At 67.8% G+C, this 49,822-nt stretch carries 80 protein-coding genes and 1 tRNA gene (2 of these 81 running past the window's edge); 19 read left to right on the top strand and 62 right to left on the bottom strand.

All coding sequences use genetic code 11. The annotated features are described in order from the left end of the window. The 4 genes from ACFC1J_RS08805 to ACFC1J_RS08790 all read right to left on the bottom strand — a co-directional run. Window positions 1-251: the 5' portion of a GNAT family N-acetyltransferase gene (locus ACFC1J_RS08805; protein ID WP_375904424.1), read on the bottom strand. It extends 196 nt beyond the left edge of the window; the window shows 251 of its 447 coding nt (coding positions 1-251); its start codon is at window positions 249-251; its stop codon lies off the left edge, out of view. A 124-nt stretch (window positions 252-375) separates the two neighbouring features. Continuing rightward, window positions 376-1,560, bottom strand: a complete 1,185-nt coding sequence (locus ACFC1J_RS08800; RefSeq protein WP_375904422.1) for an acetyl-CoA C-acetyltransferase — start codon at window positions 1,558-1,560, stop codon at window positions 376-378. A gap of 2 nt (window positions 1,561-1,562) precedes the next feature. After that, on the bottom strand, window positions 1,563-2,207 hold the full coding sequence (locus ACFC1J_RS08795) for a 3-oxoacid CoA-transferase subunit B (protein ID WP_375904420.1): 645 nt from the start codon (window positions 2,205-2,207) through the stop codon (window positions 1,563-1,565). Between the two features lies 1 nt (window position 2,208). After that, window positions 2,209-3,000 carry a CoA transferase subunit A gene (locus tag ACFC1J_RS08790; protein WP_375904418.1) on the bottom strand — a complete coding sequence of 264 codons (792 nt, stop codon included), beginning with the start codon at window positions 2,998-3,000 and terminating at the stop codon, window positions 2,209-2,211. A 104-nt stretch (window positions 3,001-3,104) separates the two neighbouring features. Between ACFC1J_RS08790 and ACFC1J_RS08785 the strand changes: the two genes are divergently transcribed. From ACFC1J_RS08785 to ACFC1J_RS08770, 4 genes are all read left to right on the top strand, one after another. Beyond that, the gene (locus tag ACFC1J_RS08785) at window positions 3,105-3,902 is read left to right on the top strand and encodes an IclR family transcriptional regulator (protein ID WP_375904416.1); all 798 of its coding nucleotides are present in this window, start codon (window positions 3,105-3,107) and stop codon (window positions 3,900-3,902) included. A gap of 95 nt (window positions 3,903-3,997) precedes the next feature. Continuing rightward, window positions 3,998-4,429 (top strand): MarR family winged helix-turn-helix transcriptional regulator, encoded by a 432-nt coding sequence (locus tag ACFC1J_RS08780; protein WP_375904414.1) that lies wholly within the window; start codon window positions 3,998-4,000, stop codon window positions 4,427-4,429. Then, window positions 4,426-5,655 carry an MFS transporter gene (locus ACFC1J_RS08775; protein ID WP_375904412.1) on the top strand — a complete coding sequence of 410 codons (1,230 nt, stop codon included), beginning with the start codon at window positions 4,426-4,428 and terminating at the stop codon, window positions 5,653-5,655. Before ACFC1J_RS08780 ends, ACFC1J_RS08775 begins: the two co-directional genes overlap by 4 nt. A 101-nt stretch (window positions 5,656-5,756) precedes the next feature. Next, on the top strand, window positions 5,757-6,032 hold the full coding sequence (locus ACFC1J_RS08770) for a hypothetical protein (RefSeq protein WP_375904411.1): 276 nt from the start codon (window positions 5,757-5,759) through the stop codon (window positions 6,030-6,032). A 16-nt stretch (window positions 6,033-6,048) separates the two neighbouring features. Here ACFC1J_RS08770 and ACFC1J_RS08765 read toward each other — a convergent pair whose 3' ends face one another. Further along, window positions 6,049-6,507: a DUF6855 family protein gene (locus tag ACFC1J_RS08765; RefSeq protein ID WP_375904409.1), complete on the bottom strand. Its 459-nt coding sequence runs from the start codon at window positions 6,505-6,507 to the stop codon at window positions 6,049-6,051. A 277-nt stretch (window positions 6,508-6,784) separates the two neighbouring features. Here ACFC1J_RS08765 and ACFC1J_RS08760 point away from each other — a divergent pair, with 277 nt between their 5' ends. From ACFC1J_RS08760 to ACFC1J_RS08745, 4 genes are read left to right on the top strand one after another with little or no spacing between them, the layout of a single operon-like run. After that, the gene (locus tag ACFC1J_RS08760; protein ID WP_375904407.1) at window positions 6,785-7,939 is read left to right on the top strand and encodes a hypothetical protein; all 1,155 of its coding nucleotides are present in this window, start codon (window positions 6,785-6,787) and stop codon (window positions 7,937-7,939) included. Beyond that, a complete protein-coding gene (locus ACFC1J_RS08755) occupies window positions 7,936-8,919 on the top strand; it encodes an ABC transporter ATP-binding protein (RefSeq protein WP_375904405.1) in 984 nt (327 codons plus the stop codon). The genes ACFC1J_RS08760 and ACFC1J_RS08755 overlap by 4 nt, the downstream gene beginning before the upstream one ends. Next, complete coding sequence (locus tag ACFC1J_RS08750) at window positions 8,916-9,659, top strand: hypothetical protein (RefSeq protein WP_375904403.1); 744 nt, start codon at window positions 8,916-8,918, stop codon at window positions 9,657-9,659. Before ACFC1J_RS08755 ends, ACFC1J_RS08750 begins: the two co-directional genes overlap by 4 nt. Further along, entirely contained in the window at window positions 9,656-10,438 is a 783-nt protein-coding gene (locus ACFC1J_RS08745) for an ABC transporter permease (protein ID WP_375904401.1), read from the top strand. The genes ACFC1J_RS08750 and ACFC1J_RS08745 overlap by 4 nt, the downstream gene beginning before the upstream one ends. Before the next feature lie 396 nt (window positions 10,439-10,834). Here ACFC1J_RS08745 and ACFC1J_RS08740 read toward each other — a convergent pair whose 3' ends face one another. Both ACFC1J_RS08740 and ACFC1J_RS08735 read right to left on the bottom strand, forming a co-directional pair. Further along, window positions 10,835-11,041, bottom strand: a complete 207-nt coding sequence (locus tag ACFC1J_RS08740; RefSeq protein WP_375904399.1) for a DUF3263 domain-containing protein — start codon at window positions 11,039-11,041, stop codon at window positions 10,835-10,837. An 11-nt stretch (window positions 11,042-11,052) separates the two neighbouring features. Then, window positions 11,053-11,277 carry a hypothetical protein gene (locus ACFC1J_RS08735; RefSeq protein ID WP_375904397.1) on the bottom strand — a complete coding sequence of 75 codons (225 nt, stop codon included), beginning with the start codon at window positions 11,275-11,277 and terminating at the stop codon, window positions 11,053-11,055. A gap of 17 nt (window positions 11,278-11,294) precedes the next feature. On the opposite strand from ACFC1J_RS08735, the gene ACFC1J_RS08730 reads away from it, so the two are divergent. The 4 genes from ACFC1J_RS08730 to ACFC1J_RS08715 are packed head-to-tail and all read left to right on the top strand — an operon-like array spanning window position 11,295 to window position 12,826. Continuing rightward, the gene (locus ACFC1J_RS08730) at window positions 11,295-11,471 is read left to right on the top strand and encodes a hypothetical protein (RefSeq protein ID WP_375904396.1); all 177 of its coding nucleotides are present in this window, start codon (window positions 11,295-11,297) and stop codon (window positions 11,469-11,471) included. Between the two features lie 28 nt (window positions 11,472-11,499). Beyond that, entirely contained in the window at window positions 11,500-11,838 is a 339-nt protein-coding gene (locus ACFC1J_RS08725) for a hypothetical protein (RefSeq protein WP_375904394.1), read from the top strand. Window positions 11,839-11,848: 10 nt separating this feature from the next. Beyond that, window positions 11,849-12,541 carry an SOS response-associated peptidase gene (locus ACFC1J_RS08720; protein ID WP_375904392.1) on the top strand — a complete coding sequence of 231 codons (693 nt, stop codon included), beginning with the start codon at window positions 11,849-11,851 and terminating at the stop codon, window positions 12,539-12,541. A 9-nt stretch (window positions 12,542-12,550) separates the two neighbouring features. Continuing rightward, complete coding sequence (locus ACFC1J_RS08715) at window positions 12,551-12,826, top strand: hypothetical protein (protein ID WP_375904391.1); 276 nt, start codon at window positions 12,551-12,553, stop codon at window positions 12,824-12,826. A 76-nt stretch (window positions 12,827-12,902) separates the two neighbouring features. Here the strand turns inward: ACFC1J_RS08715 and ACFC1J_RS08710 are convergent, their stop codons facing one another. The 54 genes from ACFC1J_RS08710 to ACFC1J_RS08445 form a co-directional block, all read right to left on the bottom strand. Further along, window positions 12,903-13,157, bottom strand: a complete 255-nt coding sequence (locus ACFC1J_RS08710; RefSeq protein WP_375904389.1) for a hypothetical protein — start codon at window positions 13,155-13,157, stop codon at window positions 12,903-12,905. Then, the gene (locus ACFC1J_RS08705; RefSeq protein WP_375904387.1) at window positions 13,154-13,621 is read right to left on the bottom strand and encodes a hypothetical protein; all 468 of its coding nucleotides are present in this window, start codon (window positions 13,619-13,621) and stop codon (window positions 13,154-13,156) included. The genes ACFC1J_RS08710 and ACFC1J_RS08705 overlap by 4 nt, the downstream gene beginning before the upstream one ends. After that, window positions 13,618-13,836, bottom strand: a complete 219-nt coding sequence (locus ACFC1J_RS08700; protein ID WP_375904385.1) for a hypothetical protein — start codon at window positions 13,834-13,836, stop codon at window positions 13,618-13,620. Before ACFC1J_RS08700 ends, ACFC1J_RS08705 begins: the two co-directional genes overlap by 4 nt. 35 nt (window positions 13,837-13,871) lie before the next feature. Continuing rightward, window positions 13,872-15,446, bottom strand: a complete 1,575-nt coding sequence (locus ACFC1J_RS08695; protein ID WP_375904384.1) for an N-acetylmuramoyl-L-alanine amidase — start codon at window positions 15,444-15,446, stop codon at window positions 13,872-13,874. A gap of 324 nt (window positions 15,447-15,770) precedes the next feature. Further along, the gene (locus ACFC1J_RS08690; protein WP_375904382.1) at window positions 15,771-16,487 is read right to left on the bottom strand and encodes a hypothetical protein; all 717 of its coding nucleotides are present in this window, start codon (window positions 16,485-16,487) and stop codon (window positions 15,771-15,773) included. Further along, entirely contained in the window at window positions 16,484-17,836 is a 1,353-nt protein-coding gene (locus ACFC1J_RS08685; RefSeq protein ID WP_375904380.1) for a GDSL-type esterase/lipase family protein, read from the bottom strand. Before ACFC1J_RS08685 ends, ACFC1J_RS08690 begins: the two co-directional genes overlap by 4 nt. A 3-nt stretch (window positions 17,837-17,839) precedes the next feature. Beyond that, on the bottom strand, window positions 17,840-18,298 hold the full coding sequence (locus tag ACFC1J_RS08680) for a hypothetical protein (RefSeq protein ID WP_375904378.1): 459 nt from the start codon (window positions 18,296-18,298) through the stop codon (window positions 17,840-17,842). Beyond that, entirely contained in the window at window positions 18,295-19,251 is a 957-nt protein-coding gene (locus ACFC1J_RS08675) for a hypothetical protein (RefSeq protein ID WP_375904376.1), read from the bottom strand. The genes ACFC1J_RS08680 and ACFC1J_RS08675 overlap by 4 nt, the downstream gene beginning before the upstream one ends. Next, window positions 19,248-20,327 carry a hypothetical protein gene (locus ACFC1J_RS08670; RefSeq protein WP_375904374.1) on the bottom strand — a complete coding sequence of 360 codons (1,080 nt, stop codon included), beginning with the start codon at window positions 20,325-20,327 and terminating at the stop codon, window positions 19,248-19,250. Before ACFC1J_RS08670 ends, ACFC1J_RS08675 begins: the two co-directional genes overlap by 4 nt. 9 nt (window positions 20,328-20,336) lie before the next feature. Next, on the bottom strand, window positions 20,337-21,086 hold the full coding sequence (locus ACFC1J_RS08665) for a hypothetical protein (protein ID WP_375904372.1): 750 nt from the start codon (window positions 21,084-21,086) through the stop codon (window positions 20,337-20,339). A 9-nt stretch (window positions 21,087-21,095) separates the two neighbouring features. Beyond that, a complete protein-coding gene (locus ACFC1J_RS08660) occupies window positions 21,096-23,063 on the bottom strand; it encodes a phage tail tape measure protein (RefSeq protein ID WP_375904370.1) in 1,968 nt (655 codons plus the stop codon). Beyond that, window positions 23,056-23,343: a hypothetical protein gene (locus ACFC1J_RS08655; protein ID WP_375904368.1), complete on the bottom strand. Its 288-nt coding sequence runs from the start codon at window positions 23,341-23,343 to the stop codon at window positions 23,056-23,058. Before ACFC1J_RS08655 ends, ACFC1J_RS08660 begins: the two co-directional genes overlap by 8 nt. Window positions 23,344-23,432: 89 nt before the next feature. Then, complete coding sequence (locus ACFC1J_RS08650; protein WP_375904366.1) at window positions 23,433-23,693, bottom strand: hypothetical protein; 261 nt, start codon at window positions 23,691-23,693, stop codon at window positions 23,433-23,435. Window positions 23,694-23,777: 84 nt separating this feature from the next. Continuing rightward, window positions 23,778-24,359, bottom strand: a complete 582-nt coding sequence (locus ACFC1J_RS08645; protein WP_375904364.1) for a hypothetical protein — start codon at window positions 24,357-24,359, stop codon at window positions 23,778-23,780. Window positions 24,360-24,423: 64 nt separating this feature from the next. Then, window positions 24,424-24,855, bottom strand: a complete 432-nt coding sequence (locus tag ACFC1J_RS08640) for a hypothetical protein (protein ID WP_375904362.1) — start codon at window positions 24,853-24,855, stop codon at window positions 24,424-24,426. Between the two features lie 2 nt (window positions 24,856-24,857). Next, window positions 24,858-25,094, bottom strand: coding sequence for a hypothetical protein (locus tag ACFC1J_RS08635; protein ID WP_375904360.1), 237 nt, complete (start codon window positions 25,092-25,094; stop codon window positions 24,858-24,860). A gap of 1 nt (window position 25,095) precedes the next feature. Beyond that, the gene (locus ACFC1J_RS08630; RefSeq protein ID WP_375904358.1) at window positions 25,096-25,446 is read right to left on the bottom strand and encodes a hypothetical protein; all 351 of its coding nucleotides are present in this window, start codon (window positions 25,444-25,446) and stop codon (window positions 25,096-25,098) included. Then, on the bottom strand, window positions 25,434-25,964 hold the full coding sequence (locus ACFC1J_RS08625; protein WP_375904356.1) for a hypothetical protein: 531 nt from the start codon (window positions 25,962-25,964) through the stop codon (window positions 25,434-25,436). Before ACFC1J_RS08625 ends, ACFC1J_RS08630 begins: the two co-directional genes overlap by 13 nt. A 16-nt stretch (window positions 25,965-25,980) precedes the next feature. Further along, window positions 25,981-26,229, bottom strand: a complete 249-nt coding sequence (locus ACFC1J_RS08620; RefSeq protein WP_375904354.1) for a hypothetical protein — start codon at window positions 26,227-26,229, stop codon at window positions 25,981-25,983. A 118-nt stretch (window positions 26,230-26,347) separates the two neighbouring features. Then, complete coding sequence (locus tag ACFC1J_RS08615; RefSeq protein ID WP_375904352.1) at window positions 26,348-27,652, bottom strand: phage major capsid protein; 1,305 nt, start codon at window positions 27,650-27,652, stop codon at window positions 26,348-26,350. 16 nt (window positions 27,653-27,668) lie between these two features. Then, window positions 27,669-28,448 carry an HK97 family phage prohead protease gene (locus tag ACFC1J_RS08610; RefSeq protein WP_375904350.1) on the bottom strand — a complete coding sequence of 260 codons (780 nt, stop codon included), beginning with the start codon at window positions 28,446-28,448 and terminating at the stop codon, window positions 27,669-27,671. A gap of 10 nt (window positions 28,449-28,458) precedes the next feature. Beyond that, window positions 28,459-30,405: a phage portal protein gene (locus ACFC1J_RS08605; protein ID WP_375904348.1), complete on the bottom strand. Its 1,947-nt coding sequence runs from the start codon at window positions 30,403-30,405 to the stop codon at window positions 28,459-28,461. A 13-nt stretch (window positions 30,406-30,418) separates the two neighbouring features. Further along, entirely contained in the window at window positions 30,419-30,628 is a 210-nt protein-coding gene (locus ACFC1J_RS08600) for a hypothetical protein (RefSeq protein WP_375904346.1), read from the bottom strand. Between the two features lie 15 nt (window positions 30,629-30,643). Next, entirely contained in the window at window positions 30,644-32,290 is a 1,647-nt protein-coding gene (locus tag ACFC1J_RS08595) for a hypothetical protein (protein ID WP_375904345.1), read from the bottom strand. A gap of 4 nt (window positions 32,291-32,294) precedes the next feature. Then, a complete protein-coding gene (locus tag ACFC1J_RS08590) occupies window positions 32,295-32,846 on the bottom strand; it encodes a hypothetical protein (protein ID WP_375904343.1) in 552 nt (183 codons plus the stop codon). 111 nt (window positions 32,847-32,957) lie between these two features. Continuing rightward, complete coding sequence (locus ACFC1J_RS08585) at window positions 32,958-33,242, bottom strand: hypothetical protein (protein WP_375904341.1); 285 nt, start codon at window positions 33,240-33,242, stop codon at window positions 32,958-32,960. Beyond that, complete coding sequence (locus tag ACFC1J_RS08580; protein WP_375904340.1) at window positions 33,242-33,409, bottom strand: hypothetical protein; 168 nt, start codon at window positions 33,407-33,409, stop codon at window positions 33,242-33,244. The genes ACFC1J_RS08585 and ACFC1J_RS08580 overlap by 1 nt, the downstream gene beginning before the upstream one ends. A gap of 2 nt (window positions 33,410-33,411) precedes the next feature. Continuing rightward, window positions 33,412-33,714 (bottom strand): HNH endonuclease signature motif containing protein, encoded by a 303-nt coding sequence (locus ACFC1J_RS08575; protein WP_375904338.1) that lies wholly within the window; start codon window positions 33,712-33,714, stop codon window positions 33,412-33,414. Between the two features lie 125 nt (window positions 33,715-33,839). Beyond that, window positions 33,840-34,007: a hypothetical protein gene (locus ACFC1J_RS08570; RefSeq protein WP_375904336.1), complete on the bottom strand. Its 168-nt coding sequence runs from the start codon at window positions 34,005-34,007 to the stop codon at window positions 33,840-33,842. A 261-nt stretch (window positions 34,008-34,268) separates the two neighbouring features. Then, the gene (locus ACFC1J_RS08565; protein ID WP_375904334.1) at window positions 34,269-34,589 is read right to left on the bottom strand and encodes a hypothetical protein; all 321 of its coding nucleotides are present in this window, start codon (window positions 34,587-34,589) and stop codon (window positions 34,269-34,271) included. Next, window positions 34,582-34,827 carry a hypothetical protein gene (locus tag ACFC1J_RS08560; protein WP_375904332.1) on the bottom strand — a complete coding sequence of 82 codons (246 nt, stop codon included), beginning with the start codon at window positions 34,825-34,827 and terminating at the stop codon, window positions 34,582-34,584. The genes ACFC1J_RS08565 and ACFC1J_RS08560 overlap by 8 nt, the downstream gene beginning before the upstream one ends. Further along, entirely contained in the window at window positions 34,824-35,243 is a 420-nt protein-coding gene (locus ACFC1J_RS08555) for a hypothetical protein (protein WP_375904331.1), read from the bottom strand. The genes ACFC1J_RS08560 and ACFC1J_RS08555 overlap by 4 nt, the downstream gene beginning before the upstream one ends. Continuing rightward, window positions 35,237-35,398 carry a hypothetical protein gene (locus tag ACFC1J_RS08550; RefSeq protein ID WP_375904329.1) on the bottom strand — a complete coding sequence of 54 codons (162 nt, stop codon included), beginning with the start codon at window positions 35,396-35,398 and terminating at the stop codon, window positions 35,237-35,239. The genes ACFC1J_RS08555 and ACFC1J_RS08550 overlap by 7 nt, the downstream gene beginning before the upstream one ends. Further along, a complete protein-coding gene (locus ACFC1J_RS08545) occupies window positions 35,395-35,856 on the bottom strand; it encodes a hypothetical protein (RefSeq protein WP_375904327.1) in 462 nt (153 codons plus the stop codon). Before ACFC1J_RS08545 ends, ACFC1J_RS08550 begins: the two co-directional genes overlap by 4 nt. Beyond that, on the bottom strand, window positions 35,853-36,293 hold the full coding sequence (locus tag ACFC1J_RS08540; RefSeq protein ID WP_375904325.1) for a hypothetical protein: 441 nt from the start codon (window positions 36,291-36,293) through the stop codon (window positions 35,853-35,855). The genes ACFC1J_RS08545 and ACFC1J_RS08540 overlap by 4 nt, the downstream gene beginning before the upstream one ends. Before the next feature lie 2 nt (window positions 36,294-36,295). Continuing rightward, window positions 36,296-37,132, bottom strand: coding sequence for a hypothetical protein (locus ACFC1J_RS08535; RefSeq protein ID WP_375904323.1), 837 nt, complete (start codon window positions 37,130-37,132; stop codon window positions 36,296-36,298). After that, window positions 37,125-37,280: a hypothetical protein gene (locus ACFC1J_RS08530; protein WP_375904321.1), complete on the bottom strand. Its 156-nt coding sequence runs from the start codon at window positions 37,278-37,280 to the stop codon at window positions 37,125-37,127. The genes ACFC1J_RS08535 and ACFC1J_RS08530 overlap by 8 nt, the downstream gene beginning before the upstream one ends. After that, a complete protein-coding gene (locus tag ACFC1J_RS08525; RefSeq protein WP_375904319.1) occupies window positions 37,264-37,734 on the bottom strand; it encodes a single-stranded DNA-binding protein in 471 nt (156 codons plus the stop codon). The genes ACFC1J_RS08530 and ACFC1J_RS08525 overlap by 17 nt, the downstream gene beginning before the upstream one ends. After that, window positions 37,731-37,934 carry a hypothetical protein gene (locus tag ACFC1J_RS08520; protein WP_375904317.1) on the bottom strand — a complete coding sequence of 68 codons (204 nt, stop codon included), beginning with the start codon at window positions 37,932-37,934 and terminating at the stop codon, window positions 37,731-37,733. Before ACFC1J_RS08520 ends, ACFC1J_RS08525 begins: the two co-directional genes overlap by 4 nt. Continuing rightward, window positions 37,931-38,107, bottom strand: coding sequence for a hypothetical protein (locus tag ACFC1J_RS08515; RefSeq protein WP_375904315.1), 177 nt, complete (start codon window positions 38,105-38,107; stop codon window positions 37,931-37,933). Before ACFC1J_RS08515 ends, ACFC1J_RS08520 begins: the two co-directional genes overlap by 4 nt. Further along, window positions 38,091-38,795: a hypothetical protein gene (locus tag ACFC1J_RS08510; RefSeq protein ID WP_375904314.1), complete on the bottom strand. Its 705-nt coding sequence runs from the start codon at window positions 38,793-38,795 to the stop codon at window positions 38,091-38,093. The genes ACFC1J_RS08515 and ACFC1J_RS08510 overlap by 17 nt, the downstream gene beginning before the upstream one ends. A 330-nt stretch (window positions 38,796-39,125) precedes the next feature. Next, window positions 39,126-39,422, bottom strand: coding sequence for a hypothetical protein (locus ACFC1J_RS08505; protein WP_375904312.1), 297 nt, complete (start codon window positions 39,420-39,422; stop codon window positions 39,126-39,128). After that, window positions 39,419-39,634 carry a hypothetical protein gene (locus tag ACFC1J_RS08500; protein WP_375904310.1) on the bottom strand — a complete coding sequence of 72 codons (216 nt, stop codon included), beginning with the start codon at window positions 39,632-39,634 and terminating at the stop codon, window positions 39,419-39,421. Before ACFC1J_RS08500 ends, ACFC1J_RS08505 begins: the two co-directional genes overlap by 4 nt. Beyond that, complete coding sequence (locus ACFC1J_RS08495) at window positions 39,631-40,035, bottom strand: hypothetical protein (protein ID WP_375904308.1); 405 nt, start codon at window positions 40,033-40,035, stop codon at window positions 39,631-39,633. The genes ACFC1J_RS08500 and ACFC1J_RS08495 overlap by 4 nt, the downstream gene beginning before the upstream one ends. Further along, on the bottom strand, window positions 40,032-40,694 hold the full coding sequence (locus ACFC1J_RS08490; RefSeq protein ID WP_375904306.1) for a DNA cytosine methyltransferase: 663 nt from the start codon (window positions 40,692-40,694) through the stop codon (window positions 40,032-40,034). The genes ACFC1J_RS08495 and ACFC1J_RS08490 overlap by 4 nt, the downstream gene beginning before the upstream one ends. Then, entirely contained in the window at window positions 40,691-41,149 is a 459-nt protein-coding gene (locus ACFC1J_RS08485) for a hypothetical protein (protein WP_375904304.1), read from the bottom strand. Before ACFC1J_RS08485 ends, ACFC1J_RS08490 begins: the two co-directional genes overlap by 4 nt. Then, complete coding sequence (locus tag ACFC1J_RS08480; RefSeq protein ID WP_375904302.1) at window positions 41,146-41,805, bottom strand: hypothetical protein; 660 nt, start codon at window positions 41,803-41,805, stop codon at window positions 41,146-41,148. Before ACFC1J_RS08480 ends, ACFC1J_RS08485 begins: the two co-directional genes overlap by 4 nt. Further along, a complete protein-coding gene (locus tag ACFC1J_RS08475) occupies window positions 41,802-42,779 on the bottom strand; it encodes a YqaJ viral recombinase family protein (protein WP_375904300.1) in 978 nt (325 codons plus the stop codon). The genes ACFC1J_RS08480 and ACFC1J_RS08475 overlap by 4 nt, the downstream gene beginning before the upstream one ends. Next, the gene (locus ACFC1J_RS08470; protein ID WP_375904298.1) at window positions 42,776-43,078 is read right to left on the bottom strand and encodes a hypothetical protein; all 303 of its coding nucleotides are present in this window, start codon (window positions 43,076-43,078) and stop codon (window positions 42,776-42,778) included. Before ACFC1J_RS08470 ends, ACFC1J_RS08475 begins: the two co-directional genes overlap by 4 nt. After that, a complete protein-coding gene (locus tag ACFC1J_RS08465) occupies window positions 43,075-43,368 on the bottom strand; it encodes a hypothetical protein (protein WP_375904297.1) in 294 nt (97 codons plus the stop codon). The genes ACFC1J_RS08470 and ACFC1J_RS08465 overlap by 4 nt, the downstream gene beginning before the upstream one ends. After that, window positions 43,365-43,601, bottom strand: coding sequence for a hypothetical protein (locus ACFC1J_RS08460; protein WP_375904295.1), 237 nt, complete (start codon window positions 43,599-43,601; stop codon window positions 43,365-43,367). The genes ACFC1J_RS08465 and ACFC1J_RS08460 overlap by 4 nt, the downstream gene beginning before the upstream one ends. 68 nt (window positions 43,602-43,669) lie before the next feature. Beyond that, window positions 43,670-44,401: an antA/AntB antirepressor family protein gene (locus ACFC1J_RS08455; RefSeq protein ID WP_375904293.1), complete on the bottom strand. Its 732-nt coding sequence runs from the start codon at window positions 44,399-44,401 to the stop codon at window positions 43,670-43,672. Then, window positions 44,398-44,604: a helix-turn-helix transcriptional regulator gene (locus ACFC1J_RS08450; RefSeq protein WP_375904291.1), complete on the bottom strand. Its 207-nt coding sequence runs from the start codon at window positions 44,602-44,604 to the stop codon at window positions 44,398-44,400. Before ACFC1J_RS08450 ends, ACFC1J_RS08455 begins: the two co-directional genes overlap by 4 nt. After that, window positions 44,601-44,858: a helix-turn-helix domain-containing protein gene (locus ACFC1J_RS08445; protein WP_375904289.1), complete on the bottom strand. Its 258-nt coding sequence runs from the start codon at window positions 44,856-44,858 to the stop codon at window positions 44,601-44,603. Before ACFC1J_RS08445 ends, ACFC1J_RS08450 begins: the two co-directional genes overlap by 4 nt. Window positions 44,859-44,942: 84 nt before the next feature. On the opposite strand from ACFC1J_RS08445, the gene ACFC1J_RS08440 reads away from it, so the two are divergent. From ACFC1J_RS08440 to ACFC1J_RS08430, 3 genes are read left to right on the top strand one after another with little or no spacing between them, the layout of a single operon-like run. After that, a complete protein-coding gene (locus tag ACFC1J_RS08440) occupies window positions 44,943-45,314 on the top strand; it encodes a hypothetical protein (protein ID WP_375904287.1) in 372 nt (123 codons plus the stop codon). After that, a complete protein-coding gene (locus ACFC1J_RS08435) occupies window positions 45,311-45,769 on the top strand; it encodes a hypothetical protein (protein ID WP_375904285.1) in 459 nt (152 codons plus the stop codon). The genes ACFC1J_RS08440 and ACFC1J_RS08435 overlap by 4 nt, the downstream gene beginning before the upstream one ends. Further along, a complete protein-coding gene (locus tag ACFC1J_RS08430) occupies window positions 45,769-46,932 on the top strand; it encodes a tyrosine-type recombinase/integrase (RefSeq protein WP_375904283.1) in 1,164 nt (387 codons plus the stop codon). The genes ACFC1J_RS08435 and ACFC1J_RS08430 overlap by 1 nt, the downstream gene beginning before the upstream one ends. Window positions 46,933-47,047: 115 nt before the next feature. On the opposite strand, the gene ACFC1J_RS08425 is transcribed toward ACFC1J_RS08430, so the two are convergent. After that, window positions 47,048-47,123 (bottom strand) — tRNA-Lys (locus tag ACFC1J_RS08425). 164 nt (window positions 47,124-47,287) lie between these two features. On the opposite strand from ACFC1J_RS08425, the gene ACFC1J_RS08420 reads away from it, so the two are divergent. The 4 genes from ACFC1J_RS08420 to ACFC1J_RS08405 form a co-directional block, all read left to right on the top strand. Next, window positions 47,288-48,136, top strand: a complete 849-nt coding sequence (locus ACFC1J_RS08420; RefSeq protein WP_375904281.1) for an inositol monophosphatase family protein — start codon at window positions 47,288-47,290, stop codon at window positions 48,134-48,136. Then, window positions 48,136-48,717, top strand: a complete 582-nt coding sequence (locus ACFC1J_RS08415; protein ID WP_375904279.1) for a hypothetical protein — start codon at window positions 48,136-48,138, stop codon at window positions 48,715-48,717. The genes ACFC1J_RS08420 and ACFC1J_RS08415 overlap by 1 nt, the downstream gene beginning before the upstream one ends. Before the next feature lie 5 nt (window positions 48,718-48,722). Then, window positions 48,723-49,550 (top strand): hypothetical protein, encoded by an 828-nt coding sequence (locus ACFC1J_RS08410; RefSeq protein WP_375904277.1) that lies wholly within the window; start codon window positions 48,723-48,725, stop codon window positions 49,548-49,550. Window positions 49,551-49,621: 71 nt separating this feature from the next. Continuing rightward, a protein-coding gene (locus ACFC1J_RS08405; RefSeq protein WP_375904275.1) for a tetratricopeptide repeat protein crosses the window boundary here: on the top strand, window positions 49,622-49,822 show its beginning. It continues 2,961 nt past the right edge of the window; only the first 201 of its 3,162 coding nucleotides appear in the window; it begins with the start codon at window positions 49,622-49,624; the stop codon falls past the right edge of the window.

Here is a 49,822-nt window from a genome sequence, read left to right as displayed (position 1 = left end):
TCCTCGAGGTAGGTGTAGCCGGTCTTGGACCACGTGGCCGGATGCGCGAACCAGTGCACGATCCCGACGGCACGGCCGTCGTCGCCACGGGCGATCGCGCCCTGGATGTCTCCCGCCGGATCCACGATCCTCGCGAAGGTCGACGCGGTGACGTCCTCGGCGAGGACGGACTCGTAGAACGTCAGATACGCCTGCCAGAGCGGCAGCCAGTCGTCGCGGTCGGCCGCCGTCAGAGCCTGGATCGTCGTCATGCGCCGATCCTACGGGAGCGCCCACAGCCGCTCCCGTCGCAATCGATGCCGCTCTGAGCGAGTCTCAGGGGCATCAACTGCGACGGGAGCAGTGCTCGAACGCGCGCCGCCCTCACAATCCGCCTCAGCGCGTGAGGATGAGGGCCTCGCCCTGACCGCCGCCGCCGCAGAGCGCGACCACCGCGGTGCCGGAGCCCCGGCGTACCAGCTCGTGCGCCATGTGCACCGCCAGGCGGTTGCCGCTCGCGCCGATCGGGTGCCCGATCGCGATCCCGCCGCCGTGCACGTTGACGATCTCCGGATCCAGGCCGAGCACGGCCTCGGACCGCGCGACCACGGCCCCGAACGCCTCGTTGATCTCGACCAGATCCAGGTCCGCGGCCGTGATGCCCTGCTTCTCCAGCGCCCGCCGGATGGCGTTCGCCGGCTGCTCCTGGAGGGAGTTGTCGGGACCTGCGGTCTGTCCGCTGGCTCCGACCTGGACGAGCACGGGCCAGCCCTTGGCCTCGGCGTTGGCGCGCGTGGTGACGACGACCGCCGAGGCGCCGTCGGAGATCTGCGAGGAGTTGCCCGCCGTGATGGAGCCGCCCTCGGCGAACGCCGGCCGCAGTCCCGCGAGCGTCTCGACGGTCGTCTCCGGCCTGATGCCCTCGTCCGACGCCAGGACCACAGGCTCTCCGCGCCGCTGAGGCACGCTGACGGGCACGATCTCGCCCTCGAACACGCCCGCGTCGCGTGCCGCGGCCGCACGCTGGTGCGACCGCGCCGCGACCTCGTCCTGCGCCTCGCGGGTGAGCCCGAAGCGCGGGTTGTGCCGCTCGGTCGACGCACCCATGCTCTCCTTGTCATAGGCGTCGGTGAGACCGTCGTACGCCATGTGGTCGAGAACCTCGACGGATCCGTAGGCCCAGCCGTCGCGGGAACCCATCATCAGGTGGGGCGCCCGCGTCATCGACTCCATGCCGGCCGCGACCACCGTGAGGGCGTCGCCGGTGCGGATCATCCGCGCGGCATCGATGATGGCGGTGAGCCCCGACAGGCACACCTTGTTGACGGAGTGGGAGGGGACGTCCCATCCGATGCCCGCTCCGATCGCGGCCTGCCGGGCGGCGTTCTGCCCGGAACCTGCGGCCAGCACCTGCCCGACGATGACGGCGTCGATCTCGGCCGGGTCGACCCCGCCCTGCTCGAGCGCGCCGCGGATCGCGAGCGAACCCAGCTGCGGCGCCGTGAAGGAGGCCAGCTGACCCTTCAGACGCCCCTGCGGCGTGCGCGCCGCCGCGACGATGACGATGTCGTCTGCACTCATGATCACTCCAGTCCTTCCGCGACCCGCAGCGTCGGCTGGGTCGCATCCTTCACATCCTGCACGCTCACCCCTGGTGCGAGCTCCACGAGCTTCAGGCCGTCCGGCGTGACGTCGATCACGGCCAGATCCGTGATGATCCGATGCACCACCGCGCGGCCCGTGAGCGGCAGCGAGCACTCGTCCACGATCTTCGCGGAGCCGTCGCGGGCGACGTGCTCCATGAGCACGATCACGCGGCCGGCGCCGTGCACGAGGTCCATCGCGCCGCCCGGGCCTTTGACCATCTTCCCGGGGATCATCCAGTTCGCGAGATCCCCGGTGGCGCTCACCTGCATCGCGCCGAGGATCGCGGCATCGATCTTGCCGCCGCGGATCATGCCGAAGCTGAGCCCCGAGTCGAAGAACGCCGCGCCGGGCAACGTGGTGACGGTCTCCTTGCCGGCGTTGATGAGGTCGGGGTCGACCGCGTCCTCCGTGGGATAGGGGCCGACGCCGAGGATGCCGTTCTCCGACTGGAGCACGAGCGTCACGCCCTCCGGCACGTAGTTGGGCACGAGCGTGGGCAGCCCGATGCCGAGGTTCACGTAGGATCCGTCGGAAAGCTCGCGGGCCGCGCGCACCGCCATCTCGTCGCGTGTCAGTGCCATGTCAGGCCTCCCCGTTCCCGGCGCCGTTCGAAGGGCGCACGGTGCGCCGCTCGATGCGCTTCTCGATGTCGGATCCGACCTCGACCACACGGTGCACATACACGCCGGGCAGATGGACCTGATCCGGATCCAGCTCCCCCGGCTCGACGAGCCGCTCGACCTGGGCGATGCAGATGCGCCCCGCCATCGCGGCGAGCGGGTTGAAGTTGCGCGCGGCCTTGTTGAAGATCAGGTTGCCGTGCCGGTCGCCGAGCGCGGCGTGCACGAGTGCGAAGTCGGTGGTGATCGCTTCCTCGAGCACGAACTCCCGCGGCTGCCCGTGCATCTCGAAGGTGCGCACGTCCTTGGCGGGCGAGGCGATCGCGACGGACCCGTCCGCGGCGTAGCGCCGCGGCAGCCCGCCCTCCGCGACCTGGGTGCCGACCCCGGTCTGCGTGTAGAAGGCGGCGATGCCGGATCCGCCGGCGCGGAGCTTCTCGGCGAGCGTGCCCTGCGGCGTCAGTTCGAGCTCCAGTTCACCGGACAGGAACTGGCGCTCGAACTCCTTGTTCTCCCCCACGTACGACGAGGTCATCTTGCGGATCCGCTGCGCGCCGAGGAGCAGCCCGAGCCCCCAGTCGTCGACGCCGCAGTTGTTGCTGACCACGCTGAGACCTGACGTGCCCTGCGCGAGGAGCGCCCCGATCAGCGCGCTCGGATTCCCGGAGAGCCCGAATCCGCCGACAGCGAGCGAGGCCCCGTCCGGGATGTCGGCCACCGCGTCCGCCGCGGAGGCCCATTGCTTGTCGATCACGCGCCACTCCTTCGTGTGGGATACGACTCCACTCTGCGCTGGGGCGGCGGGGCATTCAAGACCGCGCTTGCGATGTGGTCGCCCACGTCGGTAGCGTCCACATCATGGAACAGGCGTCTCCCGCGAAGCGCTCCGTCCCTGGAGCCCAGGCCATCGCGCGCGCCGCCGAACTGCTCCGCCTCGTCACGGCCTCGCCCGACGGAGCGGCGCTGCAGCGACTCGCCGCGATCTCAGGACTCAGCCGTTCGACCGCGCACCGGCTGCTGTCGGCGCTGCGCGCGGAGGGCCTCGTCGACCAGGATCCGCAGACCGCCCTCTGGATGCCCGGTCCGGAGCTCTACCTCATGGGAACAGTGGCCGCGGCGCGCTACGACATCACGGAACTCGCGCGCGACATCGTCCGCTCCCTCGCGGTGAAGACCGAGGAGAGCGCGTTCCTCTCGGTGCGCAGGGCGGACGAGACCGTGTGCCTGCTGCGCGAAGAGGGCGCCTTCCCCATCCGCTCCTTCGTGCTCAGCGAGGGCGTACGGTTCCCGCTCGGGGTCGCGAGCGCCGGGCTCGCCATCCTCTCGTTCCTGCCTGACCACGATGTGGATGCGTACCTCGCCCGTCATCCCGAACTCGGCGAGCGCTGGGGGCGCACGCACGCCCAGACTCCGCTGCGCCGACGCCTGGCGGAGACGAAGGCTCGGGGGTACGCCGTGAACCCCGGCCTGATCGTCGAGGGCAGTTGGGGCATGGGCGTCGCGGTGTTCGACCGCGACGGTCGTCCGGAGTGGGCGCTGAGCCTCACCGGAGTGGAATTCCGGTTCGGCCCCGATCGCCTGCCCCTGCTCGGACGCACCCTGCTCGCACACGCTCATCAGCTCTCCGCCCGAATCGCCGGCCGCGCCTCACGCTGAGCGCGGCGCTCCGCCGAGTGGATCCTGGCGCGCTGCGCCGGTCCTCAGCTCGCTCCGCCTTGTCATTTACATACCATCGGTTATATACTTCCGGTATGAATCACGGAGAGATCCTGCAGTCGATCGTCTTCTCGACGCACGCGCTCACCCGGATCGCCGCACAGGAGGCCGGCAACGACGCTCCTGCGGCGCAGTGGCGGGCCCTGAGTCTGCTCGACCGCGACAACGGGCAGCGGGTCGGCGAGCTGGCGCGAGCCAGCCGCACGACGCAGCCCGGGATGACCCGGATGCTCGGCCAGCTCGAGCAGGAGGGTCTGGTTCTCCGCTCCCCCGACCCCGAGGACTCCCGCGCGACGGTCGTCACGATCACAGCCGAGGGGCGCGCCGCCCTGCACGCCTGGCGCGACGAGATCCAGCGGATCCTCGCTCCGCGATTCAGCGACCTCGACGACACGGACTGGGAGCACCTCTCCCGCGCCGCCGAGATCCTGCACACGCATTCGCTTCTGGAAAGGACAGCACGTTGACTTCCACCGGTTCCTCGGTATCGATCTGGCGACAGCCCGCACAGGTCTGGGCGGTCGCCTTCGCCTGCGTCGTGGCGTTCATGGGCATCGGGCTGGTCGACCCGATCCTCCCCGCGATCGCCGAGTCGCTCAAGGCGACGCCGGTGCAGACCGAGCTGCTGTTCACCAGCTACCTGCTCGTCACCGGTGTGGCGATGCTCTTCACGAGCTGGATCTCCAGTCGCATCGGAGCCAAGGCCACTCTCCTGATCGGCCTCGCGCTCATCGTGGTCTTCGCCCTGCTGTGCGCCCTGAGCGGCAGCGTCGACATGATCATCGGCTTCCGCGCCGGCTGGGGTCTCGGCAACGCGCTGTTCATCTCGACCGCGCTCGCGACCATCGTCGGAGCGGCGAGCGGCGGCTCCAGCGCCGCCATCATCCTGTACGAGGCCGCCCTGGGTCTCGGCATCGCGATCGGCCCGCTGCTCGGAGGCCTCCTCGGCGAGGTCGCCTGGCAGGGCCCGTTCTTCGGCGTCGTCGCGCTCATGGCGATCGGCTTCATCGCCGTGCTGACGCTGCTCCGCGGTCCGTTCGAGAAGCGCGAGCCGGTGCCCTTCTCGGCGCCGTTCAAGGCGCTCGGCCGGCCCGCGCTCGGCGTGCTGGCCGTCGCCGCACTGTTCTACAACATCGGCTTCTTCGTGCTGCTGGCGTTCTCCCCGTTCCCGCTCGGGTTCAGCGCGATCGGCATCGGCCTGACGTTCTTCGGCTGGGGCATCGCGCTGGCGGTCACGAGCGTCTGGGTGGCTCCGATCCTGCTGCGTCGCATGCCGATCACCCGGATCATCCTGTTCGTGCTGCCCCTGCTGGCGATCGATCTGATCGTCGCCGGGATCCTGGTGGCGATCCCGATGGCGCTGGTGATCTGCATCATCGTCGGCGGCCTGCTGCTCGGCATCATGAACACCGTGCTCACCGAGGCGGTCATGGAGGCGACGGATCTGCCCCGCTCGGTCGCATCGTCCGCCTACTCGGCGGTGCGCTTCATCGGCGGCGCCGTGGCCCCGCCGGTCGCCGCGCTCCTGTCGCACCTCTGGGGCGATACCGTGCCCTACCTGTTCGCGGGGGTCTCGGTGCTCATCGCCGCGCTCGTGGTGCTGTTCGGTCGTCGTGCGCTCGCGCACATCGACCGCGGCTCGCACGACGCTGCGGAGGATGCGGAGGCGATCCTCATCGGCGACGCCGCCTGAGGATCCCCACCCGGACCCGAACGGGTGCCGCGAACGGCCCGTCCCGCACGATGCTGCGCGGGGCGGGCTTCGTCGTCGGCGGCGGGCCCTACGCTGGAGACATGCTGATCGGACTTATCCGCCCCGTCGAGTCCAAGACCCACACCGTGCAGGCCGAGGAGCTGGACGAGATCCAGGATCTGCTCGCCGCCGAGACCCCCGAGGGATGGCAGCTCGCGTCCGCACCGGTCGCGATGGCCAAGAAGGACACGGTCCTCACCGCGGAGGGCACGATCGTGCGCCGCGACGGCGTGCAGGAGATCGAGGCCGACGACATGACCGCGCTCGAGGCGAAGGTGCCGGAGGGATATCGGCTGCTGTCCGTGCGGGTCGTCTGAGTACGCAGGAACGCGCTCAGAGCGCGCGGACGCGGTTGTTCCGGGCGTTGTGCTCCCGTTCCACCAGCCCGAGCTGCTCGAGGAGCGGAGGCAGATACATGCCGAAGCGCCCGCGATAGCCCTTGCGCAGGCCGTACCAGCCGCCGACGGGATTGTCCTCGGCGCGGCCGAACGCCTCCACGGTGCCTTCGGCCGCCGGCTTCTGCTCGTCCGCGGCTCCCAGCGCGACCCAGTCGCCCTGGGCCACCAGCCAGGCGTGCAGATCCTCGATCGCCCTCGCCCGGTAGCGCAGCGTGGTCGAGCCGACCTGGCAGACGAGCCCGTCGCCCTCGCGGTGCATCGTGTACTCGCTCGAACCCGGCGCTGTGCGCAGCCGCCACGGGCTCCCCGCCGCTGGCTCCGGAGACAGGTTGTTCTTTGCCAGGCGAATCACCTCCACGTCCGCGCCGCCGCAGGAGTGGCCACTGTTGATCATGGCTCCCGCACTCTTACACCCATTTTTCGACTACGTCCAATTTGTTTCCGCCTGCCGTGGACCGTAGCGTGCGACTGGGGGGCTCGTTCGAGCATCTCATTGTCGAGAAAGAAGGAGGATGCGATGAGCGCCATCGAGAACATCATGGATGAGGTCAACGACCTGCCGCTGTACGTCAGCTCTATCGGCTGGACGTGGAACCACGGCGCATAGTAGGTCGGAAGGGGGCGCCAGCAGCTGGCGCCCCCTTCTTCCGGATAACGCGAAGGAACAGACGATGACGACGCCCGTCACGGAACTCGCCCTGGCCCTCCTGGACACGGATGGCCTGCCGGCTTCGATGAGAGATCGGGCGCTGATCGCGTCCATCACGAGCACGACGCGAGAGCGGACACCGCTTGCTCCAAACTTCGCTTCAGATCTGGGGGTTCGCACGCGTAGCGACGCAGAGGTATACCTGAGCGAAGTCGCCTCGATGCAGGGAATCGACGTCGACTCGTACCTTCGCCGGCTCGAACCCGACCAGGTCCTCCAGGTCATCACGGAGAATCGGAAGACAGCTGGCTACGTTGAAGCGACCCTCGACGCGCTCCTCAACTTCGCTGGGCAGTGGACGCTTGTGGCTGCTATCGCACCAGCCCTGCTTGCAGAGCCGGAGCACTATGGCACCGGCGAACTCACCTACGCGGCGGCAGCGCTCTCTGCGGTAAAGAACCCGGCCGCGCGGACCGGTTTCACGCAAGCCGTCGATTCGGCAGCGACCTCATTCTCGTGGTCGATGGCAACGATTCGGTTGGCCGCATGGCTCATCAAGCGCGCGAACAACCTCGATGCTGGCGAAGCGATCCTCGGCGATCGGGAAGCTCGTATCGACGCGCTCGTTCGCGAGCGCCGGATCAGCTGCGGAGATGGCGAAGTGATGAAGGGCGTCGGGCATAACCTGCGGGCTCTGATCTGGACGAAGCGCAAGAACGGCCAGGAGGCAAACGCCTCACTCAGTCTTGCTCGCACCGCACTGCGATCCAACGGGCTCGTTTGCGTGGGAGCGAGCGAGCGCAATCGCTATTACGCCCAGTCGACCGTAAATCAGATCCAACTTGAGGCGATGCAACACGGATTCGATACGGCATATGAAGCATCGGAAGAGCACCTCACCTGGGCGCGTGAATCCGATCCGACGTCCGTCACCGAAGCCCTCAGCTTGACCGGCTACATGGCCTACAGGTCGAACAAACTCAACACCGCGGAAGCACATCTCGTCGAAGCTATCTCCAGGCTCGAGCTTGAGGGCGCCCCTACACAGCTGTCGGCCGTGCGCAAAGCAATGATCGCCACCCTTCATGTGCAGGGCAGGGACGAGCAGGCGCTTCTCCTTCTTGACCAGCTGCAACGAGACCCCGCCGGCCTCGACCGATATCGGATTGCCGCATGACCGCCTCGGCCACCAGCCCACTGCTGAAGGTGGATTCGCTAGCGCGAACGTACGTTCAGAAGCGGAAGACAACTCACGCGGTAAAAGATGTCTCGTTCGAGATCGATCGTGGTGAGATCGTGTGCGTGCTCGGACCGAATGGGGCGGGGAAGACGACGACGATCAGGATGATCGCGACCCTGCTGGAGCCGTCATCGGGTCGAATCGAGCTTTCCGGGGTCGACATCGTCTCCCGACCAAAGTTCGCTCGCGAGCGAACCGGGCTCGTTCTTGGAGGCGACCGCGGGTTTTACATGCGGTCGTCCGCGGCCGAAAATCTCCAGTTCTTTGGCGAGCTTCAAGCCGTACCCCGTAAGGGACGCAGAGAACGCATCGCTGAGGTATTGGAACGTGTCGGACTCGCCGAGCACGGCTCTGATCCGGTGGAGCGTTTCTCCCGCGGGATGCGCCAGCGGCTCCACATCGCCCGAGCGCTTCTCGCTGAGCCGGAGCTGATTCTTCTGGATGAGCCGTCGATCGGCATCGACGCTCATGGCGCACGCGAACTGCGAAGCATCGTTCGCGATCTCCGCTCCACCGGCACGGGAATTCTCCTCACGACTCACTACATGCAGGAAGCCGAGGAGCTCGCGGATCGGGTCGTCGTGATCGATGCCGGAACTGTGGTCGCGTCAGGCAATGTCGCCGACATCGCCGTGGAAGCGAAGCTCACGGGTGTGTCGAGCTTCCGAGCGAGGACCCTGACACCTGAACTTGAATCTGCGCTGCGAGCTCTCGAAGGCGTCGCGACCGTCGTGACCGCGGAAGGACACGGTGGCTGGCAGATCGACCTCGCGTGGAGCCGAGTGTCTCCTCACTCCGACTTCGCCGATGCATGGGATCTGGAGCCTGTAGGCGTGCGCCGCCCGACGCTGGAGGAGTCCTATCTGGCATTCCTCGAGAACCGGAGAACATCGACCCAATCGGGTGACAGCGTATGATCGCGTACGTATCCATTGCTGCCTTTCACATGCGTCAGCTTCTCCGGATCCCGTTCTTTGTTCAGACTGCTCTACTCACGCCGGTAACGTTCCTGCTGATGCGTGCGTTGGGCGCGCTGAACTCGGGCGCGATCGTGCCCGGACTCGCATGGTTTGACGCGAGCGCTGCAGGCATGTGGGCCACAACCACCACCGCTGTCGGACTCATTGGGTTCCAACGGTTCCAGGGCACGCTCGAGCTTCAGATCTTCTCCGTCCGCCAGCCCAGTGTCGTGTTCGGGCCCCTCACATCCGCGGCTGCGTTGATCGGTCTGATCGGCATTCCCGTTGCCGTTCTTCTCCAGCTGCTTCTGACTCGCAACGTTCACTTGTCGTTGTCGGTGTTGCTCGGTCTTTTCACTGCTACCGTCGCGTGCGTCGCGTCCGCAGCGGTCCTCTCGGCAGTCTTCGTTGTCAGCGTGTCCGCCCGAGCTTTCGAGCCGCTCATCTTGACACCGGTGTGGATGCTTGTCGGAATCGTGGCACCGTTCACCACGCTCCCCTCGTGGCTCTTGCCCTTCGCTCTCGCTCACCCTCTGACGTCCGCAGTGCTCGTCTCGCGACAGCCCGACGTCATCCCAGCCCTCGGATGGGCGGGCGTTTCAGTGGCTGTTTCGGCCCTCTATTTGATCGTTGCCGGCTTTGGGCTCCGCGTCGCCATCAAGCGGGCACGTGTCGATGGCACGTTGGCGATGTCATGATCGGCGGCTTCATGATCGGCGCCAGGATCGCCATCAACTCCCTGCCTGAGACAAGGACTGTTGTAACCCTTCTCGTTCGCCTGGCCGCAGTCCCGCTGTTGACTGCGCTCTTCTATGTGATGCTCGCGACCGGGGGCACAACGGCGCTCACCCCCGCCGATGCACTTGCGGCTTCGCTCGCCGTGGGCGCGATCCAGGCGACGGTCGCAACGTGCTCGCTCCTGGCGACCGATAGGTTCGAAGGAACCTCAACGTTTCATCTCACCGCGCCACGACCACCGATCATGCTGTCGGCAGGCCGATTGAGTGTGCCCACCATTATCGGCTTCGTTACAGGGTCCATCACTTCGGTCTCATTGCTTCTGGTATCCGCAGCATCTGTCTCGCCAAGCGGGTGGGCGCTAGCGCTGCTTACCGTGGCCACCGCGGTTCTGGGCAGTGTTGGCCTGGGGTACTTTCTCGCAGCGCTCAGCCTGTCTCTTCGTGATTCCCTGGTCACCGCAAACCTTGCGGGCTACTTCCTGCCGCTCGTCTGCGGTGTCGTGGCGCCGCTGACGTTGTTCCCTGCGTGGGCGCAGATACCCCTCGGCATTCTGCCGCTGTCGCATGGGACTACCGCTGCGCGAGAGTTCATGACGTCTGGGACAACATCCTCGGCGTGGTTCTCTCTTACTCTGTGCATGCTCACGGGAATCGGATGGGCAGTAGTCGGTGCTGTCGTCTGGCGCCTGCAGCAGCGTCGCGCACTCCGCATCGGCACCGCCGAGTTCCTTCAGTGAGCCGCGCATTGGCTTTCCCAGTGGCGTCGGATGCCAGAGGGGCCGGAGTAGTCATCTTGTCATCCATGCCCACCACATGCGCGGCACCGACGCGAGTTTGTACACACGAGCGAGAACGAGTGCGAAGTCGAACGTAGGGAAGCCCATAAAAAGGCCGCTGGAGGGGCAAAAACGCCTGAAAAACAACTGGCCGGCCCATGCGGGGAACTGCCTGTGAGGAAAGCAAGAGGCCCTCTTCCTAGCGTCTGCTAAGAAGAGGGCCAATCCCGTGGTGCACCCCCTGGGACTCGAACCCAGAACCCACTGATGTCCAGTGGGGCATACCAGAGCATCCCGTCGGCTACTTCATGCGGGCCAACCGCAGCGCAGTACCCCCAGGTAAACCTAGGAACATGCTCAATTCGACGAGTAAACGACGGATTCCCGACGCCCCGGCGTGCGGACGCGCCGCGCGGTGATCGGATCTGCCAGCATCCCCTCCACGCTCTCAGCCGCACGCATCAGCAGCACGAGATACCGCGGCGGGGTCATACCGAGCTCGTTACGGATCCGCATCTCCTTGTTGCTCGACCACCCGGGGTTTGCTTCCTCGAACGCGAGCATCTCCGCCGGACTCACGGGGCCCACAGCCCTTCGTCGTCGAGGTCTATGTCCGCGTCCATCCATGCCGTGCGATCGACGACAACCTCGCCGAAGCTGCACGTGATCGCTCCCTCCGGGATCGGATACGGGCCGTCGCATCGCGGGTGGTACTCGATCATGTCCTCGGCAGTCACCGGGAACTCGGTGACTAGGGGGCGTCCATCCTTGCGCATGCGGGTGATGCTGCCACCGGCCACGGACATAGGCTGACCGCATGCAGAACGCGATCCAGGACGATGGGTTCGTGAGCGCGGTCTGCCCGCTGTGCGGCGTCATGCTGCGCGACGAAGGCGGCGCGCTCGCCTGCCCCGAGCACGGCGTCATCCACCCGCGACCGACCGGCGTCGTCATGCCGCCCGAGTTCGACGGGCCAGACTTCGACCAGGCGTGATGTCGGCGCCACGGCGTACGCTCCCCGCATGCCCAAAGACGACTCCCCGCGGTGGCACCCGATGCTCGCCACCGTTGAACCTGAGCCAGGCGTGTGGGTCATGATCGACAGCCTGCAGCGCCCCTACGGGCTCGTACGCATCGTGAAGGTCGAGGGCCTCACCCGGTTCCGGGCAGAGCACATCGGTACGCTGCTGGGCTACTCAACGACGCTGCGAGCCGCAGTCGAGCGTGTGCACGACAGCGAGCTCCGCTCCATGTTCCCCGGCAGTGCGACCGCGCCGCCCGTTTCGAAGGAGCCGCGCATGGCGTGGGTGGCCGAGATCAGGGCGAAGTACTCGGCCGCACGTCCCGGCGGCGGGGCGTAGGGTGGCGGCCATGTGCGGACGATTCGCGATGAACGCCAAGACCGACGAGCTGATCCAGGAGTTCGTCGCCGGCGGCGGCGACCCACAGGACTGGTGGAAGGAATGGCACGGCTCCTACTCGATCGCGCCGACCGACTCCGCGCCGATCGTCCGTGACCGCGGCGACGGCCGGTTCCTCGAGCTCGTGCGCTGGGACTGGGAGAAGCCGAAGAACATGCGCCCGGGCGCCCCGCTCATCAACGCCCGGGTGGAGAAGCTCGCGGCCGGGTTCTGGGCGCCGGCGTTCACCGCGGCGCGCTGCGTCGTCCCGATGCGCGGCTACTTCGAATGGACCGGCGAGAAGGGTGCGAAGATCCCGCACTACCTCCACAGCGACGGGCTCCTCGCCGCCGCCGGCCTCACGTGGTCGATGGACGTGCGCGGCGAGCAGACCCGCTGCTTCGTCGTCGTCACCCGTGAAGCGCGCGACGCCGGCGGCGAGGTCCACGATCGCATGCCCGCGTTCCTCACCCCCGACGCCATGGACGCATGGCTCCAACCGGTCAAGCTCGACCGTCCCGGCCGGGAGAACATGCTCGCCCTCCTCGACGGATCCTCCACGGCGATCGCGTCCACGATCGAGCAATACGTCGTCGACCGGAAGGTCAACAACACCCGCACCGTCGACCGCGACGACCCGACCGTGATCGCCCCGGCGGCCTAGGCTGTCCTGGTGCTCATTGGAATGATCCGCCCGCGCGAGACGCGCACCATCACCGTGCAGGCCGAAGAGCTCGACGAGATCCAAGACCTGATCCGCGAGCAGTCCCCGGCCGGGTGGGAGACGATCTCCGCGCCGGTGGCGATGTCGAAGAAGGACACGACGATGACCGCCGAGGGAACGATCGCTCGCCGAGACGGCGTGACCGAGATCGAAGCCGACGACATGGCCGCGCTCAAGGCGAAGGTCCCCGACGGCTACCAGCTACTCTCCGTCCGCCGCGTCTGACCGCGGCGCCAACGACGCAAGCCGCCCCCGCCTCTCCGAAGAGCGACGGGGGCGGCTTGCGTTCTTGATGGGGTGATCAGCGGGCGTTGGCGGGGGCGCCCCACACGCCGGCGAAGCCGACGGCGAACCCGCCGACCACCGCGGCGAGGATCAGCCACGCGTCGGCCTGGCTGAACGATCCGTCCGCGAATGCGGTGGTCAGGGCTCCAGTGCCGCCGGTGACGGCGCCGGCGATACCACCCGCGACGGCCTTCTTCGACCGGGCGAGGAACGACGGCCCGTCCGTGACCGGTGCGTTGTCGATCGGGGTGAGAGGAGGGATGCTGCTCATGATGTTCCCTTCGTGAGTGCGTCGGCCACACGGCCGATGTCTTTTCGGATGCCGCGGATGTCCGAGGCCTGGCCGGAGAGGTCGGCACGGGTCTGCTGCTGGTCCTCGCGCAGCTGCATGATGTCCGTGCCCTGCTGGCGGTGCGCCCGCTCGAGGTGAGCGACCGCATCCACGAGCGCGTCGACCTTCTGCTCGGTGCGGTTCGTGGAGTCACGCATTGAGCTCCCCGAGTTCGGTTTCACCTCGTGCTCCACAGCGCGGGTGCGCTGCAACACGAGCCCGAGGATCGTTCCCGTCGCGGTGAACAGGGTGATAAGGATTGGTGCGGTGTCCTTGTCGATGAGCGCGTCGCCGGCGTCGTCGTGGAGGCTGAACGCCCAGATGAGGGCGGCGACACCAACGACAACACCGATGCCGACCACCACCCACCACGGGATCTGTCGCCGCTTGCGGTGCCCAGTCATGCGGCGACCACCTGCCACACCTCCACGACGAGCACAGCGAGCGCCGCGACCAGCACAGACGACGCGACGAGGATCGCGCTGCGGGACACCGGCCGCGGGCGCTTCTGCCCGTGCTGGATGTTCGACTGGCGGGAATGCACCCACTCGTCCTCCGTGCGTGCGCGCCGCGGCTCCGCCGGGAACGACATATGCCCGTCTTCGTGCGTCGCGCCCATGATCCGAACCTTGCCGTTCACCTGGATCCGGCCATTCACTTCCCACCTCCGAACCACTTCTTGAGCTGCTCGAACAACCACTGCCAGAACCCGGCAGCCTCCGGCGTCAGAGTCGGCGGGCCCGGCGCCGGCGGCGGATTCCCCGCCGCGTGCTCCTGGGCGCGGTCCACGATCCGGCCGAGATCCATCGCCGGGCCCGGGCATGCGGTCGCGGAGATGCTCGGGTCGAGCTTCGCGCGCGCCTCGTTGTGGCCGAGGACGTGATCCCGGTCGATCGGGAACCCGTACCGCTTCGACGCCCACGCGACGAGCTGCGCGATCTGCTCGTGCGCGGCATCCGAGATGCCCCATGCCGGCGCGCCCGTCGTGTTCTGCGTCTCGACGGTCACGGCCTGCTGGTCGATGATCCGGCCCGTCGTCCACTGCCGGTCGTCCGGGTGCACGATCTTCCGGGCGAGACCGTCCGCACCGACGAACCACGTCGGCGACACCTCCCGGTCGTTCGGGCTCATGAACCGCTGCACCTGCACGTCCGGAGTGCGCGTGTCGGCCGCGTGGTGCACGACGAAGTACTGCACCCGGCCGGTACGTGCCTCGCGGTTCGCGGACCACTTCCCGAGCCACACGCCGGGAACGGCGGGGTCGTCGTTGGGACGCGTGGGCGGCGCCGGATCCGTTGCGGGCGGCGTCGGCGTGCCCTTGATCTCAGTGAGCCCGTCGACCGTGCGCGGTGAGAGCCCGCCGAGCCAGAACCAGGCGCCGGAGTACGCGCCGCGCAGCCACCGGTCCTCACCGTCGACCGCCTGGCCGTGCGTCCATCCGTTGAAGTCGCCGACGTCGTTCGGCGCAAGGAACGTCGTCTGCGCCGCAGCCGTCGACGGCGTCGCGCGACCCTTCACCCCATCGCTGTCCGCCTGCCTCTGGTTCGCGGCGAGTGTCGGCTTCGGTGCGTCCAGCAGCGGCAGCCCGTCCACGTTCTGCGGGGTGAGGCCGCCGAGCCAGAAGAACAGGCCCGAGAAAGCGCCCTTCGCCCACCGGTTCTCACCGTCGACGGCCTCACCGGTGACGTAGCCGGCGAAGGTGCCGACCTCGCCCGGGGCGAGGAAGCTCGCGTCGACGACCTCCGCGGACGTGGACGGCGCGCGACGTGCGCGCACTCCGTCGGCGCCGGCGCGGCGCTGGTTCGCCTCGAGCGCCACGCTGGAACCGTCGAGGGATCCGGTGTACTCGACGTGCCACGGTTCCGTCTGCGAGAACGAGTACCCGGCCGGATCGAACCCGTACGCGGGAGCGTTGGCGCGGAGCCAGTTCGCGCGCGGGGTGCCGTAGCGGGTCACCCCAGGGTCGTCGCCGGAGTCGTGCACGTCCAGCGCCCGCGGCCCCCGCGGTCCGTCCTCCTCATGGTTCGAGTAGCCGGGCGCGGCAGCGAGCGTGCCACCGTTGAGGTACGCCTGGTAGAGCGCGGCCTGCTCCTCACGGGTACGGGTGCCGTCTGTGACACCGAGGGTCAGACCCCACGCCGCCTGGAACGCGGCAGCGAGTCGATCGAACGCCGCGGCGACGTCGACCTGCACACGGCAGCCGTCGCGGGTCGTGTAGGCGTAGGGCATGAGCGGGACGTCCTTTCGGTGGTACGACGAAGCCCCGCCATGCGTGACGGGGCAGGTTTCTTCGTAGACTGCAGAAATGGAGATGGTCACTGACGCGCGCACAGACACAGGCGGACCCGCCCCGGTTGGCCGCGCACACGGCGGCGACAACCGATGCCCTGCCTGCAGCCACGGTCGGACTCCAGCGAGCAACATTTCGGTTGCCATCCGTCTCGCGCTGCATCTCCGGCCACCGCGGACGCGATGCAGACACATCACGAACTCAGGTGAGGGCGAGGAATGGTTCCCGACCGAGTGTGAGTGCCGCGACCAGTTCCACGCGTCCTAGCCCCAGTAGGTCTTCAGCTCGGCGCGACGCGCGGCGATCTGCGCGTCGGTCAGATAGGCCTTGTGGATGTGGGCCTCGCGGACGGACATTACAGCCCCACCCCCACCCCCGTAGCCAAGAGAGACGTTCCCGGGGTGCGCGGACGCAGACGTGACGTTCGTCGCAGATGACACGTCGCCGCCCGCGGTCAGGCGGGCGTTGCGGGTCGCGCCGATCGCCGCGTACTGCAGCGAGAACGCGACAACATCCCACCCCGTAGGCATCAACGGTGCGCCGAGAGACCCGCCCGAGAACCCGGACGTGTTGAGCGTCCGGGTCGTGCTGATGCGCCACTGCTGAGAACCAGTCGCGATGATCGTCCCGTTACCGCTGGACGGGGTAGTGATCTTCGCATACACGATCACCGTGAAATCGCTGGTCGACAGCCCCGGGATCGTGAGGAAGTTGAAGAACTCACCACTGTTGAGGGTGAGGGCTTCATGCCCGTCAACGATCTCGATCGATGGCGCCGGACCGTTCGGGGTCCACGACAAAGACCCGTCCCGGGAGGGCCACGAGGTGACATCCGACCCGGTCGCCAACTGGTACAAGTCCGTTGCCGTGAACCGGTACGCGGGCTGCGGGTCACTGACCGCGAGCACCGGAACCGGGAACAGCGACGGGGCGACCGCGCCCGTGGATGCGGACGGGCTGGTCTGAACGGTGGTCTTCACAGGACAACTCCGATCTCCGCGAGAATGCGGATCAGATAAGGGGCCAGCAGGCGGGCGATCGCCCGGTAACCGTTCGCGTTCGGGTGCAGATCATCCGACATCAGCGACGGGGCCGGACGGTCCTCCGTCAACGCCGTCGCATCCGCCGTCGTGCGGGTGGTCCCCAACACCTCCGGGCCGTACTGCACGAAGAGCTTCCGGATGTCCACGAACCGGGCAGGATCGACCGTCTTCTTCGCGTCGTTCTGCGCCAGGATCGTGGCGTACCCGGATGACCCGGACGGCTCCGACTGGGCGTTCAGGGTCGACAGGATCAGATACGGGACACCATGCGAACGGGCACGATTCACCCGAGACTGCAACGCCGCGACAACATCCGAATCGGACGGTTCGTTACGGCCCGCAAACCAGAGGAACGGGTGCGAGGATACGGTGACCGACGACGACTGGAACATGAACGGCGCCGCCATCGCCACCGCTGCGGGAAGAGTCGCCGCCGGAGTGAACGACCACGCCCCGCCCGTGTCGATTGAGAGAGTGCCCTGCACTGTCGTGCGCGCACCTGCCGCGGTCACACCCTGAAGCGTCCCGGGGAATGACCGTGCCGCCGCATCCCTGGGGTTGTACCCCTCAGTGACCGTCACCGTCACCGACGACGCACCGCTGGTCGCGATCGTGCCGAACACGGAAACAGTGAGCCCGCCCGCGGTCAGCTCTGCCTCAGACGCGGTGTACCCGGACACGCCACGATTCGCGATCTCGATCCCCAGCAGTGCCGACAACTCCGCCGGCCACGTCGTCCCGCCCCCGCCAACACCCTGCGTGATCGAGTCCCCGACCGCCACCCACGACAGCAGACAGTCCAGCATCATCCGCCACGTGACCACCGTCGCCGAGGAAGGACGACCCCACGTATCCAGGACCGTCCCCGGGAGGCGCCCGTCCGCGAGGACGAACGGCGCCCAGCCGACACCATCGAACGCGACCGCGGACCGCTGAATACCCGACTCCACAATCGGGGCCGCATACTGCTCAGGGCCGCCCGGGGGCGTGTACGAGAGCACCCGACCACGCGGGTCCCTCACCAGCACCCCGCCCAGCGGGAACGTCTCCAGCTCAAAGAGACTCGGAACCATCGGGGTAGTCGTCAGCGACACATTCGCGGTCGTGAGCGCACGCTCCGCGGCCGCATCGATCAACTCGGGACTGTTCGAGATCACCGTCGTCGCCACAGGGACAATCCGCGCGTCGACCTCGGCCTGCGCTTCAGTCGGATTACGGATCGCCATAGCCATCGAGGCCGGCGTCGCGACCTGAAGCCGACCGACCTGAACCATCTGCGAGATCATGCGTCAGCTCCCTGCCGGCGCCCACACCATGGCGCCCTCATCGGTCTGGTCCTCAAGGTCGACCCACACCACGTTCGTCACACCCGACAGCGGCGGACCGAACGCGGCGATGATCGCCCCCGGAGGGAAGTGGTTGATCAGGTCGGAGATATCCCCGCCGTCACTGGGCACGACAAGGAACTCCCACTCCGCATACCGGTACGCCCAGTTCGCGGGATCCTGCTCAGAAGGATTCGTGACCCATCGCATGAACGGCCGGTAATACACGCCAAGCTCAGACTCGAGCAGCACAGTAAAGCTCCCATCAGCGGCGAGCGTGGCCTGCACCTCGACACCGGCGAGCAGACCATCCGCACCGACCGTGTTCGCCAGCGGCCGGAACCACAACTCCGGGTGCATCGCCGCGGGGAAAGGCTGCCCCGCATGGGTCCAAGCGTTCCCCGTTACGGTCACGGTCGTCATACGTCCTCCTGGAAAGGCTGGCTCTCTTCGAGTAGGAAGTCGGCGCCGTGGCGTTCTGCCTTGACGAGCCAGAACACATCCCGCTCGGGCTCGCCGTAGAGTGTGACCTTCCCGTCTGCGACGTCGTCAGCGCCGACCATGAACGGGACTCCCACAGGTGTTACTTGGACGGTCCGTCCAACGGACTTGTTCAGCGCCTCGAAGTAGTCCGGGAGTGCGACCACCGCCCGCCCGTCTCCGTCGAGCGTCGCGCGGCCGGTGTACTCGGTGCCTGACACTGGCGACTCGGTGGATCCATGTCGAAGCCAGGTGCCCGGCTTCGTGGGGTGATCGATGCGGAAGCTCTTCGCGCCGGAGATGTCGAGACTGGTGCCGCTGATCTCTGTCCCCGTGATCGTCCCGAGCGCAAGGATCCGGCTTGCAGTGAACCCACCAACGACGCGCACTGCCGTCGTCTCACCATCTCCCATGTTGATGGTGCTGCCGGAGTGGATGGATCCGCCGAGCGCGCCGTCAATCCACAGCCCGCCGACCTGCACCCGGCCGCCGCCTGTGGGCGTCACCGTCACGTCTCCCGCGAGGATCTGCCCGGAGGAGATCGTGAGCGTGGAGCTCAACGTGGTCGCCCCGCTGATCGTGGTGGTGCCGCTGATTGATGCAGCCCCGTTGATCGAGATATTCCCGTTCACGACGACGGCACCAGTGAAGGTCACGGGCCCAGTAACGTTCTGAGATCCAGAGAGGTTCATGTCGCCCGACCAGTTGAACTCGCCGTCGCCGTGGAGGATCCCGGACACGTAGGCGGAACCCTCGACGAGGAGCCCCTCGGGGGATGCGATGCGCAGCACGCCGCTCGTGACCGACGTTGACCCGACTGGGGACGCCGTTTCGAGCTCGCGGAGACGCCGCTTGATGTCGGTGATCTCCGAGTCGTTCGGGTTGTCGCGTCTCACAGCACCTCCAAGGTGAGTTTTTCGGACAGGTCGCCCGACATGCTCGTGACGATCGCGGACGCCCACCCGTCGTCGAGGAAGTCGTCGCCCGAGATCCACGCGCGGATCGTAGATCCGAGCACCATGGACGGGAGGACATCCGACGCGAGCGGGTTCGGGCTGGTGACCTTGGACGGCCACCGGAACGCGCGGAGCTCGGAGATCGACCGCTGCGTAAGCACGGCCGGATCCGCGAGCGTCTTGAACGACCGGGTGGCGTCGAGGTTCGGGATCGTCGGGCCGGGCACATCGCTATTCCGCCCGAGACCATACTTCATGTCGGCTTCGGAACCCTTGCCGAGCCCGAACACTCCGGTCAGCTGCTTCGACGCGTCCGCCGACACGGGGAACGACGTGAGCCCATGCTCCGGTGCGGTGAGGTCGTACTCGAAGGTCGGGCCGCCGAGCAGCGGCGACCCGATCCGCGCCTCCCATTCCAGGGATCCGGTCGCGGACCACCGCGGACGAAGGTTCAGGTCAGGGCCACCGTCGGCGTCCTCGATCTGCCCGAGCAGCTGCTCCACCGTCTCGAAGTTGTACATCTGCCAGGACCGCGCCTCGGACCCGCCCTCGTCACCGGGAAGCACGATCGGCAACCACCACCCCGACGTGGGCGGGCTCTTCAGCGCGCCCCAGTAGAGGATCTGTCGCATGATCCCGCGCAGCGACTTCCCCGACACGGCCATCACACCGGTCGGCGTGTACTCGGGCACCTGGAACGGCATCCGTGACCCGAAGATCACGCGGACCTCCTTGCTGCGGATCTCGAGCACACCGGTGAACGGGTCGTACCCCCACCCGCCGACGAGGCCGGCGTACACGGGCACATCGTCCCAGCAGGTGACGACCGACCGCGCCCACGGGATGGCGAGGTTCTGCCACGTCGCCCGGTCCAATTTCGTCTCCTCATCGCGCAACTGGAAGCTGTGCGACGCGTCCCCGATGCTCGTGATCGACGACTTCCACCGGCACGCCGATGGACGCACCTGCTGCAACCGGATGCCCGTCTGGGAGTCACAGATCCAGTGCGACCACACGGGCACCTCCTAGATGTACGTGTCGGTGACGATGATCGACATGGACCCGACGGCGCTGATCGTGTGCACGACCCCCGGTGCGGTCGGCGGGATCGTCCACGTCCCGCCGGCGGTGATCGCACCGATCTGCAGCACCCCGTCGCGGTAGAGGCGACCGCTGCGCATCTCGATACGATGCGTCTGCCCGGCCGCGAGCGCCTGCCCGACCGTGATGCTCTTCCCCGCGTCCGTGCTGATCGTGTACGCCCCGCGCGGACCGGTCACCTCAATGACCGGGTCGGCAGGGAAGTTGCCGCGGTGGAACACTTGCTCGCCGGCCGCGTAGGTCCGCTCGGTTCCGTACATGCGAGGGTTCGCCGCCCAGAACTGGACGTCAAACTTCGCTGTGCACGGGTCGGATCCGCTGATCTGCACGACGGGCTGCCCGGCGGCCGCCACCCGCATCCACACGTCCAGGCCGTCGAGATCGACGTCGAGGCGGCGGGACTGTGCGTCGCCGAGACCGATGAGCAGGTTGCGCATGTTGAGCATGGCCTGCGGGCTGGGCTGGATGATGTGTCCGGAGAACGGCAGCACACGCGCGGAGAGGTATCCAGGCGTGCTGAACGACCCGTGTGCGCCCGGCCGCGCGATCTCGTTGCGGCGGATCGCGAGACCACCCTCGACGCCGTCCCACGTGGTCGCGACGATCGCCCGTGTGCGGTCCCGAGGGACGGCCTCGAAGACGAGGCCACCGATGCGCGCTTCTCGACGTCCCACCGGAGCCTCCTACCCGCGCAGCAGCGCATTCAGCTTGTTCGCGGCAACCTGCCCGATCGTCTCCTCCGACATGCCCTCGGACGGCTGCACGACGACCTGCACGCCACCCGACCCACCGCCACCGAGGCCCTCCTCGAGGGCCCGGTTCATCAGGCCGGTATCGACGACGGACTCCGCCCGGCCGGCCTCGCCAAGCACCGCAAGGGTGCCGCCGGGGCGTGGCTTGATCGTCGCCCCGTCCGCCAAGTGCGGGAGCTTCCCGACGTTGAAGTCGATCGCCCCGCCGGTCACGTCCGAGACGAAGTTCCCGACCTCGTTCAGGGAGCCGAGGAACCCGTTGATCAGGTCGATCATCGAGTTGATGACGCCCTTGCCGATGTCGAGGATCCCGTTCCACAGGCCGGAGAAGATCTGCACGATCCCGTTCCATGCCTGCTCCCAGTCGCCGGTGAACACGCCGGTCAGGAACGTGATCACCCCGCCGAGGACTTCGACGAGCATGTTCACGATCGGGATCAGCAGGGTCGAGAGCGCGTTCACGACACCCTCGACGACGGGGATCACAGCCTGAATGACGGCGGCGAGGACAGGGAAGATCGCGGAGATGAGCAGCATGAGCGGGTCCAGCAGCGGTGTCACGGCGGTGAGGATCTGACCGATCAGACCGGCGAGCATCGGCAGTACCGGCAGCAGCGGCGTCAGGACCGTCACGAGGAGTTCGGAGAACATCTGAACGAGGGTCTGCAGCACCGGCAGCAGTGCCGCGATCACGGTCTGCAAGGCCGGGCCGAGCGCGGCCACGATGTCGGGTAGCAGCGGCTGGATCGCCTTGAACACGAGCCCCAACGGGCTGAGGAAGCCGAGGAGTTCCCCGAACTGGGAGAAGTCCATGTCGGCGGTGAGCGAGTTGATCCACTCCATGCCCTTGCCGAGCATGTCGAAGATCGCGGACCCGATCGGCTCGATCGCGGTGAGCGCCCGGTTCTTGAACACCTGCCACTGCTCAGCGAAATCCGCAGTGTCCTTCGCGGCGCCGAGGATCGTGTCCCCGGTGGCGCCGACAGCGGCCTGCATGTCCTGCAGGTTCACGACCCCGGACTGCAGCGCGCCGACGAACTGGGTCGCGCCGCGCGTGCCGAAGATCTGCGACGCGAGATCCAGTGCCGCGGTCGTGTTGCCCTGGTCGACGAACGCCTGCATCTCGCCGGTGACACGCTGGAAAGCGGCCTGCGGTTCCTCGCCGTCCTTCGCGAGAGTGACGAGCCCCTTCGACAGGGACGCCATCACCTGCTGGCTGTTCAGGCCCGCCTTGTCGAGCGAGCCGAGCAGTGCAACGGAGTCCTGGAACGAGAACCCGAGGTTCTGCAGTGCGGGCGCCGCGGCCTGCACACCTGAGGCGAGCTCGTTCATGCTGACGCCGGTCGCCTGCGACACCTGGAACAGGGTGTCCATCGCGCCGGAGACCGCGTCGCCCTCGATCTTGAAGGCGTTGAACGCAGCCGAGGTCGCGTTGATGTCGACGTCCTGGCCGAGGATGTGCCCGGCCTCGAGGTACTGCGACGCGACGGTCGTCAGCGTCTCCCCGGTCAGGCCGAGGCGGGTGTTCAGGTCCGCGACCGCGGGGCCCACCTTGGCGAACTCGACGGGGACGTTCTGGCCGACGTTCTTCGCGACCTGGACGAGCCCTTCAAGCTCGGCGCCTTGCGCGCCCGTCCCGATACGGATCGTGTCGGTGACGTCGTCGAAGATCGACCCGACCTCGTACAGGCCCTTGAACGCGCCGACGACGGCGGTCCCGATCGCGGCGACACCGAGCGCGCCCTTGAGACCGGATGCGAACCCGGCCCCCGAGCGCTTCCCGGCATCGGCCGCCGCGGACTCTGCCCCGCCGAGCTCGCTGACGAGGGTGTCCTGGAGGCCTTCGACGGTGGGGACCAGCCGGATCCAGGCGGTAGCGAGCTCGACACCATCAGCCATCGGTGCCCCCTCGCTTCTGGCCGGCGGAGTCCCACCAGTCGTCGAACTGCGACATCGGGATCGGGTCGCGCCCGAACCGCTTCTTCACGGACTCCCACCAGCGCTGCAGCCGCTTCGGGCGTTGCCCCTTGCCGCGGCGCAGGTTGAAGTTCACGGCCTGCAGCTGGTCTACAGCGACGGCGAGAACCTGCTCGATCCACGACGGCACCTCGTGCCCGTGAACCGCGGCGGCGACAGCGTTGCCGGGGAGCTTCTGCCACCGCCGGGTCAGCACGAACATGTCCCGCCAGGAGAGATCCCCGCCGAGCTGCCCGATGCGGTAGCCGGCGAGGATCAGCTCGAACTCGAACGCCTCCTGGTGCTCGTCGATCAGCTCGAGGAGGCCGAAGATTCCCCCACGCTGATCGCCGACCCCTCACGCCACGCCTTCACGAAGTCGTCGAACTCGCTGCGGTCGAGGAGGTCGATGTGCTCCAGATCCTGCGGGCTGATCAGCTCTTCGAGGATCGTGAACACCTGATCGACCTGCGGGAGTCGCCGGGTCTTGCGGATGATGCCGACCGGGACGTTCTCGAACCTGGGCAGTTCAAGCTCGTGCCCGTCGGGCAGGGTGTGGTGGAACTTCTCCATCATGGGAACCTCGCTTCCGGGAACCAGGGGTTGGGCGTCGCGGCGGGAAGGGTTCCCGGCTCCCCGCCGCGACGGTCATGCAGCTCAGGCCGAAACGACGCCGTCATCGAGGTAGATGTAGACGGACTTTCCGGCGGCGTCCGGGTACGAGGTGAGGGTGACCGGGAGGGTCACGGCGGCGGACGCGAGCAGCGCGATCTCACCGCGCTCGGTGACCTGGCCGTGCGGGACGAAGATCAGGGCACGCCGCTGGCCGTCCTTGATCTTGAAGTACCAGGCCTTCACCGGGCGCATCTCGCCGGCGAGCGCGGCGCGGGTGAGCGTGCCCTTCGTCGCCGTCGCCGCGGTCACGTCGACGTTGTCGTCGCCCATGTAGTTCTTCAGCGACGCCTCGTTCAGCTCGAGGTGCGCCCAGGAGAGCGTCGAGTCGAACTCGGTGAGGATCTTGCGGATCACCCGCAGCGACCAGTCCTTGATCGACTCGGTCGACTCGGTCGGGGTGATCGTCACCCCGTCCTCGTTCACGTACCCGGAGTCGTCCAGACCCGTGAGGGTGAAGTCGTCGATCGTGTCGGGGATGACATCGGTCTCCGGGCCGGTGAGGATCGCTCCAGTGACCGCCTGATCCGGGGCACCGACGAAGACGTTCTTGTTGTTCACGCTCATGAGCGCTGCCCCTTTCAGGCGTGGTTCAGCAGCGCCCCGGTCGGGACGCCGCGAGGGTGGGAACTCAGGCCGTGGTCCTGCGGAGGTCCACGGAGACGGTGGCGGTGAACCGGAACCGGTCCGGCACCTGCGGGTGAGGGAGGTTCGCCGGGAGACCGACGACACGGGCCGCGTAGATGACCGCGGTCCCGAGCGTCCCGACGCGCGCGGCACGCTCGACGGCAGCGAGCATCAGTGCGCACATGTCCCGGGCGCGCTGTTCCTTCACCGCGTACCCTTCGAGGACCAGCAGCGGGGAGTCGGTCACAAGGTCTCGCCCCGCCCCGCCGACGGTCATCACACGGCCGAACTCGGCGGGCTTGGTGGTCTGGGTGGGGATCTTCGTCCCGAGCGTCTGAGCGGCCCGTGTGACGCCGGGGAACCCGTGTGCGGGGAGCACGGTCGAGAGCTCGTCGAGCGCGGCGACCTCCCCGTCGGTGGGGATCAGGAGCTCCACGGTCACCTCCCCGCGTCGATCGCGCGGGTGAGAGCCCGATCTGTCGCCTCTGCCTTCTGCGCCTGCGGTGTCGCAGTGCGCACGAACGCGACCGCGCGGTCACGGTTGCGGGTGACCTGCACCTCGTTGCCGCCGCCGGCGGCAGCGGCGATCGCCTTCGCCCGGGATCCGAGATCCGCGGACACCTCCGAAGAGGTCAGCAGGGCGATGATGCCCTTCTTGTTCAGCTTGATCCGCATGTCACCCCTCCCACTTCTTCAGCAGCAGAATCGTGTGCGAGGTGCGCGGCGACGGGCCCGGCTGACGGACCACTCCCCCATCGATCTGGAACGTGGCGCCGAGCACCGTGATCCGGTCGTGCCGTTCGATGTCCGCGTCGAACGGGCCGCGCGCGGTCCACTGGATGAGCGCCCCGTCACGGTTCTGCAGGTCCGCGACAGTCGCGCCGGCGTCGAGCGCCCACCCGGGCAGGTCGACCGGGTCAGCGTCCGTGAAGTCGGGTTCGAGTCCGCCGCGGCCGTCATCGACCAGGGTCGGCCGTTCCCGGACGATGGTGTGCCGGTCTACGATCCCGCCGATCACGGCAGCCACCCCAGCCGGTATGCGGCGAGGCGGTCCACGTCCGCGGGCTGCAACGCCCCGGAGGTGCGCGTGTAGGACACGGATACCCCACCGGCCTGTTCGCGGCTGATACCCAGCGGGGAACCGAGCGCCCCCGCGGCGAGCTCCAACGTCAACGTGACGATGTCTTCGGGGACCTCCTCGAACCCGGCGGTGAACTTCACCTGCCGGATCCGGCCGCACAGCGACGTCCACCCCGTGTCGAAGTCGAACTCCACCGAGGCTGGGTCGACGGTGACGCCGTCGATCGTGATCTCGTCGAGCGTCGTGATCTGCATCGCCGGCAGCCACACCGCCTCGGCGAACGGGCCCGACCTGCGGAACGTGAGCTGCTCGGCCGTGGCGATGTGCCACCGGCAGTAGTTCCGGATCGTGCGCGTCGCCGCGGCGAGCTCATCTTCCAGGAACGGGGTAGAGGCGGGGACCGCGCCCTGTGAGCGCTCCCCCATCTGATCCTTCGTCGCGAACGACGTCGTGCTCAGCGGCATCCCCGCCACCCCCTCGTTACTCGCTCGCGTCCGGGTCGGACGCGTCCTCGACACCCGACGGCGCAGGCGGCGCGGCCGGCTGGACCGGGCTCTTCGCCGGCGCCTTCTTGTTCGCCGGGGTGCGCGCCTTGTTCGCCGGCGCCTTCGCTGCCTTCGCTTCGCTGCCGAGCACGCCGAGTCGCTTCGCGTCGACGTCGTTCAGCAGCATCGTCGTCTTGTGCGGGTGGCGACCTTCGGTCAGCACCTCGTACTCCTTGAGTCCCATCGCTCCTCCAGAGGATGTCGTGAACATCTGATCGACGGGGGTCACCGTGGTCGTGGGACCACAGGCGCGATGCGGTGCACCGCACACCGGGCACTTCGCCACGGCAACCCCCAATCGGTCAGGATGCGATCGTCGCCTTGACGAACGCCTTCGGCCGGGTCACACCGAACGCGACCCGCTCCTCGCCGAGCACGGCGACGAGGTTGCGGATGAAGAAGTCCGCGTGGGAGTCGGTCGCGGTGATCGACGCCTGCTCACGGTCCCAGAGGACCGCCTTCGAGAAGTCGCCGACGAGGGCGGTCTTCACCGCGATCGCTTCCGACTCGACGATCGGCAGACCCCAGACGGTGGGGATGCCGGCGTTCGCGAACGGGCCGGGACCGTAGAACTGGCCGTCGCCCGAGGCGGGCTTGGACAGGTCGAGGGCCTCGACGTCCTCCGGGTTCATCAGGATCCCGTTCGGGATGACACGGCCGACGGTGCGGACCTTCGTCTTCGCCTTGCGGATCGTGGTGAGCATGTCCGTCGCGAGCGCCTGCGTCTGGATGCCGGAGGTCTGCAGGATGCCGGTCAGGTTCTCACCCGAACCGTCACCGTTGAGGATCTGGTCCTCTTCCTCCTCCGCCAGGTCGGCGCGCAGCTCGTCGTCGATCAGACCGCGCAGCTGCTTCGCATCGGCGAGACCGCGCTTGGTGGCCGGCACCCACTCGGCGATCGTCTTCACGGTCGCCGTGACCTTCTGGAACGCGAGCGTCCCCTCCGGCTTGTAACCACCGCCGGTCGCAGGCACGAGAGCGCCCGCGGTCCCCGGCGCCGTCGGCGCGGCGGCCGTGGTCGCCTCCGGGACGGTTGCCGCACTGGAGAGCTGCGTGGTCTGCTGCACGAACTCGACCGTGTCGGACTCGGTCTGGCGGACCGAGATCAGATCGCGGATCGTGAGGGGGCGGCGTCCCAGCAGCTCGAGGATGCCGGTGATGTCCGTGTTCACGAACGCGCCACCGGAGGTGTCCGACGTGCCGGTGATGAGCGCCTTCACGCCCATCGGCTGCGACTGAACGCGGGCCTTCTCGTTGATCATGCCGCCGTTGAACTGGCCCATCAGGCCCTTGTACTCGGCGGACTCGATGAACATCTGGCCGATGCTCTTCAGCTTCGTCGGCTGGCGGTACGTATCCGCCTTGGACTTCTCGCCGTCGGGCGTGCGCTCGAGACCGAGATCGAAGCCGATCGCGTCGAGCGCGGCCTTCACGTCCGCGGATGCCTTGTCCTTCTCGAACTCGACCTTCGCGGCCTCGTAGGCCTTGATGTGGGTGGTGGCCTGCGCGACCTCGTCGGGGGTCAGATCGCGACCATCCGACTCAGCCTTCGCAGCGATGTCGCGGGCGGCCTTGAGCTCAGCCCGCATCTTCTCCTGGGGGTCCATTGCGGATCCTTTCGTTTCAGAGGTTCCCGAACTCGCGCTGTGCGAGCTCGATTCGGAGACAGGTGAGGGCGGACGGGCTGACGCGCAGATCCTCCGACTTGACCCGGTCGGGGCCCTCGTCGTTGATCCCCGCTTGACCGGCGGCCTTCGGTTCCTGGTTGCCTGCCTCGAGCTGAGACAGGACGCTCTTGAGATCGGTGACCGTGACGCCAAGCGTTTCGACCACCGCGCGCAACGTGTCCTCGTTCTTCGCCGACAGGACACGTCCTGCCTTCACTCCGTCGATCAGCGCGTCGACGGCAGACTTCACAGCAACGACGGAGGTGTCGCGGTTCGCCCCGATCGGCACGAAGGAGAACTCGAACACCTCGAGGTCGCGGAGTTCGTTCGCCTTCGTGCCGTCCTCCAGCTGCACCTGACCTTCGTCGAGCGTGTCGAACGCGAACGACAGCTCGCGCAGGCGCCCTGCCTTCACGAGCCGGTACGTCTGCGGACCTTTCGGGGAGTCCATGTCGAACATGCCGCGTACGCGCCACCCGTGGTCGTCCTCGGACTCCTCGGTCGCACCCGCGACGAAATAGTCGGGGTCGTCCAGGCGGTGCCCATACAGGCCCGGCAGGCTGACGCCCGCGTCCTTCCGGGCGGCGATCCCGCGCGCGAACGCGCCCTTGGCGACGATGTCGCCGTATGCGTCCGGCGTGCGGGTGAACGTGGACGGATAGACGATGAACTCGCCCTCCGCGAGACCGTCGTCGGGGCCAGCCTTGAATGCGACCGGCAGGCTCTTGATCTTCACGGTTGTCCTCCTACTCGAAGTTGATCTCGACGTCGCAGGAACACCCAGCGACCTCGTCGACGTCCAGCGCCGAGGAATCCCCGGGCCACTTGGCGCCGTTGCTGAACACGGAATCGATCGGGACCGTCTCGCCTGCCATCTGGGCGTGCGAAGCGCGCGGGTTGCCGGACGTGACGATCCACGTCTTCGTCGCCTGTCGCTGGCCGCGCAGTTGCTGCACAGCTTCGACGGAAGCGAATCCCGCAAGCGCAGTCGTGAGCGTCTGTCCTGCCTGCTGGGAGCGCGCGGCCTTCGCGACCTCGAACACCCGCGCCACCCCATCTGTGCCTTCGGCTGAGGCCAGAGCCGCAACGATCTCGGACTCTGTGACCGCGTTGATGCTCTTGGCGTTGGAGTCCGAGACGACCTGCATCCACTGCATGGTGCGGTCGACGTCATACTCGTCCGGGTCGATCCCCAGGCGTTCGAGTTGCTTCCGCGCGACGTCGACCGTGATCAACGACGACAGCGCCAACAGATCCCCGCCGAGCTCCTTGTCCCAGCGGGCCGAGTCCCACCAGGTGGCGGCCTTCTCGCCGAGCGCGGAACGCACGCTGCGCTCCTGCCGCGCAAAGAACTCGGCGAGTACCTGCGTCGCCTTCGCGATCTGCGGGGACGTCGGCCGAGCCTTCGTCCGCAGCATTGCTGAGATCGCCTTCGCCTCGTCATCGGACGAGAGAGTGCCGCCACCAGACCCCGCAGGAACCTGATCCGTCGGGGAGGCGAGGCCACCCACCAGCACGTTCAGCGGCACGACGAGCTCGTCGGCGCCGTCGATGCGCGGCAGGTTCAGCCGGCCGCGGGCCTCGTTCCGGGTGAGGAACGGGGCACCGACCGACGTCTGCAACTGCGACGCCTGCTCCTCGAACGAACCACGCAGCTTCTCCAGCATGTTGAACTCGACATACAGGGCGTCGGCATCCTTCGGGAAGTCCGCGCGGATCAGCTGCAGGAAGATCTCCTGCTGAACCTCCTGCAGAATCGGCCCGAGGGTGTCCTGGTAGAGCATCTTGTGCTGCTCTTCGATGTTCCCGAACGTGGCGTTATCGAGGATCCCGACCATCGGCGGCGGGATGAAGTACGCCGACGCCGCCTCCTCACGGGAGAGCTTGCGAGATTCGATGTACTGCATGTCCGCCGCGGAATGACCCGCCGGCACGAACTGCATACCGTCCTCGAGCACCGGCGTGCCGCCCGCCTCGGTCGCGGTCTGGCCGGTGTACTGAGCACGCCATCCCGTTCCGAATCGCTGCCGAGCGGCATCCGACCATTCGGCGCCCGCGGGACGGGTGATGTACCCGCCGATGCGGGCGCCATTGCGGAGCGACTGCTCGCGCATCTGCCCGGCTGCGAATTCTTCCGACAGGATCCGACGCAGCGACTCGATCGGCGACAGCCCGTACCGCTCGTCCTCGGGGTTGTAGCCACGGAAGTAGACGCACTGGTCAGCCGGGATCTTCGTCTTGCCGCGGTTGCCCTTGATCACGAATCCGCTCGGCGAGAGCCAGTTGTCGTCTTCGGTGATCTCCCACAGGCGCGGCGGGATGCGGGTCAACGCCATCCCAGCCGATTCGCGGGTCTTCACCCAGAGCGCACGGTCGTAGATGCCGCGGTCGGCGATCAGATCCCGGATCAGCCGGTAGCCGGTCGTGTACAGGTTCGGGGATCGCATCAGCTGCGCGAACGGGTGGTCCGTGACCCGGCGGCGGTCGCTGTCGTCGACACGCTCGAACGTGTGCAGCGACAGCTGCGCGACGTTGCGGGCGAGGAAGTCGACGACCGTGCGCACGCTCTGCTGCTTGCGGTACAGCTCGGCGTAGTCCATGGAGAGGTCATCGCTCAGCCGCAGCGATGAGGGCGCCTGGTAGGACGGCTTCTGCACGGCACGGAGCGTTCCCTCGGAGACAGCGAAGACCATCGTCTGCTCCTTCCTACGGGGCCTGCACGAACAGGACCCGTGCGCGGTCGATGATGGTGTCGCCGTCGAGCGGCACCGGCTCGGCGCCGGGCTCGTGGTAGATCGCGTTCTTCAGGACGAGCAGGTTCCCTGGGTCCCTGAACAGGACCCCCTCGATGGACGAGCCGTCGTCGAGGTTCACCACGACGCGGCGCAGCAGCAGCACCTTCCGGAACACGCCCACCTGGGCCTCCTCGCTTCAGACGACCATGAGGCCGTGGCTCTCGTACGCGGATGCCTGACTGGGCTCCGGGTTAGTGAGCAGCAACCCGACCGCCGCGATGAATGCGAGCAGCGGCGCCGGGTCCATCGGGGAGCCCTTACGGTCGATCACCCAGCCGTCACCGATCGCCTTGATCTGTGCCGTCGTCGCAGCAATGTCCAGCGGGGGCTGCACGCCGTGCGACAACCGCACGCGCTCCCGGAACTGCTCCGGCGTCTCGTCCGCGGGGGCTTCGTCAGCGGCCGCGACCTTGACGAGGTCGTAGACCGTCCCGTGCCACCCGGAGAGCTTGTCCTCGCCCCACGGGGTGATGTCGATTCCGGCATCGGCGAACTCGTCCCACATCGACGAGATGGGTGCGCCTCGGCGCTGGAACGCGACATGCTCTGGTGCGACCTTCCGCAGCGGTGACTTCAGCCATGGGATGACCCAGTCCGGGCCGGCGCGATGCGCGACGATCTCGCCACGGATCCTGCCCTCGGTGTCCCAGAACGCCAACGCGATGTACACCATCGTGCGTTCGTACGACATGTCGATGCCGTAGCACGCCGGCCGCGCCGGATCACGGGTCACGCCGCGTTCCGCGCGCTGGTCTTTCGTGTCGAGCAGGTTCGCCCAAGCTCCGGTCGGGAATGGTCCTGCCCCGACGAGGTTCACGAACTGGCACATCACCTCGGTACGGAACACCCACTCCGGGTCAGTGCTCGCGGCCGCGGCGATCGACCGCTGATCGATCGTGTACCCGAGCGAGGGATTCGCTTCTGCCCAACCCTCCCGGTCCCAGACCGAGCGGCCAGGCGCTGCGGACCACTCGAAGATCCCGAGCGAGTCGTCCTCGGGCATGCCCTGAGATTCATCGACGGCGTCGAGGTCGTCGAGGCCGTCCTTCCCGTCAGGCCACCCGAGCGCACGGTGCGCGAGCGACCGCAAGCGACGCAGCACCACGGACGCCGTGTCACCGGCATTCGATGCCGCCCAGATCTGCGCGAGCCGGCGCGCCATCGTGGTCTTGGTGACCGCGCCCCACGCCTGCCAGTTCTGATGCTCGCGCAGCTCGTCGAGCAGCACTAGGTCACCCGAGAGCCCACGGCCGCCGCGACGCGACGCCGCAGCGACCTTGTACCGCTCGCCGGTGTCCAGGCGCAGTGCTTTCTTGCCATTCGTCCGATCGACGTGCTCGATCAGCTCAGCAAGCTCCGGGATCCCCTCAGCGATCTCGACGGCGCCCGACCACTGCTCCTCAGCGATGTCGAGCGACTGCGCCGTGCCGATGACGAGCGGCGCACCCTCGGCGTACATGCGCCACAGGCTGAGCACCTGCATCAGTGTCGACTTGCCGTTCTGGCGGGCGACGAGCAGCAGGACCGTCTTGAACCGGTACGTGCCGTCCGGGTTCAGCTCGAGCGCCCGGATCAGCAACGCCCGCTGCCAAGGAAGCAACTCGATCTCGAGGATTTCCTCGGCGAACTCGATGCAGGCGAAGCCCTTCGATGTCGCCGGAGTGAGCTCGCGCAGCGGCGGCGTGCAGATCCGAGGTTCGGTGCACCCGACCCGACGGCGGAACGACTCCGCCCGGTTCGGGCCGCCGATAGCGCGCGCGTACGCCGGGCCGGGGCCCTTCACCGCGCTACGCCGACTTGCCCCCGCGGAGCGCGTGGAGCTTGGCCTTCTTGCCACCTGCGCCCCCATCCTTCACCCCGAGCGCCTTCCGTCCGACCGGGGAGAGGCCGAGCTGATCGCAGTACTTCAGGTAGGCCGAGATCGACACGTTGTCGTTCTGAGGCACCGCCGGCCGGGCGCCCTTCGCCTGTGCAGCGTCATCGAGCGCCCAGTCGACGATCACGTCCCACGCGTCGATCTTCCGCGCGAGCGCGCGCAGCGCTTCGATCGCGCCAGCGTCAGCGTCCGTCAGGTGTGCAGCACCGGCCTCGATCGCCTTCTCCGTCGCGGCAACCATGTCCACCGGGCCACGCGTCGTCACGATGCTCGGCAGAACACCGGGCATCAACGCGTCACGCATCTCCGGTGTCAGCGACGACGCCTCCATGATCCGGTCACCGACAACGCCGCGCGCGGCGTCCGGCGCCCGCGGCGTCACGATCGCAACGGGGACGATGTCGAGGTTCTTCGCCTCAGCCATCCCATCGCGCTTCGTCGCGGCCACCACGATCACTCGCATCGGGATCCTCTCCTCGCGCGCGACCCCCTCCTAACCGGTCGGGGGGAGATAGATCACTGCCGGAGAAATGGCCTGTGGTCGAAGGTCATAGAGATTGGGACGCCCCTACCTCTACGCACGGATGATCTCTCCGGTGTCGGCGTACACGGTGTCGACGGAGACGCCGCGGTGACCGTGCCCCTGCACAGACCGAAAGATGATGCGGCCACCCGAGTTGAACGTGATGCGCTCGGCGCCGTTCGCTCTCGTCACTCGCAGCAGATCAGCCTCGTCCGCGTGGTGCAGGCACTCGTCCATAGACGCCCGCGCATCGCGGCCGTGGATTGATAGGACCAGGATGCGACGCCCCTCGTGCGCCTCGGCGACCATGCCAGCAGCGACGTAGCGGTTCAGCATCAGCGGACCTCAGCCTTCGGTGCCTGACGCCACTTCGCACCGGTCTCCGTGATCTCGTAGTGACCCGGTGCGGCATGCGTGGTGAACGTCGACTGGGTCTCGTGCACGAGCACCGTCTTCCCCTTCAGCGGCCCGGACGTGAGCTTCACCCTGCGCATGTTCTCCATGATCAGAACTCCTCCGAGGTCTCACCCAAGGCGACAGGACCGTCGCCCTCTTGCTTCGACCGGTTGCAGCGGACATGTGAGGGCTGGCAGTTGGTGGGGTCGAGCATCAGCTCGGGCTTCCCCATCGCCAGGCACCGTTTGCGGCTGATCTTGTGGTCCAGCTCGAAGCTGTCCGGTTCGTTCTTCGCACCGTCGTAACGGATGTCCGCTTGGCCGCACAGCGCACACGGTGCGTTCCTCGCCTGCCACCCGGCCTTCAGCGTGCTCCGGAGAATCTTGTAGGCGCGGGAGTGGATCACGTCCATCCGCGGCGCCTCCTACAGCTTCGAAGGTGCGTCTCCCCTGCTGAGCGCCCAACCCATGAACGCACGCCACGTGTTCAGCCAGACGACGACACCCGTGATGCCGAGCACGATGCCGGCGAGGATCTTCACGTCAACGCCAAGCGGGCCAACGTGAGGTGCTCGTTGCCCTCCAGGTTCGGATGCTGCTCGAGAAGAGCATCGAGTGCGGCGTACGCGTTGTCGCGCTCAGCCTGCAGGCGGCTGATCTCGTCCAGTGCCCCGTTGAGCGTCCGCTCCCAGGTCATGCCGAGCATGGTCAGTCCGCATCCCCGAACGCGGCATCGTCACAACAGACGGCCGCGGCCCACGCCGACGTGTACTCGGCCGTGCAATGCGAACACACCCACATCTCCCGAGAACCCATGACAACCTCCCCGGGAACGACGAAGGCCCCTCCGAGATGGAGAGGCCTTCGACAAAGAACTTGTGCAAGCACAGCTTAACAGAAATCAGCGACACGTTTTATCGCCGGTCCTCAGCGTGTCGCTGTTCCTCATCGGACAAGCTGCGGATGCTCATCGTGTCTCCTCACTCCGGGACGTGCGATCTGGGACGGCGCACGATGCACAGATCGAGTCGCCATCCTCGTCGATTCCAACGGCAGGTCGGCGCACACAGTAGGAGCACACAACACCCTCCACGGTCGCGGCGTAGTGCGCTCGCACCTCCGCTTGCGTTGTCACGCCCAGTACCTCGGCGCGCAAGTCGTCCAGGATCTCCAGCGTTCGCGTCGTGAAGCAGTCGCGCTGCACGAGGCGACCAATCGCGATGTCAACGCCACGCAGGATCGGGTTCGTCGCGATCGGCTCGGACTCGCCGGGGAACAGCTCACTCATCGCTCGCGCCAATCGTGCGATTCGGCGCTTCGAACTCGTCGAGACAGAGATCATCTGACTCGTCGAGATGCCCCACCCAGAGGACGACGCCGCCCTCGTGCTCGTCCCAGTTGCGGTCAGAGCACTCCTTGCAGACTTCGAGCGTCAAGCTTGGGCACTCGTCTTCGTGGGGGCACAGACCTTCCAGGCAGTCGAGGTCGAACGTCGTCTCCGTGATCTTCGTGTGCGTCGCGCTCATCGTTCGTTCCCTTCCGTGTGGGGCGTGTTCTCCTCGACCGGTTCCCATGGGCCAGCAGATACAGCCTTCGTGCGCCGCTCGATGTGCGCGCCGTCGAAGTACTCGGGCTCAGGATCGCGGGCCGGGGCGGCTTTCACCCCGTCGAGCGTTTCCCCGTCCTCCGAGTCGCCTGCCCCGAACGGCCAAGCATGCTCACCGTCCGCTCGAGCCCACCGGTACTCCCATTCGGGTTCCCGCTCGGCCAGGGCGGAAGCACGCACCTCAGCATCATGAGCAGCCATCCAGCGGTCGATTTCCTCCAGGCGGCCTGTGTGCGCCTGCTGATAGTCGGTCGCGTAGTACGCCGGCATGACGCGGGAGCCATGCACCCACGCTGAGCGCACTTCCTCGGTCGTCGGCGTGTAGTCGGTCACCATTGCGCCTCCACCTTCATCCGGAACCCCTGGCGCGCCTTGCGGCGGGCCGCCGATCGTGCCACGAAACGCCAACGCGTCTTCCGGATCACAGTCCACCCGGCTCCCGCGCTCTTCTCACAGACCCACCAACGGAACTGCGGCTCGTAGTCGGTCATCGGCCATCCTCCTCTTTGGGGTGCATCTGGCGCCGATGCTTGGCGATGTACGTTTCAACGAAGTCGGATCCGCAATCGGGGCAGACCTTGCGAATCTTCAGTGCCTTCCGCGCGCGGCCCCGCTCTCGCTTGCATTCGCGACACACGAGTCCACTGGTCGGACTCTCATACGAGACCTTCGCAACGGCTCGAAACCGGCGTGCGTTCTCGTAGTACACGGCCGCTAGTGGTTCCACTTCACCCGGCCCGAGGTGGGCATGGACCAGGCCGCCATGATCCGTGCGCTTAGCTTTGCTTCCCCACATCCAGCGCGCGAACGGCTGGACGGCGTCCAGCTTCATCGAAAAGCTGTTCCCGTCGCCATGTCCTGTGACTACACCGATCTCGCCGAAGTCGACATACTCTCGGCGACCGTAGGTGCGCATCACCTTCGTGCCGATAGCCGGACGCCGCTTCATCGTTCTCCTCCCTCTGTAGCGGCAGCACGCAGAGCGGCACGCATGCAGGTCATCTCCCAGTTGCTAGCGACGATCCTCCGACGAGTGAACTCGTCTACGTCCTGCCCCTTGTACGCCTGGACGGCTGCGAGCACCACCGCGTCGGACGGCCCGCCCTGTACGGTGCGGAACCGCTCCAGGGTGTTAGCTGCCTCCCGCATCAGATCATGAGCGGTGCTATCGGTCCGAGCGCGTTTACACAGCGCGTCGATCAGTTCCCGCTCGTCGTCGGTCGGGGTGTTCGCCTCCTCGAACAGGGCCACGAGCTGAGCGAGCAGCGACAGACGCTCGTCGTCGGATTCGCCAGCACGGATCCGTGCCGCCTGCGACGGCGTCGCGGACGACGCGGCACGCTCGATGTTCGCCTTCGCCTTCTCGATCAACTGCTCACGGTACATAGTCATGCTCCTTCTCCGGCCGGACGGCCGATCTTGATCGAGTCCCGAACCCGTCGCAGATCCGAGAGACGGAACATCGCCACCCGGGCGCCGGCGATCGTCACCGTGCGAGCAGGCTCCACGAGCCCCTTCCTCCGCCACCTCTGCAGAGTGCGCGCCGTCCCCGCGAACTCCTCCGCCTGCACTCGGGTCAGCATTGGATCCCCGAGCTCAGCAACCGGCAACGGCGTCCCGGCAGCGTCGTCGGTCTCCGCCGCCCAGGCCGGTTCGCCCTTCGTGCGCCGCTCAACACCCCACTTCGCCCGGGCGTCCGCGAACGACCAGAACCCGCGGATCCCATCGGCGTCGAGCTCGTTCCGGTCCATGAACCCCGTGGCGAGGTCCTCGACATGGTGGTGATCGTTCACGAGACTGTCGACAGCCTGCTCGAGCGACTGCGGGAACACGAACGCCTGCCACGCACCCCACGTCGTCACCAGGTCATTCAGTGCGTCGAGGAGCTCCGCGTCGACCGGCGCCAGAGGCTCCGACGATCCCCCACCACCCGGCGCCTTATCCGTCGGCGTCGCCTTCGTCGGATCCGCGAGCGACCGGAGTCGGCCGATCAAATCCGGGGCGTCATCGATCAGACCACGCAGCCGGCCATAGCACCGGTTGCAGATCATCGCGTTATCCCGGGCGGGTGACTCGGCGCAGCCCTGGCACTCTGGCTTGTACGCGATCACCTGGACGCCGGCCGCGACGTAGCGATCCCGCGCCTCCGCCAGCCCATAGTCCGCGCACGTCGCGTAGTGCACGCCGTGCTGCTTGCACCCTCGGATGCAGAACCTCTCAGCCATGAAACTCCGCCTCATGCTCGGCCGCGCGCTCAGCGAGCGCCACGATCTCGTCCCCTGCCTGGATGCCGCACAGCAGCTCGCCGCAGCGCGGGCAGCGCACGAACAGCACGCCCTCGTCGTCGGCGTGAACCTCAGAACGGCGTGTCATCGCTCAACCCTCCCCACGCGTCATCCGAAGTCGGTGTCGACCATGCTTCGTCAGCCGCCGGCGCGCTCGGCGCCGTGCTCCCAGCCGAGCGAGCCGCGCGCGTGACCTGCGCCGTCGCGTAGCGGAGCGAGGGGCCGATCTCGTCGACCTCCAGCTCGATCGCCGTGCGGTTCTGGCCTTCGCGGTCCTGGTAGGAGCGCTGACGCAGGCGTCCGGATGCGATGACCCGCATGCCCTTCGTCAGCGAACCCGCCACGTGCTCGGCGAACTCGCGCCACACGGACGCACGGAGGAACAGCGCATCGCCGTCCTTCCACTCGTTCGCCTGGCGGTCGAAGGTGCGCGGCGTCGAAGCGATGGTGAAGTTCGCCACCGGCAGCCCGTTCTGGGTGTAACGCAGTTCCGGATCCGCCGTGAGGTTGCCGACGACCGTGACCACCGTCTCGCCGGTCATCGCTTCTCCCCCGTCATCGGCTCGAGGCGAACACGGATCGCCGCGCGGTCGAAGAAGTCGTCCGGAAGCTCGATCGTCAACGGCATCACGACATCTCCGTCGCGAGTAGCCGCATCTCGGGTCCTCGCGAGTTTCACGACCGAGAACCTGCCCCAGCCCGTCCCCTTCCGCAGGTGCAGGTACACCGTCTTGCTGTTCATGCTGCTGTCCTCCTCGTTGCCCCGAGGTACTTCTCGCGGGCGATCCTTCGAACGGTCTCTTGCACGGTCTCGTCGGCCTCGGCGAGCAGCCGGAGGCGGAAGCTGTAGTCCCTCTCGAACCGCCGCGCGGTCATCTCCACGAAGTCGGTGAGAGCATCAGAACGGCTCGTCATCCCACACCCCCTCTGTCTCCTGCTTCGCCTCGTGATAGTCGGTGAGCTTCTCCTCGTAGACCCGGGTGAGCATCCACTCGTCCCGGATCCTCCGGGCGTCTCCGCAGGGCCCGCATTTCTTCTGCCCGGCACCTCCCGGCATGTGCTTGTCGCAGAACATCGGCGGGGCATCCAACGCCCAGGGGCGCTCCGGGCGCTCCGGCGCCGGCACCCGGTCCGCCTGCACCGCGTCCCACGCCGCGGCCCGCGCCGCCCCCTCGGCCCGCACCTCCTCCCGCGCCCGCTCCCGCGCCCCCACGCGCCCTCCCCCCACAGCCACGGGATACCCCGCGGGAAGCCGGCCGAGGTTCTCCGGAGGTTCCGGGGATGTGATGTGCACATCCCGCATGTCCACCTTCAGCGGGTGCCACAGCAGGATCCACTCGTCGCCGAAGTGATCGAACGTCGTCAGCCACCCGGCGTCCATGAGCATGTACAGGTGCCCCTCGACCCGGCCCGCGACCAGATCCAACGGCTCGCCGGTCTTCATCCGCCGCGCGAGCACTCGCGGATCCGCGAGCACCCGCCCCAGCGGGTCCGCATTCAGCCACAGCCAGAACGCGGTCGGCTTCGCCTCGTCCGGCACCCCGGCGAGCGTGTCCAGATCCGTCGCGCTGATCTTGCGCTGCTTCGTACGCTGTCCTGACATCGTTCCCTCTCGCGAAGCCCTTGATGCACAGGTCAAGGGCAAGATTCAGATCCTCCGGCTCGACGGTGAAGCACTCCGTGTACCCCTTCCCGCCGGGGCCGAGCACGTCCTCCGCGTGCGCCCACGACCGGAACGCAGCCACGAACGCGCGACGCAGAATCCGCAACGCCTCCCGCTCCCACGAGGCGTCCGTGTTCCGCTGGCAAACGACCACAACCCATCCGCGATCGATCCACCGCTGCACCCGCGAGAACCGCCAGGCGCGACCGACCTTCAACGTCCACGACCGGGGATCCCAGACCACATACGTCATCGCGTACGTCGGCATGCTCATCGCGACTCCTCCTCAGCCTCTTCCTCGGTCATGGCGCGGAAGCACCACGGGCACCGACCGCGGCCGTCGATGAACGTCACATCGCCGTCAAACTCGCAGTGCCGGTTCGTCTCCGGGTCGAGCAGACGGTCGCAGACCGTGTAGAGCTTGTGGACGACCGGCAGCAGCGGCGTGACGCGCACGCCCTCGTCGAACAGTCCGCGCACGAGACGATGAGGCAGGCCACCAATCGCTACCCGCACTGCTTCGACGAGGCGATCGAACTCGGCGTCGCGCTCTGCATCGGTCGTCATCGTGCACCTGCCTTCATGTCGTTGCGGACGCCCGCCCGCCAGCCCTGATGTGCTTCGCTCGTCTTGGAGCACAGGCCGTACTTGTCGAGCCGGTTGCAGCGCTGACCGCACAATCGGCACGTCGGGGATCCCGCCTGTATCACGTCGATCTCCTCGAGCGCGGCCAGCGTCACCGCACGGTCGGGCTTCCAGTCCGGCTTGACGTCGCTCACGAGAACACCTCCCGTGCACGCCACTTCATCCAGTCGTCGCCGTACACCGAGCAGCCCATCTCCATCGCGACCTCGGACGAGATCCGGATCCGCTGCACGCCCTCGAGGCGGTACCAGGCGAACTCGTGCGGGTAGAACACGGGCACGTGCTCGGGGTTCGCCCAGCGGCGCACCTTCCAGCCGTTCGCGAGTGCCATCGTCTGCAGGGCGTGCTCGCACGCCTCGTTACAGGCGAGGCAGAGGGTCAGCCCATCGATCGGAGTCGGGAGGTTCTTCGACCCGCCCATCCCGACCGCACGGCGATGCTGGAACGACAGCCCGATATCCGCCGCGCACGAAGCGCACCGGTACCCATCGCGGACGTACACGGCCGTGCGCGTCGCCGTCGACGGGGCGGTCATGCTGCCACCGCCTCTCGGATGTGCTGCGCGATCTGCAGGCCGATATGCTCTGTGTAGGCGGGCGGGATCGCCTCGCTGAGTTCGCGCAGTTGCATCCAGTCGATCCCCATGGCCTTCTGCTGCGTCTCGAGCGGGATTCGCCACACGCCGACTTCCACAGTTCGGCGCAGGTTCGTCCGGTTCGTTGCCGGCGGGAATCGTGGCGTCTGCCATGCGTGATCGCAGGGCGGCGGCACGAGCGGGATGTTGCTCTCGAACAGCCGGTGACGGCGTACGTCCAGGGCGAAGCTTGACCCGCAGTAGCAGACCGGTTCGATGAGCTCAGAGCGGGCCATCTCGACGTTCTCGATCACGTACGGCCGGCCCAACTCCTGCAGCACCTCACGGGTCTGCGGGATGAGGTTCAGGTAGTTGTCGCCGACGCCACCTCCGCGCCGCCTGTATGCGGTGAACTTCTGGCAAGGCGGCGACGCGTGGATCGCATCGAACTCGTGCCCGTGTGCGCGAGCGAATTCGATCGCGTCAGCCACGTGGTGCTCGAACGGGTAGCGGTCCTGCCCGTTGATGTCGACGCCGACGACCTCGAAGCCTGCACGGTAGTACCCCATCGCCGCGCCACCTGCGCACGAGAACAGGTCGAGCAGCTTCGGGCGGCTCATCGGTGCTCTCCTCGGAAGTTGGCGTTCAGGGACCGGAGGATCTCGATGTCTTCCTGGATCGCCGCGGCGAAGTCCTTCGCGTACTCGAACGCGAGCCAGGCATCGTCTTCGGCGTCGAGCGCCGCGATGACCCGCTCGTCGGCGCCGTACGCGAGCTCGCGGAGCTCGGTGAGGGTGGCGCGGGGGAACTCGGCGCGCAGATCCTTGACCGCGCGCCCTAGCGCCACCTTCTTGTCACGCTGCGCCTTGCGGAGGATCCCCCGGTAGCGGCTCAGCGCGCGTGGTGCGCGGGCGTTCGTCTCGCGTGCCCGGATCAGCGCGCCCGCGGCCTGCACGGGCGTCGGGAGCACCGCGAGCAGCTCATCCTCCGACAGCGCAGCGAGGTTCAGCGGGACGAGCTCCATCGACTCAGGGGCGTCGTCGGTCACCTCACCGGTGGACTGGTCGACGTTCACTTCCGGCGTCCCTTCGACTTGGCGCGGCGGGCCGCGCGGTTCGTCGGGGCAAGGAAGTCCTGCGGCATGCCCTGCTTCGCCTCGCTCGGGCGGAGGGCGCCCGTCGCCGTGCGCACCTCGGCGGCGGGCTCCTCGGCGGGCGCCCATGCGGCGGCCGTGAGCCGGTTCCGCAGCTGCGTCTCGAGCTGCGGAGTCACGGCGCGGGCGCGCTTCATCTCCTCGTGCAGAGCGAGCACGGCGCCGGCGCTGTTGGCTGCGTCGATCTCGGCCTCCCAATCGCGCGCTGGCGCTGCCGGGGTTGCCGCAGTCTCGTCGGGTTCGCGGCGGTCCCCGATCACGTCCCGGAACGCGCGGCGCAGCGCGGCGCGGACCGTGTAGGCACCGAACAGCTTCATCGGCTTCGCGAGCCACAGGGCACGCCAGGAATCCTCGGCGGGCAGGGACTCGCCCCACGCGACGTAGACCGTCGTCGGGATCCCCGCGCGGTGCACGGTCGCGCGTGCGGCGACCGGCGGCTGCTCGGCGGCCCAGAACGGGGCGAACACCTGGCCGTCGGCGGAGAACTCCGGCGGGTCGATCTGCACCGTGTCGCCCGTCGAGATCGCGAGGCGCTCGTACTCGGCGAGAGTCTGGGCGACGTCGTCGATGTTCGTCATGCTGCGTCCTTCGTCTCGGTGACATTCAGGCGTGAGGACGCCTTCGGTCGGGTGTAGAGGCGCATCGCCATGGCGCGGACCTCCTCAGCGCGGCGGACCATGTCGACCCACTCGCGGTAGGTGTTCGGCTCGGCACGCTCCCATGCGTCCTCGTCAAGGACGTCGGTGCTGGTGATCGAGAACGTGAACCCTGCACGGGTGCCGGCCGCCTTCTTGCCGTGCTCGTCGGCCTCCTGTGAGGCGTAGACGCGGATCGTCTCGAGTGCTGCGGCCTCGGCCTTCTTGTGTGGGGCCATCGCGGCGCGCGCGTCGGCGACGATCGCGAGCGCCTCGTCAACGTCGGCGGGGAGATCGTCGTCGGCGACGGGGGCGCCGGCGGCGCGCCACGCCATGAACGCGTCGGCCTCCTTGAGCAGCTTCGCGATGCGGGCGTCGTCGCGCTCGACCCAGCGGTAGCGGGGTGCGTCGAGGGTCGGGGTGCCGTCCTCCCCCATGACCTCCCACACGTACAGCCACCAGCGGACCTCAGTGACGAACATGCCGAGCTGCATCTGGTCGTAGTGCTCGGCCGGGATGTCGTCACGGTCACCCCAGCCGAAATCGTGGGACTTGCACTCGACGCCGAACGCATCGCGGACCGGGTCGAAGCCGAGGCCGTCCGGCGTGGCGAGGATGTGCCGCATGTCGGGGTGCGCGAACAGGGACGCGTTCGCGGCGCACAGCGCGACGTGCGAGCACGCCCACGCCAGCAGGAACGGCTCCCGCTCGTGGCCGCGCTTCGTGTGCTGGTTGCCGCGGAACGTGGACCCGTTGAGCTTGTCCGTGAGGATGCGGCGCCAGGTGCCGCGGCCGCCGACGGCGATCGCGTGGATCTCGGAGGCGGTGACGCCGGCGGCGCGCGCAGCGAGGCCCTCCTCGGATCCGAGGGAGTCCTCCGCGACCATGTGCAGCGGGCGGTCGATGATGTCGATCACGCGGGCACCCCCAGCATCGCCTCGAACTCGAGCCGCTCAGCGACGCTCTCGGCGCGCTTCGCGATCGCGCGGCGGACGCGGGCGGCGTCCTCGCCCACGCAGGGCTGGATCGGGGTGAACGGGATGTCCTCGAAACGCTGAGCGCTGGCCGCGCGGCGACGGCGGTGATCTGCCTTGTGCTGCACGCGCACCGCGACGGCATTCGCCTTGCACGCCTCGCAGCGGCAGCGGTGCTTGTTGTAGCAGGTCTGCGCGGCGCCGTGCGAGTGCGACGGCGGGCAGACGGTGGATGCGCTCATGCTCGGTTCCTCCCGGGGATGAATGCGGCGACGAACATCGCCAGAACGATCAGGACGGCGAGGTCAGCGCCGTTCCAGACAGGTGCGGCCGCCGCGATCCCGACGGGTGCGGCGATGATCAGCGCGACGGTGAACAGGGCGATGCGCCACGGTGCGACCGCGCGCAGCACAGGACTCGGCGTGCGGGGCGTGACCGTGATCGGGGCTTCGCACCAGCAGCACTCCTCCCGTGCCTCGTCGCGGCAGCTCTCGCAGTGATCGCGGTAGAGGCAGGCCTTGGCGAACATCACGCAACCTCGTCGATCGGAGCGGTCAGCGCCGGGACGTCGATGAGGCGGACGTGCTTGGACGCGGAGACCGGGACGATGGTGACGATCTCGACCGGCTCAAGCGCGAAGAGCCGCATCTCCTCCGCGACCTCGGCGTCGAACGTGTCGAGGAACTGGCGGCGGCCGCCGAGCGTCGGATGTCCGTCTCGCTCTTCGACGGCGAGGAACGTAGGCTGAGGGGTGCTGGTGGACATGTGCGTGTCCTCCTTCGTTTTCAGGTGGGGCGTCCGGTGCAACGGGCGCCCCGCTTTCGTGTGCGGGTTCAGATGGTCGAGAGGGCGAGCGCACCGAGGCGCACCCGGAGGCGTTCGAGGCCGCGGATCGTGACGCGAACCTGCGGCGGGTCGAGCACGAGGTCGCCTGTGCGGGGGTGGTGGTGGGACTGCGGCTTCTCCGCGAGGTAGCCCGCGTTCACCGCGGACGCGTACGCACGCCACCCGCCGTCGTGTGCGCGGTGGATCCAGCCGAGGTCGCGGAGCTGCGTGAAGAGGCGGTTCTGCCCGGTCTTCACGCCGGCGCGGGCGAGTATCCCGGCGGCGTCCTTCACCGCGTAGTCGCCCGACGCGGACGCGAGCTCGTCCCATGCCTCCGCGCGCGGGGCGATGACAGCGACATGCGCTTCGAGCGCCTGCCGCTGCTCGACCTCGGCTGCGTACGCCCGCAGGGCCTCCGGAAGGGTCTGCGGGATCTGCAGCCCCCGGGCGTCCTTCTCGACCTCGATGAAGTACTGGCGCGCCTGCTTCCCCCTCGGGGTGCGCTGGATCATGGCGAGTTCCTTCGCCATGTCCAGGGTCAGCGCGTGATCCGTCGCCGGGCGGCCGCCGGTGCTTTCGCTCAGAATTGCGCCGAAGTCCTCGCCCTCGGTGAAGCCGTACGCGAGCATCCGCGGGAACCAGTCCTTGTACGGCGTCGCGACGTCGAGGAACGCGTGCAGCTCGCGGCCACTGACCGCTTGGCGTCCGTCGTGCTCGCGGATCGGGATGAGCGCGGTCATGCTGCGACCTCGTGCACTTCGTCGTAGTCCGGGAGCGCCGCCTTCAGGAACGCATCCAGCTCGTCCTGGAACCAGCCGTTGATCCGCCCCTGCTTATGCGGCTCAGGGAACTCCCCCATCACGAGCTTGTTCCGCACCGTCTGCTGGGCGATGCCGCAGTACTCGGCGGCTGCCTTCGTATTGAAGACGCGGCCGCGGCTCACGACGCCACCGCCGCGACGGGCCTCTCCGCCCGGTCAAGGATGGTCTTGATCGAGATGCCGAGGAATTCGGCGATCCGGGACATCTCGATCATGTTGAACGGGGTATGCCCATTCAGGCGGCGCCCCATCGTGTGCTGGGTGATCCCAAGCACGATTGCGAGGTCAGCCGCGGTCTTTCGCTGGCGCGCGAGTTCAGCACGAATCTCATCAGCGATGCTGATCGCGAAGGCATCCTCGGGTGTCTGCTTCGTCATACAGTCAGGATGGATGATAAAGCAGACACTGTCAAGCCAATCATTCATGTTGACGATAAATCATCCATGCGTCATGCTAGCCACGTGGATAACGAAGACTTCGCAGTTCGCTTCTCCGACGCCCTTGTGTCCGAGATCAAGGCCGAGATGGGCCGTCAAGACCTCTCGTCCCGAGGGCTCGCCCGGCTGATTGGCGCCAATGCTCAGTTCGTGTCGTCACGTCTCGACGGCGGCAACCCCCGCACTGGTGAGCGCGTTATCCTCACCGTGCGCGATCTAGCCGCCATCGCGAAAGCGCTGCACGTCTCCGAGGTTGAGCTGGTCTCTCGTGCCGAAAGCGTCGCGCTCGGACGCGTGGTGCATGCACCCTTTGGTCGCAATGTCCCCGCCGTGCATGAAGATGACTTCGACGCCGTCGCACGCGAGAGCGACCCCGAGCCTACGGACGAGCAATGACCCCCATCGACAGCTACCTCGCTGACCTGGTCGAACAGGCCGGCATCACGATCGAGTACAAGCGACCGCGCGAGGGCCGCGACGGTGAGTCGTTCGTCGACCGGAAGCTCACCCGTCTACGCCCGGGCATGCACGCCCGCCTGCACAGGTGCGTTCTCGCGCACGAACTCGGGCACCACGCCTTCGGGCATCACCCCTCGCCGTTCGGGCCCGTACATGCGAAGCAGGAGCGCGCTGCGGAGGAATGGGGCGCGCTGCGCCTCATCTCCCTCGATGACTATCGCCACGTCGAGGAGATCCACGGCGGCCACGTCGGCGCCATGGCGCTCGACCTCGGCGTCATGCGCTCCACGCTCGAGGCGTTTCGATCCGTCCTCCTCCGGGTGGGGGATACCGCGTACGTGCAGCCTCGCCTCGGCAGAGGCCAGTACTCACACCGCTTCGAGGTCGCCTGATGGCCCGCCCACCGCTGGAACTGGAGACCTGGGGGAAGGTCCGTCGGAGCACGATCGACGGCAAGCCGACCGCGGTGTGCCGCTATCGAGACAGCGACGGCGTGACCCGGCTCATGCAGCGCCAAGGCAAGACCCCAGCCGAGGCGGAGCGGAACCTGATCAAGGCACTGAAGAAGCGCCTCGCCCCTGCGGGAGCCGACCTCTCACGCGAGTCGACACTCCGGCAGCTCGCGACGAAGTGGCTCGAGGTCGCACCGCAGGAGCGTGAGCTCGCGACGCAGACCCTGCGGCGCTACACGGATCTGACGAACCGAATCATCGTCGGCGGCCTCGGTGACGTGCGCCTCGGGGAACTGACTGTCCCCCGCGTGGATCGGTTCCTCACGGCGGCGAAGAAGCGCAACGGCGAGTCGACGGCGCGCACGGTACGCACGGTCATGCTGCAGATGCTCGGCTACGCCGTGCGGCAGGGCGCGATCGACCGGAACCCTGCGGAGCCCGCGACGAAGATCCGGCTCACGAAGAAGGCCGAGGTCGCGCTCAGCGTTCAGGACGTGTGGCGGATCCGAGACCTGCTCGCGAAGCGCGACGCCGGCAAGGACAAGCAGGGCCGCAGCCGGTACACGCAGATCGGTGACGTGGCCGACATGTTCATCGGGACGGGCGCGCGCACGAACGAGATCCTCGCGCTGTCATTCGATGAGCAGGTGTTCTTCGACGCGCCGATACCGTTCGTGCGCCTCGACCGGACCCTCATCGTGAACGACGCTGGGAAGCTCGACATCCAGTCGAAGCCGAAGACCGACAGCTCGATCCGCGACGCGAAGCTCCCGCCGTCGGTCGTCGCCATGCTGATGCGGCGCCGCATGGACGCGACGACCGACATCGTCTTCCCCTCATCCGTCGGCACCTATCAGTGGGACAACAACCTGATGCGCCAGTGGGGCGACGCGCTGCGCAAGACGCCGTACGCCGGCGTGACCCCGACCCTGTTCCGGAAGGCCGTCGCGACGCTGCTCGCCGACGAGGTCGGTGTGAAGGCCGCCGCGGATCAGCTGGGGAACACAGAGGAGATCGCCGAGAAGCACTACATCAAGCGGGCCAGGAAGCAGGGTCCTGATGCCGCTCGTGATGCCCTGGAGGCGTTCTTCAATCCGGGGTAGATGTCAGCCGCAAAACGACGAGTAAACGACGGATCCCGCTCCAGGTGTCAGCCGGAAACGCAAGAAGGCCCGGTCAGGAATCTATTCCTGACCGGGCCTTCTGTCGCTCGGAGCGTGGTGCACCCCCTGGGACTCGAACCCAGAACCCACTGATTAAGAGTCAGTTGCTCTGCCGATTGAGCTAGAGGTGCTCGGCGGGCCGGTTCCCCGGCCGAGGAATCACATTACCAGCGGATCCGATGGAAGCGAAATCGGCGCCGAGGCCGTGTGCATCCCTGGCGTGTCGTCCGCCCGGAGTGCGCGTTGGGCCGCGTTCGCCCAGGGTGCTTTCACCCCTGCCCCATATCCTAGAGACGTGACTGAGCCCCGCGCCGAAGCAGACTTCCAGAGCGACCTCGACCTCGCTCTCCGCCTTGCCGATGCCGCCGATGCGCAGTCGCTGCCGCGCTTCGACGCCGCCGACCTGAACGTGTCGCTCAAGGCCGACCGGTCCCACGTCACCGATGCGGACCTGGCGACCGAGCGCGCGCTCCGCGAGATCCTGCAGGCCGAGCGGCCCGAGGACGGGATCCTGGGCGAGGAGTTCGGCACGTCGGGCGACGCCCACCGGCAGTGGGTCATCGACCCGATCGACGGCACCGCGAACTTCCTGCGCGGTGTGCCGATGTGGGGCACCATGATCAGCCTCGCCGTCGACGGCGTCGCCAAGGTCGGCGTGGTCAGCATGCCGGCGCTCGGCCGGCGCTGGTGGGCCGCCCCCAGCCTCGGCGCCTGGGCGTCGACCGACGCCGAGCCTCGCGCGATCCGGGTGTCCGACGTGGCCAGCCTGGACGACGCGAGCGTGAGCTTCCAGAGCATCGCGCAGTGGGACGGTGCAGGGCAGCTCGATGCGCTCATCGCCCTGAGCCGCCGCGTGTGGCGCGACCGCGCCTACGGCGACGTGTTCTCGTACATGATGCTCGCCGAGGGTCGCCTCGAGATGGTGGCCGAGTTCGACGTCAAGGAGTACGACATCGCGGCGGCGTTCGCGATCGTCACCGAAGCGGGCGGCACGGCGACCGCGTTCGACGGTACACCCACCCTGGCCGGGCGATCCGCGCTCGCCACGAACGGCGTGCTGCACTCCGCATTCCTGGAGCAGCTGCACGCGCCGACGGCCGCGCAGCCTGCCCCCGCCCGACAGCCGAGCCCCGCCTCCTCCTGATGCGCCTCCTCGCACACGTGATCCTGCCGCTGGGGCTCGTCGTCGGCGTGCTCACCGCGGCCACGGCGTGCAGCGGCGGCGCCCCCTCCCCCGCCCCCAGCGCGAAGCCCACATCCGGCGCGAAGACCATCGCCCCCGAACCGACGGCGCCGCCCTCCTCCGACACCGCTGCGACGCCGCCCGCCGCGCTGAGCTGCGAGACTCTGATCCCCTCTGACACGGTCGACGCGCTGCACAAGCAGGGCTGGGCCGCGATGAAGCGCGACTTCGCCTTCGGACCCGAACCCGTCCCCGGCGGCATCGAGTGCCTGTGGTCGGATCCGGCCGTCGCCTCCGACCACGGCCTGCTCTACGGATGGGCGCCGATCGCCGGCGCCGAGGCGAAGACCCGTCAGGAGCAGCTGGTCGCATCGGGCTGGATCCGCGAGGACAGCGCCCGCGGCGTGTACATCACGGCGGATCCGCGCGCCTCGCTCAGCCAGGATGAGGACGGCTACGGGATGACCTACCTGTTCGGTCCGGGATGGGTGACCGTGTCAGACACGAAGCAGGGCCTGGTCCTGATCGATCCACGAGGTTGATCCGGATGCCCGTGCGGACGACCTCTTTCACCCTTCCGGCCGCCCCCGACCGGGAGAACGAGGATGCGATCGCGCTGGCCGCGGGCATCGGCGTCGTCGTCGACGGCGCCGGGATCCCGGCGGAGCTGCGCCGTGGCTGCACGCACACCGTGGCCTGGTACGCGCGTCGCCTCGCCGACGCGTTCTGCGCCCGACTGGTCGATCGCGGCACGCCGATGCGCGATGCCTTGGCCGGAGCGATCGCCGAGGTCACCGCGCTCCACACCGGAACCTGCACGTTCGAGGGCGGATCACCGAGCGCGACGGTCGCCGCCTGGCGTGTCGACGGCGCCGAGGTCGAACATCTCGTGCTCTGCGATGCGTCGGTGGTGGTGAGGGACGCGTCAGGCCGCGCGCAGGAGATCACCGACGACCGCATCGAGAGCTCCGTGGCGCGGCGCACCAGAGAGCTGCTGTCTGCGCGCACGGACACGGCCGACCCCCATCCGGACGAGCTGGCCGCGCTCCGGTGGCGAGCCCTCGAGGAGTGCCGCAACGCTCCTGGCGGGTTCTGGTGCGCGCAGGCGGATCCGTCGGTCGCGGAGCAGGCCCTCATCGGACGTCAGGCGATCGACGGCACGGCGGCCGTGATCGCCGCATCCGATGGCGGCACGCGCGGATACCAGCTGGTGGACGCGCACGATCTGCCGTCCTTCGCGCGCCGGGCCGCATCCGGAGAACTGGAGGGGCTGGCCGCCGAGATCCGCGCCGGTGAGGAAGGGCTCCGCACCCGCGCCGACTTCGACGGCAAGATCCACGACGACCTCACGATCGTTGCCGGATCCTTCGACTGACGCACTCCCCGCGTCCGCACGGCGCGGGCGAGTTGCCCGACACCCCGCGGCCTTCTACTGTCGAGAGCGTGATGGCAGATGCGCTCCAGTCCGCGTGGTCCGACGTCTCGAGCCAGGATCCGGTGCGCATCGCCCAGGCTCTCGACGCCTTCCGCGGGCTGCTCCCCGAAGCGCTGATGACCGAGGGCGAGGGCGGGGACGCCCACCGCAGCGCACTGCGCGGACTCGCATACGGCCTCGACGAACTCGGCCGCGAGGACGAGGCCAGGGAG

The organism is Microbacterium sp. NPDC056052 (assembly GCF_042266785.1).
In the GTDB taxonomy this organism is placed as follows: Bacteria; Actinomycetota; Actinomycetes; order Actinomycetales; family Microbacteriaceae; genus Microbacterium.
This window is presented reverse-complemented; position numbering and strand designations above follow the sequence as displayed.

Excerpts from the sequence above, each read along its gene's own strand:
- ACFC1J_RS08800 (WP_375904422.1), bottom strand. The coding sequence starts at position 1,560 with ATGAGTGCAGACGACATCGTCATCGTCGCGGCGGCGCGCACGCCGCAG.
- ACFC1J_RS08795 (WP_375904420.1), bottom strand. The coding sequence starts at position 2,207 with ATGGCACTGACACGCGACGAGATGGCGGTGCGCGCGGCCCGCGAGCTT.
- ACFC1J_RS08785 (WP_375904416.1), top strand. The coding sequence starts at position 3,105 with ATGGAACAGGCGTCTCCCGCGAAGCGCTCCGTCCCTGGAGCCCAGGCC.
- ACFC1J_RS08780 (WP_375904414.1), top strand. The coding sequence starts at position 3,998 with ATGAATCACGGAGAGATCCTGCAGTCGATCGTCTTCTCGACGCACGCG.
- ACFC1J_RS08770 (WP_375904411.1), top strand. The coding sequence starts at position 5,757 with ATGCTGATCGGACTTATCCGCCCCGTCGAGTCCAAGACCCACACCGTG.
- ACFC1J_RS08765 (WP_375904409.1), bottom strand. The coding sequence starts at position 6,507 with ATGATCAACAGTGGCCACTCCTGCGGCGGCGCGGACGTGGAGGTGATT.
- ACFC1J_RS08760 (WP_375904407.1), top strand. The coding sequence starts at position 6,785 with ATGACGACGCCCGTCACGGAACTCGCCCTGGCCCTCCTGGACACGGAT.
- ACFC1J_RS08755 (WP_375904405.1), top strand. The coding sequence starts at position 7,936 with ATGACCGCCTCGGCCACCAGCCCACTGCTGAAGGTGGATTCGCTAGCG.
- ACFC1J_RS08750 (WP_375904403.1), top strand. The coding sequence starts at position 8,916 with ATGATCGCGTACGTATCCATTGCTGCCTTTCACATGCGTCAGCTTCTC.
- ACFC1J_RS08745 (WP_375904401.1), top strand. The coding sequence starts at position 9,656 with ATGATCGGCGGCTTCATGATCGGCGCCAGGATCGCCATCAACTCCCTG.
- ACFC1J_RS08740 (WP_375904399.1), bottom strand. The coding sequence starts at position 11,041 with ATGCTCGCGTTCGAGGAAGCAAACCCCGGGTGGTCGAGCAACAAGGAG.
- ACFC1J_RS08730 (WP_375904396.1), top strand. The coding sequence starts at position 11,295 with ATGCAGAACGCGATCCAGGACGATGGGTTCGTGAGCGCGGTCTGCCCG.
- ACFC1J_RS08725 (WP_375904394.1), top strand. The coding sequence starts at position 11,500 with ATGCCCAAAGACGACTCCCCGCGGTGGCACCCGATGCTCGCCACCGTT.
- ACFC1J_RS08720 (WP_375904392.1), top strand. The coding sequence starts at position 11,849 with ATGTGCGGACGATTCGCGATGAACGCCAAGACCGACGAGCTGATCCAG.
- ACFC1J_RS08710 (WP_375904389.1), bottom strand. The coding sequence starts at position 13,157 with ATGAGCAGCATCCCTCCTCTCACCCCGATCGACAACGCACCGGTCACG.
- ACFC1J_RS08705 (WP_375904387.1), bottom strand. The coding sequence starts at position 13,621 with ATGACTGGGCACCGCAAGCGGCGACAGATCCCGTGGTGGGTGGTGGTC.
- ACFC1J_RS08700 (WP_375904385.1), bottom strand. The coding sequence starts at position 13,836 with ATGGGCGCGACGCACGAAGACGGGCATATGTCGTTCCCGGCGGAGCCG.
- ACFC1J_RS08695 (WP_375904384.1), bottom strand. The coding sequence starts at position 15,446 with ATGCCCTACGCCTACACGACCCGCGACGGCTGCCGTGTGCAGGTCGAC.
- ACFC1J_RS08685 (WP_375904380.1), bottom strand. The coding sequence starts at position 17,836 with ATGATCTCGCAGATGGTTCAGGTCGGTCGGCTTCAGGTCGCGACGCCG.
- ACFC1J_RS08680 (WP_375904378.1), bottom strand. The coding sequence starts at position 18,298 with ATGACGACCGTGACCGTAACGGGGAACGCTTGGACCCATGCGGGGCAG.
- ACFC1J_RS08660 (WP_375904370.1), bottom strand. The coding sequence starts at position 23,063 with ATGGCTGATGGTGTCGAGCTCGCTACCGCCTGGATCCGGCTGGTCCCC.
- ACFC1J_RS08655 (WP_375904368.1), bottom strand. The coding sequence starts at position 23,343 with ATGTTCGTGCTGACCCGGCGGTGGCAGAAGCTCCCCGGCAACGCTGTC.
- ACFC1J_RS08650 (WP_375904366.1), bottom strand. The coding sequence starts at position 23,693 with ATGGAGAAGTTCCACCACACCCTGCCCGACGGGCACGAGCTTGAACTG.
- ACFC1J_RS08645 (WP_375904364.1), bottom strand. The coding sequence starts at position 24,359 with ATGAGCGTGAACAACAAGAACGTCTTCGTCGGTGCCCCGGATCAGGCG.
- ACFC1J_RS08635 (WP_375904360.1), bottom strand. The coding sequence starts at position 25,094 with ATGCGGATCAAGCTGAACAAGAAGGGCATCATCGCCCTGCTGACCTCT.
- ACFC1J_RS08625 (WP_375904356.1), bottom strand. The coding sequence starts at position 25,964 with ATGCCGCTGAGCACGACGTCGTTCGCGACGAAGGATCAGATGGGGGAG.
- ACFC1J_RS08620 (WP_375904354.1), bottom strand. The coding sequence starts at position 26,229 with ATGGGACTCAAGGAGTACGAGGTGCTGACCGAAGGTCGCCACCCGCAC.
- ACFC1J_RS08615 (WP_375904352.1), bottom strand. The coding sequence starts at position 27,652 with ATGGACCCCCAGGAGAAGATGCGGGCTGAGCTCAAGGCCGCCCGCGAC.
- ACFC1J_RS08605 (WP_375904348.1), bottom strand. The coding sequence starts at position 30,405 with ATGGTCTTCGCTGTCTCCGAGGGAACGCTCCGTGCCGTGCAGAAGCCG.
- ACFC1J_RS08590 (WP_375904343.1), bottom strand. The coding sequence starts at position 32,846 with ATGCGAGTGATCGTGGTGGCCGCGACGAAGCGCGATGGGATGGCTGAG.
- ACFC1J_RS08585 (WP_375904341.1), bottom strand. The coding sequence starts at position 33,242 with ATGCTGAACCGCTACGTCGCTGCTGGCATGGTCGCCGAGGCGCACGAG.
- ACFC1J_RS08580 (WP_375904340.1), bottom strand. The coding sequence starts at position 33,409 with ATGGAGAACATGCGCAGGGTGAAGCTCACGTCCGGGCCGCTGAAGGGG.
- ACFC1J_RS08575 (WP_375904338.1), bottom strand. The coding sequence starts at position 33,714 with ATGGACGTGATCCACTCCCGCGCCTACAAGATTCTCCGGAGCACGCTG.
- ACFC1J_RS08570 (WP_375904336.1), bottom strand. The coding sequence starts at position 34,007 with ATGCTCGGCATGACCTGGGAGCGGACGCTCAACGGGGCACTGGACGAG.
- ACFC1J_RS08565 (WP_375904334.1), bottom strand. The coding sequence starts at position 34,589 with ATGAGTGAGCTGTTCCCCGGCGAGTCCGAGCCGATCGCGACGAACCCG.
- ACFC1J_RS08560 (WP_375904332.1), bottom strand. The coding sequence starts at position 34,827 with ATGAGCGCGACGCACACGAAGATCACGGAGACGACGTTCGACCTCGAC.
- ACFC1J_RS08555 (WP_375904331.1), bottom strand. The coding sequence starts at position 35,243 with ATGGTGACCGACTACACGCCGACGACCGAGGAAGTGCGCTCAGCGTGG.
- ACFC1J_RS08550 (WP_375904329.1), bottom strand. The coding sequence starts at position 35,398 with ATGACCGACTACGAGCCGCAGTTCCGTTGGTGGGTCTGTGAGAAGAGC.
- ACFC1J_RS08545 (WP_375904327.1), bottom strand. The coding sequence starts at position 35,856 with ATGAAGCGGCGTCCGGCTATCGGCACGAAGGTGATGCGCACCTACGGT.
- ACFC1J_RS08540 (WP_375904325.1), bottom strand. The coding sequence starts at position 36,293 with ATGTACCGTGAGCAGTTGATCGAGAAGGCGAAGGCGAACATCGAGCGT.
- ACFC1J_RS08535 (WP_375904323.1), bottom strand. The coding sequence starts at position 37,132 with ATGGCTGAGAGGTTCTGCATCCGAGGGTGCAAGCAGCACGGCGTGCAC.
- ACFC1J_RS08530 (WP_375904321.1), bottom strand. The coding sequence starts at position 37,280 with ATGACACGCCGTTCTGAGGTTCACGCCGACGACGAGGGCGTGCTGTTC.
- ACFC1J_RS08525 (WP_375904319.1), bottom strand. The coding sequence starts at position 37,734 with ATGACCGGCGAGACGGTGGTCACGGTCGTCGGCAACCTCACGGCGGAT.
- ACFC1J_RS08520 (WP_375904317.1), bottom strand. The coding sequence starts at position 37,934 with ATGAACAGCAAGACGGTGTACCTGCACCTGCGGAAGGGGACGGGCTGG.
- ACFC1J_RS08515 (WP_375904315.1), bottom strand. The coding sequence starts at position 38,107 with ATGACGAGCCGTTCTGATGCTCTCACCGACTTCGTGGAGATGACCGCG.
- ACFC1J_RS08510 (WP_375904314.1), bottom strand. The coding sequence starts at position 38,795 with ATGTCAGGACAGCGTACGAAGCAGCGCAAGATCAGCGCGACGGATCTG.
- ACFC1J_RS08505 (WP_375904312.1), bottom strand. The coding sequence starts at position 39,422 with ATGACGACCGATGCAGAGCGCGACGCCGAGTTCGATCGCCTCGTCGAA.
- ACFC1J_RS08495 (WP_375904308.1), bottom strand. The coding sequence starts at position 40,035 with ATGACCGCCCCGTCGACGGCGACGCGCACGGCCGTGTACGTCCGCGAT.
- ACFC1J_RS08490 (WP_375904306.1), bottom strand. The coding sequence starts at position 40,694 with ATGAGCCGCCCGAAGCTGCTCGACCTGTTCTCGTGCGCAGGTGGCGCG.
- ACFC1J_RS08480 (WP_375904302.1), bottom strand. The coding sequence starts at position 41,805 with ATGACGAACATCGACGACGTCGCCCAGACTCTCGCCGAGTACGAGCGC.
- ACFC1J_RS08470 (WP_375904298.1), bottom strand. The coding sequence starts at position 43,078 with ATGAGCGCATCCACCGTCTGCCCGCCGTCGCACTCGCACGGCGCCGCG.
- ACFC1J_RS08460 (WP_375904295.1), bottom strand. The coding sequence starts at position 43,601 with ATGTCCACCAGCACCCCTCAGCCTACGTTCCTCGCCGTCGAAGAGCGA.
- ACFC1J_RS08455 (WP_375904293.1), bottom strand. The coding sequence starts at position 44,401 with ATGACCGCGCTCATCCCGATCCGCGAGCACGACGGACGCCAAGCGGTC.
- ACFC1J_RS08445 (WP_375904289.1), bottom strand. The coding sequence starts at position 44,858 with ATGACGAAGCAGACACCCGAGGATGCCTTCGCGATCAGCATCGCTGAT.
- ACFC1J_RS08435 (WP_375904285.1), top strand. The coding sequence starts at position 45,311 with ATGACCCCCATCGACAGCTACCTCGCTGACCTGGTCGAACAGGCCGGC.
- ACFC1J_RS08430 (WP_375904283.1), top strand. The coding sequence starts at position 45,769 with ATGGCCCGCCCACCGCTGGAACTGGAGACCTGGGGGAAGGTCCGTCGG.
- ACFC1J_RS08415 (WP_375904279.1), top strand. The coding sequence starts at position 48,136 with ATGCGCCTCCTCGCACACGTGATCCTGCCGCTGGGGCTCGTCGTCGGC.
- ACFC1J_RS08410 (WP_375904277.1), top strand. The coding sequence starts at position 48,723 with ATGCCCGTGCGGACGACCTCTTTCACCCTTCCGGCCGCCCCCGACCGG.